Origin of the sequence: Lentzea sp. NPDC059081 (assembly GCF_042738015.1) — a bacterium.
Taxonomy (GTDB): Bacteria; Actinomycetota; Actinomycetes; order Mycobacteriales; family Pseudonocardiaceae; genus Lentzea.
The window spans coordinates 1-57,671 of record NZ_JBHYGW010000005.1; the positions used below are offsets into that span (position 1 = coordinate 1).

A 57,671-nucleotide genomic window follows, 5' to 3' on the forward strand; every position below is an offset into this window, starting at 1 on the left:
GCGCCATCGAGGTCGACATCGTGGGCGCGGTGCTCGACGAGCCGCTGCTGGCCATGTCACCCGAGCCGCACGCCGCGCCGAACAGGGCGAGCGAGACGGCGCCGACGGCCAGGACGGTGGTGCGGACGGTGTTCTTCATGACGAGGAATCTCCCAAGGGGTTGGGGCGCTTGATGCCGGTGCTTCGGCGCCTCGACGGCGGCGGATTGGCGCGGTTATGGATCCGTTACTCACCGCTTGCGCGACAAGGAGAAGCAAGTCCGCGGTGGACAGAAGTCAGGAGCCGGCGACCGAGGTGAACACCATCGAGTGCCAGCCGGTGGCGCCGTCCGGGATGGGAGCGGCGCGCTCGTTGGTCTGGGTGAGGCCGTTGCGGTCCGTGGCACGGCACTCGACGGTGTGGTTGCCTTCCTTGAGATCCAGCTCGGCGCGCCACATCCGCCAGGTGTCGACGTTGACCTCGGTGGCGAGCGTCGCGTCCTGCCACGGCCCGCCGTCGACGCGCACCTCCACCCGGTCGATGCCGGTGTGCTGGGCCCAGGCGATGCCCGCGACGACGAACCTGCCCGCCGGCACCCGCTCGAACGACTTCGGCCGGTCGATCCTCGACATCACCTTGACCGGCGCCTTCTTCCCCCAGCCGCGCTGCGCCCAGTACGGGTCGAACGCGTCGAACGTGGTGAGCTCGGCGTCCACCAGCCACTTCGTCGCGGAGACGTACCCGTAGAGACCGGGCACGACCATGCGGACCGGGAAGCCGCGCTCCAGCGGCAACGGCTCGCCGTTCATCCCGAGGGCCAGCATCGCGTTCGACCCCGGTGCCATGATCGAGGCGACCGGGGTGCCGCACGTCCAGCCGTCCACGCTGCGCGTCGCGAGCTGGTCGGCGCCGGGACGAACGCCGGCCTCCCGCAGCAGGTCGGGCAGGGAGACGCCGATGAAGTTGGAGGTGGAGATGTACGGGCCGCCGACCTCGTTGGAGACGCAGACGAGCGTGATGGTCTTCTCCACCAGCGGCCGCCGCAGCAGGTCGTCGTAGGTCAGCACCATCTCGTTGTCGACCATGCCGTGCACCCGCAGCCGCCAGTCCTCGGCCCGCAGGCGCGGCACGCTGAGCGCGGTGTCGACCCGGTAGAACTTGGGGTTGGGCGTCAGGAACGTCGGCGTGCCCTCACGGGAGAAGTCGGCACCGAACGGGATCTCCGGCGCCTTCTGCCCCGGTCGCAGCGTGATGCCGCGCCGCGAGGCCTCGACGTCCACCCGGCCCGCGAGCAGCTGACCGCCCACCGCCGCGACCCCCGCGCCCGCCGCGATCGCCGCGGTCGACACCAGGAAACGCCGCCGGCCGGAGCCCTCGGCAGGGGCCGGGGTCTCGGGCCGGGCCGCGGCCAGGGACCACAGCAGGCGGAACGCCGCGACCCCGACCACCAGGCTCACCACCGGGGCGACCACCGACCAGCCGGTCGTCGTCGGCCTGGCCAGCACCGCGGCGATCCCGAGCAGGCCGAGCACACCGGCCAGGGCGGTTCCCGGCCACGGGCTGCGGCGCGACAGCAGTCCCGCCGCCACCCCCAGCACCGCGAGCACGACCGCCATGCCCCCGAGGAGCACCAGCTTGTCGTTCTCCCCGAACGTGCGGACCGCGAAGTCCTTGACCGGGTGCGGGGTCAGGTCGATCGCCGTGTTGCCGACCGCGAGGAACGGCGACGCGAGCGGGCTGACCAGGCCCGCGACGAGATGTCCTGCCGCCAGGGCCGCGGCCACCGACACCAGACCGACGAGGATGGAACGGGTTGCCTTCACACCGGTAGTTCGGAGCGGGCCGACAGCCGGATTGGCCGTTCACTCGCCGGTGGGCCACTCGGGGGTCTGGTGACGGCCCGTGTACGAGGAGGCGGTCTGGTCCTGCCACGGCTCGTGCGGCGCGGGGGCCGGCGGCGTCATGACGTCTCTGGCGGGTGTCCCCGTGACGTACTTGGCGTAGAGCTCGTCGAAGATCGGCGTCCTGGTCATGCGGACAATGGTGATCAGGAGAGGTCACGGAACCTGCCGAGACACGCCTAAACCCCCGGATCAGGTGACAGGTTCGCCCTCCCGCAAACCGTTGTGGCGCAACAACAACTCCGGAACGCGACGAAGCGCCCGGCCGGATGCTCCACCCGGGCGCCTCGCAGAGGGGGCCCGGGACCGCCCGGCCTGTGCTCCACGGCGCCGTCCCGGGGTGCCGAACGGAGCCAGCCGATCATCAGGAGACCCGCGCCGGTGGCCGAGGCAAAGGCCTCTTCACCAGGGGGAATCTACTCGTTCGAATGAACACGAGACGAATCGATTCCACGTCACCGGAGAACGTGCGCGACGAGACCGGCTACGAAGTCGTGCACGTTCCCGCCGGACCCCTTCGCGCTCTCGCGGGCGACGAGCTGGTGGCGCGGTGGACACGACGGTGGGCGCGGTGGACGACGTCGTGCCGCCGGGCGTGACGGGGGGCTGGTCAGCCCGCGGGACCTGACGGCCGCTCTCACCCGCTCCACTCACCCCGCGTGACGGCCCGGTGACGCCGGCCACCCGGGTGGTCCTCAGTGGACATTCGACGACTTTCGGCTTGGCGGACAACCGGATGCGGGGCCGATCGCATTGAAAGGGGTGAGGGCACCTCGCCGAGGTGCCGCCGACCCTTCGGAGACCAGCGGTGCGCAGTGGACAGGTGATCGCGGTGGCGGCCTTCGTGCTCGCCGCCGCGGTCGTCGTCTCCCTGCTCACCCTGGCGGACGACGTGCGGCCGCCCGAGCAGCGGCCGACGGTGGTCAGGACCGACGACATGACGTGGCGGAGCACCCCGTCCTCCTGGCTCGAAAGGTGAGGACGCTGGACTGGGACACCGAGTTCACCGGGCTCTACGACCGGTGCCACGAGCAGATGCGCTTCACGGCGTTCCTGATGTGCGGAAACTGGCACGAGGCGGAGGACGTGCTGCAGGCGGCTTTTCTCAAGCTCTACCTGGCGGGACCGAAGCTCGCCGACCACTCGGGCATCGAGGGGTACCTGCAGCAGATCGTCGTGCGGACCTTCCTCGCCGAACGCCGGCGCGTGCGGTGGCGGAGGGAGAAGCTGACGGACGCACCACCGGAGAGCCTGTACTCGATGCCGGGCGCGGAGGACGGGATCGTGGTGTGGGAGGCCCTGTCCACGATGCCTGCCCGGCAGCGCGCGGTGCTGGTGCTGCGCTACTGGAACGACCTGAGCGTGGACGACGTGGCGGCCGCGCTCGGGTGTTCGACCGGCACGGTCAAGTCGCAGAGCAGCAAGGGGTTGCGGACGTTGCGGCACAAGCTCGGACCGGGGTTCGACCAGTCCCGGCTGGAGGTGTGATGGAGCACGAGGACACCCTGCGGGCGGCTTTCTCCGTGCTGCGCGGGGAGGTGGCGCCGCCGACACCGCACTCGGCGGCGCGGGTGATCCTGCGCGGACGGGCGGTGCGGTCGAGGCGGCGCACGGCGGCCGTGGTGGGCAGTGCGGTGGCGGCTGCGGGGATCGCGGTGCTGGCGCTGGCTCTGCTGCCCAGCGCGCCGGCTGAACCCGGACCTTCGCTGCAGCCACCTTCGTCCACCAACAGCGAGGTGGTCACGACTCCCACCGGCGTCACCACGACGCGGTGAACGGCCTTGGCCCGTCGACGTGCCGACGGGCCAAGGCTTTGCGCGTCAGACGAGAGGTGCGAAGAAGAACGTGTCGCGGCGGGCGAAGTAGCCCTCCTCGTCGAACTCGAAGAAGTCCGAGAACCTCAGGTCGACGTTCCGGCCGTCGTGCAGGACGCCCGCGAACGTGCCGTAGACCGCGACCTCCTCGGTGCCCTCGACGACCTTCTCGACGGTGTGCCTGCCCTCGCGGATCACGCGGGCGCCGCCGTAGAAGGCGCTCATCTCCTGGTGGCCGACCATCGGCTCGTAGCCGGGGCGGCGGTAGGTGGCGTCCGCGCTGAACATCGAGACTAGGCCGGCCACGTCGCCGGCGTCGACGAGCTCGTAGTAGCGGTGGACGGAGGTGACGTGGGTGGTCTGCAGCGTGCTGGTCATGACTGGTGCTCCTCACGGGACAGGTGGGCGGAGACGACGGCGCCGATCGACGCCAGGTGGTGCCGGGCGGTCAGGCCGCCGTGCGTGCTGTCGACCAGGTGGACCTCCACGTGGCCGGTGATGTGCGGCGACCAGGAGGCCGGGACGGGGTCGGCCGGGGTTTTGCCCTGCGTGGCGTGGAAGACGAGGGCGTCGGCGGCCAGCGGTGCCGGCCGGTAGCGGTTGTGGAGGGTGACGTTCGACGCGAACACCTCGGGCAGCGCGGCGCCGGTGAAACCGGACAACGGACCGGCATGCGCGCGGATCGCGTCATCGAACTCGGCACGGGTGCGGACCGGCTGGTCGAGCTCGTAGCCGAGGGACTGCAGCAACGCGGTCAGCAGGTCGGGGTCGTCCGGTGCGACCGGTGGGTGGTCCTCGGTCTCGGGATAGCCGTCCAGCAGGGCCAGCAGGCCGATCTCGGACGGTGCGAGCAGCCGCGCGATCGCATGGGCGACAACGGCACCGAACGACCAGCCGAGCAGGTGGTACGGCCCGGTGGGCTGGACGGACCGGATCCGGTCCAGGTAGTCGGCGGCCATCTCCTCGACCGACTGAGGCATCGAGGAGGGGTCGGTCAGGCCGCGGGCTTGGAGGGCGTGGAGCGGACGGCGCGGGTCCAGGTGCGGGAGCAGGCCGAAGTACTCCCAGCCGATGCCCGCACCGGGGTGCAGGCAGAACACCGGCGCGAGATCTCCCCCGGTGCGCAACGGGATCAGCACGTCCAACGGGTCACCCGCGGCCTCGGTGCCGACCCGCTCCGCCAGTGCCGCCGGGGTCGGTGCGTCGAACAGCAGGCGCAGCTCCGGGCGCACGCCCAGTTCGGCGCGGATCCGCGACACCAGCTTGGCCGCCAGCAGCGAATGCCCGCCCAGGTCGAAGAAGCCGTCGTCCGGACCGACCGCGTCGAGTCCGAGCACCTCGGCGAACAACGCGCAGAGCGTGGCCTCCAGCGGGGAGGCCGGCGGCCGTGCCTCGGCGACGACGCGGTCCGGTGCCGGCAGCGCGCGCCGGTCCAGCTTGTCGTTGGGGGTCAACGGCAACGCGTCCAGCACCACGTACGCCTCGGGCACCATGTACCGCGGCAGGAACGCGCCGAGCTCACGGCGCACCGCCGCCGGGTCGATCCCGTCCGGCGCGACGAGGTAGGCGACCAGCCGGTCGTCGCGGACGATCACGGCCGCCTGGGCGACCTCCGGCAGGCCGCACAACGCCGCCTCGACCTCGCCGGTCTCGATCCGCAGCCCGCGCAGCTGCACCTGCTGATCGGCGCGGCCGTGGAACGCGAGCCGGCCGTCCGGGAGCCACCGCACGAGGTCGCCGGTCCGGTACATCCGGCCGCCCTCGGGACAGGCGACGAACCGGGTCGCCGTCAGCCCCGGGTTGCCGAGGTAGCCGCGCGCCAGGCCCGCGCCCGCCACGTACAGCTCGCCGACCACACCGGGTGCCACCGGACGCAGGTGCTCGTCCAGCACGTACGCGCGGTAGTTGTCGATCGGCGTGCCGATGGACGGCAGATCGGTGTCCGCGCCCGGCGGGACCAGACCGCAGGTCGAGTTCACCGTGCACTCGGTCGGGCCGTAGGTGTTGTACAGCTCGAACGGCATCCCGGCCGGTGGGCGGCGGCGCAGGACGTCACCCCCGGTGTGCATGACCCGCACGACCGACGCGGCCAGCGCCGGTTCGTCCAGCATCGCCTCCAGCCGGGGCGTGGCGAGCGACGACACCGTGACCCGGCTGTCCGCGATCCACTCGGCCAGCGCCTCGGTGTCCTCCATGACCTGCTGCGACGGCAGGTGCAGCGCCGCACCGGACACGAGCGCCGGCCAGATCTCGGCGACCGCCGCGTCGAAGCCCTGCGCGGACAGGTGGCTCGACCGGTCGGCCGGCCCGAGCCCGAGCGCGGGCACCAGCCACGCGGTCTGGTTCGCGAGAGCACGGTGTTCGACCACGACGCCCTTGGGCCGGCCGGTGGAGCCCGAGGTGTAGATGACGTACGCCGCGTCGCACGGGTGCGTCTCGACCAGCGGCGGCGTGGCGGGACCGAGAAGCTCCTCCCCCAGCACGACTTTCGCCGCGTCGCTCGACTCGACCAGGTGCGCCAGGCCCGGCTGCGTCACCACGACGGGCGCGCCCGCGTCGGCCAGCATGTAGCGCAACCGGTCCGGCGGGTAGGTCGGGTCGACCGGCAGGTACGCGGCACCGGTCCTGAGCACCGCGAGCAACGCCACGATGCTGCTCGTGTCGCGGTCCGTGCAGACCCCGATGACGGACTCGCGCCGTGCGCCGAGCGCGATCAGGTGATGGGCCAGGCGGTTGGCACGCTCGTCCAGTTCCCGGTAGGTGAGCATGCCGTCGTGACCGACGACGGCCGGCGCGTCGGGCGTCCGTGCGGCGACCTCGGCGATCAGCTCGTGCACGGGCCGGTCGACGTCGTGCGGGACGGCGGTGGCGTTCCACCCCCGCAGCACGGCTTCCCGTTCGGCCGCGGTCAGCACCTCGACCCCGCTCAACGGCACCGACGGGTCCGCGACGAGCGTCCCGACCAGCCGGACCAGGCGGGCCAGCAGGGTCTCGGCGGTGGCGCGGTCCCACAGGTCGACGGCGTACTCCAGACACACCTCCAGCCCGTCCTCGGTCTGCCCGAAGCCGAACGACAGGTCGAGCTTCGCCCCGCCCGTCGTGGTCCGGACCGTCCGCACCTCGAGACCGGGCAGGCCCAGCGCGTCGTCCTCGACGCCGTCCACCCCGTCCTGCAACGCCAGCGACACCTGGAAGAGCGGGTGCCTGGTGCTGGACCGCTCCGGGTTGACCCGCTCGACCACGCGGTCGAACGGCACGTCCTGGTGCGTGTACGCGGCCAGGTCGGCCTCGCGGACCCGGTGTAGGACCGTGGTGAAGTCCGGGTCGCCGGACAGGTCGGCGCGCAGGGCGAGCGTGTTGACGAACAGGCCGACGAGGTCGTCCAGGTCCTCCGTCCCGCGCCCGGCCACGACAGTGCCGACCACGATGTCCGTGCCGGCGCCGAGCTTCGTCAGCAGTGTCGCCACGGCCGCGTGCAGTGCCATGAAGACGGTCGCGTTGTTGTTGCGCGCCAACGCGACCAGCCCTCGGTGCGTGGCAGCGTCGACATGGGCGCGAACCTCGTCGCCGACGTTCGCCGACGCAACCGGACGCGGCCGGTCGACGGGCAACCGCAGCTCGTCGGGGATGCCGTTCAGGGTCGTGGCCCAGAACTCCAGCGGATCCTCGGACACGGCGAGCAGTTCCTGTTGGCGCAGGCTGTGGTCGGCGTACTGGATCGGCAACGGCTGCCAATCCGGTGCCGTTCCGCCGACACGAGCCCTATAGGCCTCGGCGAGGTCGCGCAGCAGCACGCCGGTCGACCAACCGTCGGTGGCGATGTGGTGCAGTGCCAACAACACCACGTGGTCCTGCGCGCCGAGCCGCAGCACGTGCACCCGCAACGGGATGTCCGCGGCGAGGTCGAACGGCCTGCCCACCAACGCGGTCAGGGCGTCGTCCAGCGCTACTTCCGGGCAGTCGGCGACCTCGAACTCCAGCTCGTCCGCCGGCAGCACGACCTGGTGCCAGCCCGAGACGTCCTCGGGGAACACGGTCCGCAGCGCCTCGTGCCGCTCCACCACGTCGAGCAACGCGGTCCGCAGCGCGTCCAGGTCCAGCTCACCGAGCAGGCGCATCGCGTGCGGTGCGGTGTAGGCGTGGTCGGCGACCTCCGCCGCCAGCCGCACGCCCAGCTGCGCCGACGACAGCGGCACCCGCTTCGGCCGGTGCCCCGGCCGGGTCAGGGCCCGCACCGGCGCGGTCGAGTCCAGGTGGCCGTCGAGGCCGCGGGGCGTGGGGTCGCGGAACAGCACGCGGATGCCGAGCTCCACCCCGAACACCGTGCGGATCGACGCGAGCAGCCTGGCCGCCAGCAGCGAGTGGCCGCCGAGGTCGAAGAACCCGTCGTCGAGCCCGACCGCGTCCAGCCCGAGGACCTTGGCGAACAGCCCGCACAGGATCTCCTGCCGGGGCGTGCGCGGCTGGGAGTCGCCCGTGGTGTACGACGGCGCGGGTAGCGCCCGGCGGTCCAGCTTTCCGTTGGGCGTCAACGGGAACGCGTCGAGCTCGACGAACGCGGCGGGCACCATGTGCTCGGGCAGCCGGTCGCGGACGAACTCCCGCAGGCCGTCGGCACCGCCGACCACGTAGGCGACGAGCCGCTTGCCACCCGGTCCGTCCTCGCGTGCCACCACGGCCGTGGCGGTCACGTCCGGATGCGCGGTCAGCACGGCCTCGACCTCGGCCGGCTCGACCCGGAACCCGCGGATCTTCACCTGGTCGTCGGCGCGGCCCAGGTAGGTGAGCGCGCCGTCGGCGCGGCGGCGGACCAGGTCACCGGTGCGGTACATCCGCGTGCCGGCGGCGAACGGCGCGGCGACGAACCGTTCGGCGGTCAGTCCCGCCCTGCCGAGGTAGCCGTGCGCGAGCCCGGCGCCGAAGACGTACAGCTCCCCCACCGCGCCGGTGGGCACGGGCGACAGCCGGTGGTCCAGCACCACGGCTCCCTTGCCGTCCAACGGGGTTCCGATCGGCACCGCCGCGCCGTCCCAGCCCTGCGGCACGATGAACGAGGTCGTGAAGCCCATGCTCTCGACCGGCCCGTAGCCGTTGACCACACCGATTCCCGGCACGGCGGCCAGCACGGCTTTCACGTGCGCGGCGGAGGCTGCCTCACCGCCGGTCAACGCCCAGCGCAGTCCGGTGAAGATCTCCGGGTAGGTGTCCCAGAGGTGGTTGAAGAGGCTGGCGGACGCGTCGAGCACCGTCACGCCGTGGCGCACCACGAGCTGGGCGATGACGGCGGGTTCGGGTCGTTGGCCGGGGTACAGGACGGTCGTGCCGCCCGCCAGCAGCGGGCCGAAGAGCTGGGTGGCGAAGGCGTCCCACGACACCGAGGCGCACTGCAGCCACACCTCGCCGGGACCGAACCCCGCGTACCGCTGGCCGACGAGCGTGCCCGTCAGCGCGCGGTGCGGCGTGCCGGCGGCCTTCGCGGCACCGGTGGACCCGGAGGTGAACATGACGCACGCCACGTCGTCGGGCCCGTTTTCCGTTGCGGTGAAAGGCATCGCGGTGGCGTCGTCCAGAGCGGCCACGGGCACGTCGGCGTCGAACGGGCGGTCGGTGAGGACGAGTCGCACCGGCAGCGAGGCGACCATCGACTCCAGCCGTGCCGCCGGGAAGTCGACGTCGAGCACCAGGTAGGCCGCGCCTGCTTTGAGGACGGCCAGCAGCGCGGTCGCCATCTCCACGCCGCGTCCGATGTGGACACCCACGACGTCGCCGCGCCGAACGCCCCGCGATGCCAGGAACCCGGCCAGGCCGTCGGCATCCGCGTCGAGTCGCGCGTAGGAGATCTCGGTGTCCCCCGCGACGAGTGCGATGGCGTCGGGTGTGCGAGCGGCCTGAGCCGCGACCAGGTCGTGCACGGTGGCGGCGACGGACTCCGTGGTGGCGAAGGCCTCGGCGCGTTCGGCCGCGGACAGCACGTCGAGGTCCCACACCGACCGGTCCGGGTCGGCCGCGACCTGGTCCAGCAGCCGGACCAGGCGGTCCAGCAGCATCTCGGCGGTGGCCGCGTCGAACAGGCCGGTGAGGTACTCCAGCGCGCACCGCACGCCGTCCCGTCCCTCGCGCAGCGACAGCGTCAGGTCGAACTTCGCCTCGCCGCCCTCGACCGGCTCCGCGGTGGCGGTGAGGCCAGGCAGGTCGAGACCGGGGCCGTCGGCGTCGGCGTCGGCCAGCACCATGACCTGGAACAACGGGTGCCTGCCCGGTGCGCGCACCGGGTTCAGCTCCTCCACCAGGCGGTCGAACGGCAGGTCCTGGTTGCCGTAGGCGTCGAGCGCCCCCTCGCGCACCTGCCGGAGCAGGTCGCGGAATGACGGCTCGCCGGACACGTCCACCCGCAGCACCAGCGTGTTGACGAAGAAGCCGACCAGGTCCTCCAGCGCCTCCTCGCCGCGGCCGGTGACGACCGTGCCGATCGGGACGTCCTCGCCGGCGCCGCTGCGGGCCAGCAACGCGGCGAACGCGGCCTGGGCGACCATGAACAGCGTCGCGCCGGACTCCTCCGCCAGCACGGCCAACGCCCGTGCGGTCTCGACGGAGAGCTGTGCGCTCACGGAATCGCCTGCCGTACCGGTGTCGGCGTCCCGCGGGCGGTCGACCGGAAGGGCGATCTCCTCGGGCAGGCCGGCCAGCTTCGTGCGCCAGTAGGTCAGCTGAGCGCTGATCAGACTGGCCGGGTCGTCGGCGGAACCGAGCAGATCCTGTTGCCACAGCGTGTAGTCCGCGTACTGGACGGGCAACGGCTCCCAGTCCGGCTCCTCCCCCGCCAGCCGCGCGGTGTAGGCGGTGGCGAGGTCGCGCAGCAGTGGTCCGAGCGACCAGCCGTCGCTGATGATGTGGTGCATCACCAGCAGCAGCACGTGGTCCCGCGGCCCCTGTTCGAGCAGGTGCGCCCGGAACGGCGGGTCGGCGGCGAGGTCGAAGGCCTCCCTGGCGGCGCGGGCCAGCACGACCGCCGGGTCGCCTGGGTCGAGCACGGCCAGCACGACCTTCGCGTCCTCCAGGATCTCCTGGTACGGCTGCCCGTCGCGGCTGGGGAACGTGGTCCGCAGCGCCTCGTGCCGGCCGAGCACGTCGGTGAGCGCCGACTCGAGGGCGTCGGTGTCGAGCTCTCCGCGCAGCCGGAGAGCGAACGGGATGTTGTAGGCGGCGCCGGTGCCCTCGTGCCGATCGAGGAACCACAGCCGCTGCTGGGCGAACGACAGGGGGATCACAACGTCTCCTTGGACCTCGGACGGGCCCGCAGCACGGGCCGTGGGGCGGGACGGGCGGCCACGGGGAGGTGGGCCGCCAGACCGGCGACCGTCGGGTTCTCGAACACGGTCCGCATGCCGAGCTCCGCGCCGAACACCGACCGCACACGGCTGACCAGGCGCATCACCAGGATGGAATGGCCGCCCAGCGCGAAGAAGTCGTCGTCGGCGCCCACCTCGGGCACGTCGAGCAGCTCGGCGAACAAGCCGCAGAGCAGTTCCTCGTGCGGGGTCTGCGGTGTGCGGACCTCTCCGCGGCGCACGTCGGGGACGGGCAGTGCGGCCCGGTCGAGCTTGCCGTTGGGCGTGCGCGGCATCGACTCCAGCGCGACCACCGCGGCCGGCACCAGGTAGTCGGGCAGGTGCTTCGCGGCGAACTCCCGCAGACCTTCGGCGCTGCCGACGACATACGCGACCAGCCGCTTGTCGCCGGGGCTGTCCTCGCGGACGACCACCTCGACCTGCCGCACACCGGGATGACGGGCGAGCACCGCGCGCACCTCGCCGGGCTCCACCCGGAAGCCGCGGATCTTGACCTGGTCGTCGGCCCTGCCGAGGAAGTGCACGACGCCCTCGCGGTCCTGGCGCACCAGGTCGCCGGTGCGGTACATGCGGGCGCCGGCGACGCCGTACGGGTTGGCGACGAACCGTTGCGCGGTCACGGGGGTCTGCCCGAGGTAGCCGTGCGCGAGCCCGTCGCCCGCCATGTACAGCTCGCCGGGGGTGCCCGGCGGCACCGGCCGCAGCCACCGGTCGAGCACGAACACCTGCTTGCCCACCACCGGCCTGCCGACCGGCACGCTGACGCGGTCCAGGTCGCGCGGTTCGACGGTGTGGCAGAGCGTGAAGATGGTGTTCTCCAGCGGCGAGTAGCCGTTCACGACCCGCAGGCCGGGGTACCGGCCGAGCAGGGCGCGCAGGTGCGGGATCGAGGCGGGTTCGCCGCCGGTCATCACCTCGCGGACGCGCTCGAACACCTCGGGCGTCTCGTCGACGAGGAAGTTGAGCAGGCTGGCCGACACGTGCAGCGTCGTGACGTCGTGCCGCTCGACCAGGCGCCTGATCTGCACCGGGTCCGGGGTCTGGCCGGGTTGCAGCACGCAGGTGGCGCCGGAGAGCAGCGGGCCGAACAGCTCCAGCGCGAACGCGTCCCACGACACCGGCGAGCACTGCAGCCAGACCGCGTCCGGCTCGAACCCGGCGAAGTCCTGCCCGGTCAGCGTCGTGACCAGCGCCCGGTGCGACACGACGACGCCCTTGGGCCGGCCCGTGGAGCCCGAGGTGAACATGACGCACGCCGGGCTGTCCGGGTCGATCACGCGGGTGAGGTCGTCCGCCGGGTAGTGGCCGCCTTCGACGTCCTCCAGCACGAACACCGGTCCGGCCTGGTCGAGCAGCGCCTGCCGGCGGTCGGCCGGGTGGTCGGGGTCGAGCAGGACGTACGCCGCGCCCGCCTTCAGCACCGCGAGGATCGCGACGGCGAGGTCCACGCCGCGCGGCAGGCACACCGCGACCGTGTCCCCGACCCGTGCCCCCTGCGCCTCCAGCCTGCGGGCGAGCCGGTTCGCACGGGCGTGCAGCTCGGCGTACGTGACGGCCTCGCGGTCGTCGACCAACGCCACGGCGTCGGGCTTGCCGGCGGCGATCAGGTCCGTCAGCGTGGCGTCCCGCACCGGGCTTTCCCCGGTGGCACTCCACTCCCGCGTGACCGTCCGCAGCTCGTCCGCGTCCAGGATCTCCACAGTGGACAGACGCGCCGACGGGTTCCCGGCGACCGCGGTGAGCAGGCGGGCCAGCCGGGTCACCACCGCTTCGGCCGTCGCCCGGTCGTACAGCTCGGTGGCGTACTCCAGCTCACCGGTCAGGCCGGCCGGGGAGCCGTCTCGGGCGAACGACTCCCGCAGGCCGAGCGTGAGGTCGAACTTCGCCGCCCCGGTGGGTGCGGGCAGCGTCTCGACGGTCAGGCCCGGCACCGTCAGCTCGCCCTCGGCGTTGTTCTGCAGCACGACCATCACCTGGAACAGCGGGTGCCTGGCGGTGGTGCGGGCCGGGCTGAGCTCCTCGACGAGCCGGTCGAACGGCAGGTCCTGGTGGTCGTACGCGGCCAGGTCGTACTCGCGGACCCGGTCGAGCAGCTCGGCGAACGTCGGGTCGCCGGACAGGTCGGTGCGCAGCACCAGGGTGTTGACGAAGAACCCGACCAGGTCGTCCAGCACCTCGTCACCACGGCCCGCGACCGGGGTGCCGAGCGTGATGTCCGTGCCGGCGCCCAGTCGTCCGAGCATAGCCGCGAAGGCCGCGCGCAGCACCATGAACGGCGTGGCTCCGGCGGTCCTGGCCAGCGCGGTGAGGCTTCGGTGGACGTCCGCTCCGACGTTGAACGGCACGACGTCGCCTTCATGGGTCGGCCGGGCCGGGCGGGGGCGGTCCGCCGGCAGCGTCGCCTCCTCCGGCACCCCGGCGAGGGCCTGCCGCCAGTGCGCGAGCTGGGCGTCCTGCGGGAACCGCTGCTGCCACAGGGTGTAGTCGGCGTACTGGACCGGGAGCGGCGTCCAGTTCGGCGCCTCGCCACGGGTCCGGGCGGCGTAGGAGCCGGCGAGGTCGGTCAGCAGCGGCCGCATCGACCAGCCGTCGGCCGCGATGTGGTGCACCACGACCAGCAGCACGTGCTCGCGCTCGCCGGTGCGGAACAGTCGCACCCGCAACGGGCTCTCGGTGAGGTCGAACGGCTTGCGGGACTCTGCTTCGACCGTGCTGTCCGACTCCGCGAAGTCGATGACCGCCGGCAGCACCTCCTGGCACACCACGCCGTCGCGCTGGCGGAACACCGTGCGCAACGCCTCGTGCCGGTCCACGACGTCCTCGAGTGCCGTGCGGAGTGCGGCGACGTCGAGGTCTCCGGTCAGCCGCAGGGCGATCGGCACGTGGTAGGCCGCACCGGGCTGCTGGACCTGCTCGACCGTCCACAGCCGTTGCTGCGCCGACGAAAGCGGCACCAGCTCCGGTCGTTCGGCGGGAACGATCCGTTCCCTGGCGGGACGTCCGGCGTCCAGACGGGCTTCGAGCGCGGCGACGGTCGGTGCGTCGAACACCTCGCGCAGCGAGATCTCGGTGTCGAACACCGCGCGGACCCGCGCCACCAGCCGGGCGGCGAGCAGCGAATGCCCGCCCAGCGCGAAGAAGTCGTCGTGCACGCCCACCTTCGGCGTGCCCAGCAGGTCCGCGAAGATCCCGCAGAGCACCTCCTGCCGGGCGGTGCGCGGCGCGGTCGTGCCCGTCGTGACGACCGGTGCGGGCAGGGCCCGGCGGTCGATCTTCCCGTTCTGCGTCAACGGAAGCGCGTCCAGCACCACGACCACCGCGGGCACCATGAACGCCGGGAGCAGCGCGCCGACGTGCTCGCGGGCCTCCTCGGCGGTGACCTGGCCGACCACGTAGGCGACCAGGCGCTTGCCCGTCGCCGGGTCTTCGTGCACGACCACGACCGCGCGCGAGATCCGCTCGTGGCGGGTCAGCGCGGCCTCGATCTCGCCGGGCTCGACCCGGAAACCCCGGATCTTGACCTGGTGGTCCGCCCGGCCGAGGAACTCGATCACCCCGTCCTGCCGCCACCGGCCGAGATCACCGGTCCGGTAGAGCCGGCCGCCGGCGCAGGCCACGAACCGTTCGGCGGTCGCGGCCGGCCGGTTCAGGTAGCCGAGCGAGAGGCCGTCGCCGCCGATGTAGATCTCCCCCGCGACGCCGGGCGGCACCGGGGTGAGGTCGTCGTCGAGCACGTGCACGGTGGTGTGCGAGATCGGCGACCCGATCGGCACCGGCCCGTTCGCCTCGGTGATCTGGTGCGTGGTCGCGAAGACCATGCTCTCGACGGGCCCGTACCCGTTGACCAGCCGCACGTCCGGGTACTCGCGGAGCACACGGGCGACGTGGGCGGGCGACGCCGCGTCGCCACCGGTGATCACCTCGTCGACCTGCGCGAACACCTCGGGATGCGTGTCCACGACCGCCGCGAACAGGCCGGCGGACAGCCACAGCCGGTCGACGCCGTGCCGTGCCACCTGCTCGGCGACCAGCGCCGGGTCGGGCACCTGGCCGGGGGCGAGCACGCAGGTGGTGCCGTGCAGCAGTGGTTGCCACAGCTCCAGCGCCGCCGCGTCCCACGCCACGGGCGCCGCTTGGAGCCAGGTGCCGCCCGTGCTCGCGAACCGCTGGCCGAAGTGCATTCGCACGGCCGCGCGGTGCGTCGTGATCACGCCCTTCGGCACGCCCGACGAGCCGGACGTGAACATCACGCACGCCACGTCGCCACCGCCGACCGGGAAGCCCGGCCTGGTCGGGCTCTCACCCGCGACGTCGTCCACCCGCACCACGTCGACGTGACCGGGCAGCAGGCCGGCGATCGACGGGTGGCTGACCGCCAGGTACAGCCCCGCCTCGGCGACGATCCGCCCGACCGGGTGCGTCGGGTCCAGCGGCACGTACGCCGCGCCCGTCTTGAGCACGCCGAGCAGCGCCACGACGAACGCCGGCGATCGTTCCACCAGCACGCCGACGAGGTCGCCGCGACCGACGCCGTGTTCGAGGACCTTGTGCGCCACCTGGTTGGCCCAGGCGTCCACCTCGGCGTAGGTCAGGCGTTCGTCGCCGAACACCAGCGCCACCGCGTTCGGACGGATCTCCGCCTGCTCCTCGACCAGGTCCACGAGCGACCGGTCACGCGGGTAGTCGACGGTGGTGTCGTTCCACTCCGCGAGCAGGTCGCGCTCCTCGGCGGACAGCACGTCCACCCGGGAGATCCGCGCCTCCGGGTCGATCCCGGTCGCGACGCGCTCGAACCTGGCGATCAGCACCTGGGCCGTCGCGGGGTCGAACAGGTCCGCCGCGTACTCCAGCGTGCCGGTGATGCCCGCCGGGCCGTTCTCGTCGACGGTCTCGTTGAGCATCAACGCCAGGTCGAACTTCGCCGACGTCACCGCGATGTCGACCGGCTCACTGTCCAGTCCGGACAGTTCGGCGCCGGGCGTCGTGGGCTGGACCGTGACGAACACCTGGAACAACGGGTGCCGGGCGGGCGAGCGGGCCGGGTTGAGCTCCTCGACGACCTGGTCGAACGGCACGTCCTGGTGGCTGTACGCCGCCAAGTCGGTCTCCCGGACGCGGCCGAGCAGCTCGCGGAACGTCGGGTCGCCGGACAGGTCGGTGCGCAGCACCAGGGTGTTGACGAAGAACCCGACCAGGTCGTCCAGCGCCTCGTCAGTGCGGCCGGCCACTGCCGTGCCGAGCGGGACGTCCGTGCCGGCACCGAACCGCGACAACATCAGCGCCCACGCGGCCTGCACGACCATGAACAGGGTCGCGTCGCAGTCACGGGCGATCGCCAGCAGCCTCCGGTGCGCCTCGGCGTCGAGCGTCACGGCCAGCTGCTCGCCGCGGTGGCTCGGGCTCTCCGGGCGCGGCCGGTCGGCGGGCAGCGCGATCTCCTCGGGCAGCCCGGCGAGCGCGGTCCGCCAGTGCTCGACCTGGGCACCGGTGTCGAGCTCTTCCTGCCACAGCGCGTAGTCCGCGTACTGGACGGCCAACGGCTCCCAGCCCGGCTCGCTGCCGGCCCGGCGAGCGTCGTACGCGGCGCCGAGGTCGCGCAGCAGCGGTCCCCACGACCAGCCGTCGGTGACGATGTGGTGCATCACCACCAGCAGGACGTGGTCCTCTTCGGACAGCCGGAACAGCTTTGCCCTGATGGGAAGTTCGGCGGCGAGGTCGAACGGGATCGCAGAGTCGGCCGCGATCAGCGCGTCCAGCTCGGTCTCCTCACACCGGACCACGTCCAGGGTGCACTCGGTCCGAGGCAGGACGAGCTGCTCCGGTGTGCCGTCACGGTCGGGGAACACGGTGCGCAGCACCTCGTGCCGTGCGACGACGTCGCCGAGCGCGGCGTGCAGTGCGGCGGTGTCGAGCGGTCCGCGCAGCCGTCGTGCGATCGGCACGTGGTAGGTCGAGCCCTGCTCCAGCCCGTTGAGGAACCAAAGTCTGCGCTGGGCTGCCGACAACGGAACGCGTTCCGGTCGCTCGACGGCACGCACGGACGGCCTGGCCTCGGCGAGGGAGTCGACACGGGCGTCGAGCCCGCGCACGGTCGGCGTGCGGAAGACCTCCCGCATCGCCAGCTCCACGCCGAGCACCGCGCGCACCTTGCCGACGAGCTTGCCGGCCAGCAGCGAGTGGCCGCCGAGGGCGAAGAAGTCGTCGTCCGGCGACACCTCGGGAAGGTCCAGCAGGCCCGCGAAGATGCCGCAGAGGATCTGCTGACGTGGTGTCCTCGCGACGTCCCCGGCGGAAGCGGCGAGGTCGGGAACCGGCAGCGCCGCCCGGTCGAGCTTGCCGTTCGCGGTGCGGGGCAGCTCGTCGAGCACCACGAACGCCGACGGGACGAGGTGGTCGGGCAGCCTGGTCCCGGCGAACCCGCGCAGGGCGGCGGACTCCGCCGTGCCGACGACGTACGCGACCAGTCGCGGCCCGTCGAGCACCACGACCTCCGCCTGCCGGACGTCCGGGTGCGCGGTCAGCACGGCCGCCACCTCGCCCGGTTCGACGCGGAACCCGCGGATCTTCACCTGGTCGTCCGCACGGCCCAGGAACTCGACAACGCCGTCCGCGTCCTGGCGCACCAGGTCGCCGGTCCGGTACATCCGGCCGCCGAACGAGCCGGCGAACGGGCTGGCGACGAACCGTTCGGCCGTCGCGGCGCCCTGGCCGAGGTAGCCGTGCGCGAGGCCGGCCCCCGCCATGTACAGCTCGCCGGGAGTGCCCGGCGGCACCAGTCGCAGGTGCTCGTCCAGCACGTACACCTGCTTGCCGGCGAGCGGGCGGCCGACCGGGATGCTGCGGCGGTCGTCGTCGCGCGGCACGATCCGGTGGCAGAGCGTGAAGATGGTGTTCTCGAGCGGCGAGTAGCCGTTGACCAGCCGGACTTCCGGGTGACGCTCCAGCAACGTCCGCACGTGCGCCTTCGACGCCGCCTCACCGCCGGTCATGACCTGCCGGACGCCGCGGAAGGCGTGCGGGTACTCGTCGAGGATGAAGTTGAGCAGGCTGGCGGACACGTGCACGGTGGTGATGGCGTGCTCGGCGATCAGCTCGACGATCTTCGCGGGCTCGGGCGACTGGCCGGGTTGCAGGACGCAGGCGGCGCCGGAAAGCAGTGCGCCGAACAGTTCCAGCGCGAAGGCGTCCCACGAGACCGGTGCGCACTGCAGCCACACCTCGTCCGCGCCGAACTTGACGAACTCCTGGCCGGTCATGGTGGCGACGACCGCGCGGTGCGAGGTCAGGACTCCCTTGGGCCGGCCGGTCGAGCCCGACGTGTACATCACGCACATCGCGTCGTCAGGGTGCACCCGGCGGTGGAGCGGTTCGGTGCTCCCCGAGGCGGTGCGGATGTCGACCAGTCGTCCTGGCAGCGGTGACGGGCCGTCCACCACGGTCAGGGCGGCACCGGACTGCTCCACCAGCGCGGCCAGTCGCTCCGCCGGGTGGTCGGGGTCGAGCAGCACGTAGGCAGCGCCGAGCTTGAGCACCGCGAGCACGGCGGCGACCAGTTCCGGTCCCCTGGGCAGGCAGAGCGCGACGAGCGCACCCCGGTCGGCGTCGAGGTGCCGGGCGAGGCGGTTGGCGTCCGCTTCCAGAGCGGCGTAGGTGGTGCGGCCGTTCTCGTGGATCAACGCGATGGCGTCGGGTGTGCTGGAAGCGTGCCGGGTGACGATCTCGTGCACGCACTCGCGGGTGTTGGCGTCGCCCGTGTCGTTCCACTCGACTGCGAGCATCCGGCGCTCGTCCGGCGTCAGGATGTCCACTTCGGACACTCGTGCGTCGGGGTTCTCCGCCACAGCGCTCAGGAACCGCGTGTAGCGGTCGAGGAGCGTGGCGGCCGTGCGGTCGGTGAACAGGTCGGTCGCGTACTCCAGGTGGCAGGTCATCCCGCCGCCGGTCTCGTGCAGGGTGAGCGTGAGGTCGAACTTGGCCGTGTGCCGTTCGACCTCGACGAGCTCGGCCTCGCAACCGGGGAACGCGACCTCGGCCTCGGCGTTGTTCTGCAGCACGACCATGACCTGGAACAGCGGGTGCCTGGCCAGGGTGCGGGCCGGGTTCAGCTCCTCGACGACGCGGTCGAACGGCACGTCGGCGTTCGCGTAGCCGGCCAGCCCGGTCTCGCGCACTCGGTCGAGCAGCTCGCGGAACGTCGGGTCACCGGAGACGTCGTTGCGCAGCACCACGGTGTTGACGAAGAGCCCGACGAGGTCGTCCAGCGCCTCGTCGGTCCGGCCGGCGACCGGCACGCCCACCGGGATGTCGGTGCCGGCGCCGAGCCGGGACAGCAGCGCGGCGAACGCGGCCTGCACGACCATCGCCCTGGTCGCCTGGCCTGCCGTCGCGAGCCCCGCGACGTCGGTGTCGACGTGGGCCGTCACCAGACCACCTTGGTGACTCGGGGAAGCCGGGCGGAGGAAGTCTGCGGGCAGGCTCGCCTCGTCGGGCAGGCCGGCCAGTGCCGTGCGCCAGTGGCCGAGCTGCTCGGTGAAGTCCTGGTCGTGCTGCCACAGCACGTGGTCGGCGTACTCGACCGGCAGCGCCGTCCACTGCGGCGCAACGCTTTCCCGTCTCGCGGCGTAGGCCGTGGACAGGTCGCGCAGCATCGGCGCGACCGACCAGCCGTCGGCGGCGATGTGGTGCAGGACCAGCACCAGCAGGTGCCGGTCGGGGGCTTCCTCAGCCAGGTAGGCCCGCAGCGGGGGTTCGGTGCGCAGGTCGAACGGCCGGGTGGCGGTCTCCTCCAGTTCCGCGGGGTCCAACGGAACCAGGTCGACGTCCGCGGGCAGCACCACCTGGTACGGCTCGCCGTCATAAGCCGGAAAGACCGTGCGCAGCGGTTCGTGCCGTGCCACCAGGTCGACGAGCGCCACGCGCAGGGCGTCCCGGTCGAGCTCGCCGGTGAGACGCAGGGCGATGGGGACGTTGTAGGCGGCGCTCGGGCCGTGGACGTCCTCCAGCAGCCACAACCGGTGCTGTGCGGGCGAGAGCGGCATCCGTTCGGGACGCGGCCTCGGCGTCACGGCTTCCCGTGCGTGACCGAGGGAGTCGAGCAACGCGTCCAGTGCCGCCGGGGTCGGCCGGTCGAACACGTCCCGCAACGCCATCTCGACGCCGAACGCAGTGCGCGCCTTGGCGACCAACCTGGCCGCGAGCAGCGAATGCCCGCCCAGCGCGAAGAAGTCGTCGTCCAGCGAGACCTCGGGCAGGCCGAGCAGGCCGGCGAAGATCCCGCAGAGCAGTTCCTGCCGCGCGGTGCGCGGCTTGCGGCCCTGGGCCTGGACGCGCTCGGGCTCGGGCAGCGCACGCCGGTCGAGCTTTCCGTTGGGCGTCAACGGGAACTCGTCGAGCGTCACGAAAGCCGCCGGGACCATGTAGTCGGGCAGCCGCTCGGCCAGGTACTCCTTGAGGCCCTCGGCGCTGCCGACGACGTACGCGACCAGGCGCTTGCCGGTGCTACCGTCCGCCCGCACCTCGACCGCCGCACGGTCGACGCCGGGGTGCGTCAGCAGCGCCGCCTCGACCTCGCCGGGCTCGACCCGGTAGCCGCGGATCTTGACCTGGTCGTCGGCCCTGCCGAGGAACTCGACGGTCCCGTCCGGCCGCCAGCGTCCCACGTCACCGGTGCGGTACATGCGCTCATTCGGCCGCGCCACGAACCTCTCGGCCGTGACGCCGGGCCGGTTCAGGTAGCCGTGCGCGAGCCCGTCGCCGGACAGGTAGATCTCCGCCGGGACACCCGGCGGCACCGGGTTGAGGTCGCCGTCGAGCAGGTGGACGGTGGTGTTGGCGATGGGCGCGCCGACCGGCACGGGCCCGTCGACCTCGGTGACCTGGTGCGTGGTCACGAAGACCATGCTCTCCACCGGCCCGTACCCGTGGACCAGCCGCACCTCGGGGTGGCTCTCGACCACCTTGGCGAGGTGCGCGACCGACGGGCTCTCGCCGCCGGTCATGACCTGGCGGACGACGTCGAACACCTCGGGGTGGGTGTCGAGCACGGCCGCGAACAGGCCGGCCGACATCCACAGGGTGGTGACGCCGTGCCGCGCGACCAGCCTGCCGATCACCGCCGGGTCGGGGACCTGGCCGGGGGCGAGGACGCACGTGCCGCCGTGCAGCAGGGGCGGCCACATCTCCAGGGTGAGGCCGTCCCACGAGACGGGGGCGGACTGCAGCCAGACGCCGTCGAAGTCCACATAGGACTGACCGAAGAAGGTGCGGACGGTCGCCCGGTGCGACGACATCGCACCCTTGGGAACGCCGGAGGAGCCGGAGGTGAACAGCACGCACGCGACGTCGTCGGCGGTGATGTGCACAGCGGGACGGGTCGTGGGCTCATCACCAGGGCCGGCGGGTACGGCGGTCGTTCCCGGCACACGGCCGGCGTCGTCCGTCACCACCAGCTCCAGCCGAGCCTGCCCGGCCACGGACGCGATCCGGTCGTCCGGGTGTCCGGGGTCGAGCGGCACGTAGGCCGCCCCCGCCTTCAGCACCCCGAGGATCGCCGCCACGAAGTCCGGCGATCGCCGCACCAGCACGCCCACGAGGTCCCCGCGTCCGACGCCAAGGCCGGTCAACCGGTGCGCGACCTGGTTCGCCAGCGCGTCCAGCTCGGCAGCCGACACCTCCACGTCCTCGAACACCAGCGCCACGGAGTCCGGGCCGGCGTCCACCCGCTGCTCGAACAGCTCCACCAGCGTGCGGTCGTGCGGGTACTCGACGTCCGTGTCGTTCCACCCGGCGAGCGCGGCCTGCTCCTCGGGCAGCAGCAGCCCGATCCGCGACAGCGGCACGTCCGGCTGAACCGCCCACTCCCCCAGCAACGCCGTGAACCGGCGTGCCAGCAGGGTCGCCGACGGCTCGTCCCACAGGTCCACGGCGTAGGTCAGCCAGCCGCGCACACCGTCGGCGGTCTCGGCGAGGTCGACGGTCAGGTCGAACTTGGCCGGGTGCAGCTCCACGGACCCGGTCTCGACGGCCAGGCCGGGGAACGACGGCACGTCCTCCGGGGCGTTCTGCAGCACCAGCATCGTCTGGAACAGCGGGTGCCGCGACCGCGAGCGTTCGGGGTTGAGCTCCTCGACGAGCCGCTCGAACGGCAGGTCCTGGTGGGCGAACGCGGCGAGGTCGGTCTGCCGAACCCGGCGCAGCAGTTCACGGAGCGTCGGGTCGCCGGACAGGTCGGTGCGCAGCACGAGGGTGTTGACGAAGAACCCGACCAGGTCGTCCAGCGCCTCGTCGGTGCGGCCGGCCACCGCCGTGCCCAGTGGGATGTCCGTCCCCGCGCCAAGCCGGGACAGCACGGCCGTCAGACCGGCCTGCAGCATCATGAACAGGGTCGAACCGGTCTCGGCGGCCAGCTCCTCCAACCTGCGGTGCACGGCCGCGTCGAAGGAGACCTCCACGGCGGCGCCGCGGTGCGTTGCCGCGGCCGGACGCGGGTGGTCGGTCGGGACGGCGATCTGCTCGGGCAGGCCGGCGAGCGCCTCGCGCCAGTAGGTGAGCTGCTCGACCAGTTCGCTGTCCGGGTCGCCGTCGGACCCGAGAACCTCCTGCTGCCACACCGTGTAGTCGGCGTACTGGACGGGCAACGGCTCCCAGTCCGGTGCCTCCCCGCCCAGTCGTGCGGTGTAGGCGGCGGACAGGTCACGCGTCAACGGTCCCCACGACCAGCCGTCGGTCGCGATGTGGTGCATCACGAACAGCAGCACGTGCTCGTCCGAAGACAGCCGGTAGAGCGTTGCGCGCCAAGGGTGTTCGGCTGCCAGGTCGAAGTCGTGCCCGGATGCCTCGACCATGGCGTCCCACAAAGCGTCCTGCTCGATGGACACCTGGGCGAGCGCCGGGACGGTGTCCAGCACCAGCTGGTGCGGTTCGCCGTCGGCCTCCGGGAACACCGTGCGCAGCGTCTCGTGCCGCCACGCCACGTCGGACAGCGCCGACTCCAGCGCGGTCACGTCGAGGGAACCGTTCAGCCGCAGCGTGTACGTGGCGTTGTAGAGCGCGCCGGCCGGGTCGAGCCGGTGCAGCAGCCACAGCCGCCGCTGGGCGAAGGACAGGGGGCTCACAACGTCTCCTTCTGCCGGGCCCGCGCCCGCAGAGCGGGTCTGGCCTTCTTCGCGAGGACGAGTCGGTCGGCCAGATCGGCCACGGTGGGTCCGTCGAACACGGTGGCGACGGACAGTTCGGCGTGCAGTTCCCGGCGGATCCGGCCGAGCAGCCGCATCACCAGCAGCGAGTGGCCGCCCAGCCGGAAGAAGTCGTCGTCGATCGACACCGACGGCACGCCCAGGACTTCGGCGAACAACGAGCACAGCGCGCTTTCCTGCGGGGTGCGCGGGGCCCGGCCCGCCACGACGACGGTGTCCGGTGCCGGGAGTGCCCGGCGGTCGAGCTTGCCGGTGTCCGTGCGAGGCAGCGCGTCGAGCACCAGGAACGCCGACGGCACCAGGTGTTCCGGCAGCCGTGCGCGGGCGAAGTCGCGCAACCCGTGCGCGCCACCGACCACGTAGGCGACGAGCCGTTTGTCGCCGGGCCGGTCCTCCCGGACCACGACCTCGACCTGCCGCACGGCGGGGTGCCGGGCCAGCACCGCGCGCACCTCGCCGGGTTCGACGCGGAACCCGCGGATCTTCACCTGGTCGTCGGCACGGCCGAGGAACTCGATCGTCCCGTCCGCGTTCTGCCGCACCAGGTCGCCCGTGCGGTACATCCGCCCGCCGCCGAACGGGTCGGCGACGAACCGCTGTGCCGTCGCGGCGCCTTGGCCGAGGTAGCCGTGGGCCAGTCCGTCGCCGGCCATGTACAGCTCACCGGGTGTTCCTGGCGGGACCGGGCGCAGCCACCCGTCCAGCACGTGCACCTGCTTGCCCGCCAGCACCCGGCCGACCGGGACGCTGCGACGCTCGGTGTCCTCGAGCGCGATGCGGTGGCAGAGCGTGAAGATGGTGTTCTCCACGGGCGAGTAGCCGTTGACCAGGCGGAGGTCCGGGTGGCGTTCCAGCGCCGTCCGCACGTGGGTGCGTGACGCCGCCTCGCCGCCGGTCATCAGTTGCCGCACACCCGTGAACGCGCCGGGGTGTTCGTCGAGCAGGTAGTTCAGCAGGCTCGCGGACACGTGCACGGTCGTGATGCCGTGTGTGGCGATCAGTTCCGCGATCCGTTCGGGCTCCGGCGACTGGCCGGGTTGCAGCACGCACGTCGCGCCGGACAGCAACGCGCCGAACAGTTCCAGCGCGAACGCGTCCCACGAGACCGGCGAGCACTGCAGCCACACCTCGTCCGCGCCGAACTCGACGTAGTCCTGGCCGGTCAACGTGCCGACCAGGGCGCCGTGCGGCGTCAGGACGCCCTTGGGCCGGCCGGTGGAGCCGGAGGTGAACATGACGCACGCCGAGTCCGCCGGTGTCACCGGGACGTCGGGTGGGGCCTGCGCGGTGCCGTCCGGCACGGTCGTGATGACGGTGCGGACGCCCGCGAGCTCGATCACGGCATCCAGTCGGGCGGCGGGGAACGCGACGTCGAGGACCGTGTAGGCAGCACCGGCCTTCAGCACCGCCAGGATCGCGACGACCAACGGGATGCCGCGCTCCAGACGCACACCCACGACGTCGCCCCGGCGAACGCCCTCGGCAACCAGTTGGTGCGCCAGGTGGTTCGCCCGACCTTCCAGCTCCGCGTAGTCCACTGTGGAGTCGTTGAAGACGAGGGCGGTGGCGTGCGGGCGGGCTGCGGCGACTCGCGAGATCAGGCTGTGCACGGTGTCGGTCGGACTCACCGTCGGCTGCAGCTCGACGGCTTCGCCGGGCAGCAGCAGGTCCACGTCGGCGACCGCGGTGTCCGGCGCCTGGGCGACGGTCTCCAGGTAGCGGACCATCCTCGCGGCCAGCGCGTGGGCCGACCGCGCGTCGAACAGGTCCGTGGCGTACTTCAGCGTGCCGCGCAGCCCATCGTCCTCGGTGAAGTCGAACACCAGGTCCGCCTTGGCCGCGGCCACGTTCAGCGGGACGTCCTCGCAGACCAGTCCGGGGAACTCCGGTGCCGTCGCGGGCGGCTGGAGCACGAGCAGCGTCTGGCACAACGGGTGCAGGCCCTGCGACCGGGCCGGTTGCAGCTCCTCGACCAGCCGGTCGAACGGCAGGTCGGCGTGCAGGTGCACGGCGCCGTCCTGGTCGCGCACCCGGCCCAGCAGCTCGCGGAACGTGGGCCGGCCGGAGACGTCCGTGCGCAGCACGACGGTGTTCACGAAGCACCCGACGAGGTCCGCCAGCGACTCGTGCTCCCGACCGGCCACGATCCCGCCGACCGGCACGTCCTCCCCCGCGCCGAGCCGCGACAGCAGCCCGGCCAGCGCGGCGCGCAGCACCATGAACAGCGTGGCCCTCGACTCCCTGGCCACCGCCCGCAACGCGGCGTGCGCCGAGGTGCCGAGCCGCATCTCCACCGCCCCGGCCTCGCGGACACCGGCCGACCGGACCGAGCGGTCGGTGGGCAGCGCGATCTCCTCCGGCATACCGGCGAGCTCGGTTTTCCAGAACGGGAGCAGCTCCCCCGCGGACGCGAGCAGGTCGCGGTTCCAGCTGGTGAAGTCCAGGTACCGCACCGGCAACGGGTCCCAGTCCGGCGCCCGGCCGTCGAGCCGGGCGGCGTAGGCGCGGGCCAGGTCCCGCCACAGCGGCGTGATCGACCACCCGTCCACCGCGATGTGGTGCACGACCAGCACCAGCAGGTGCTCGTCCTCGCCCTCCGCGACCAGCCGCGCCCGGATCGGGATCTCGGTCTCCAGGTCGAACGGGCGCCCGATCACGTCCTCAGTGGACAGTGGAACCGCGGGTGCGTCGAGAACCCGTTGGTGCGGCTCGTCGTCGAAGAGCGGAAAGATCGTCCGCAACGGCTCGTGCCGCGTCACCACGTCGGCCAGGGCGGCAGTCAACGCCCGGACGTCCAACGGGCCGCGAAAACGCAGCGCCATCGGCACGTTGTAGGCGGGTCCGCGTTCGGACTGCTGCACGAACCACATCCGCCGTTGGGCCGCCGAGAGCGCCGGACGTTCGAGCTGGGCCACCCGCACCGGACCCGAGCGGGCAGCACCGGCGGTCTCCACGACACGGGCCAGCGACGCGGGGGTGGACGCCTCGAACACCGAGGGCGCGGACACCTCGATCCCGGCGACCGTCCGCAGCCTGCCGACCAGCCGGGCCGCGGCGAGCGAATGGCCGCCCAGCGCGAAGAAGTCGTCGTCCACGCCGATCGGCGAGATGCCCAGCACCTCGGCGAACAACGCGCACACCGTCTCCTCCGCCGGGGTGCGCGGCGGTCCACCCGCCACGACCCGTTCACGCACGGGCACGGGCAGCGCGCGCCGGTCGAGCTTTCCGTTGGGGGTCAACGGCAACGCGTCGAGGAACACCACGTCCGACGGCACCATGTAGCCGGGGACGATCGACGCGCAGTGCTCGCGCACCTCGGCCCCGGTCGGCGCAGCCCCGTCCGGTACCGCGTACGCGACCAGGGACTTCTCCCCCGCCGGGCTGGTCAGCACGGTCACCGCCGCCTGGGCGACCCGCGGGTGCGCCGCCACCGCGCCCGCCACCTCGGCGGGTTCGATCCGGAAGCCGCGGATCTTCACCTGGTCGTCGGTGCGGCCGGCGAAGTCGAGGTCGCCGTCGGGCCGCAACCGCCCCAGGTCGCCGGTGCGGTACATGCGGTCGCCGGGGGCGCCGAACGGATCGGCGACGAACCGCACCGACGTCTCGCCCGGCCTCCCGAGGTATCCGCGGGCGAGCTGGACCCCGGTCAGGTAGAGCTCGCCGACCTCACCGGCCGGCACCGGGTTCAGCGACGCGTCCAGCACCCGGATCCCCGCACCGGGGGTGGGCCGACCGATCGGCATGAGCCCACCGCCGTCGACCTCGCGGCACGGCAGGCAGGTGACGCCGACGGACACCTCGGTCGGCCCGTACTCGTTGTACAGCACCACGTCCAGGCTCGCCCGGACCCGGTCCGCCACCGCGATCGGCAGTCCCTCACCCTCGGACGCCATCAGCCGCAGCGGCCCGTCCGCGCCGTCGCGCAGGTACTCGTCCAGGAACAGCGGGATCAGCGACGCGACGAACCGGATCATCGTGATCCGCTCGGCCCGCACCGTCCGTGCGAGGTAGGCGGGGTCTCGGTGACCACCGGGGCGGGCCATGACGAGCGTCGCCCCGGCGGCCAGGGTCAAGAAGACCTCGATGACGGACGGGTCGAAGCCCGACGGCGTCTTCTGCAGCACGCGGTCACCCGGCGCCAGGCGGTAGTGCGCCTGGACGTCCTCCATCCGCCGCAGGATGCCGCGATGGGTGATCACCACGCCCTTGGGCTTGTTGGTGGTGCCCGAGGTGAACATGACGTACGCGGGGTGGTCGGGCAACGGAGCCGTCAGGCGCGAGGACGACGAGTCCGCGCCCTCCGACCACTCCCGGACCTCGTCCGGCCCCAGCGTCAACGCCGGCCGCGCCACCTCCACCATGTGCGCGGTCCGCTCGGCCGGGTAGTCCGGGTCCAGCGGCAGGTACGCCCCACCGGCGCGGACGATCGCCAGCAACGCGACGACCAGGTCGAGCGACCGCGGCACCGCCACGGCCACCACGGACTCCGGTCCGACTCCCCTGCCCGTCAGCACGACGGCGAGACGGCCGGCACGGGCGGACAGCTCGGCATAGGTCAGGACGGCGCCGTCGCACTCGACGGCGGGTGCGTCCGGTGCCGAGCGCACGGCTCGGTCGACCGCGGACGTCAGGTTCTCCAGTTCGGCGAGCACGGCGGCACCCCCTCTTGGTGTCGGCAGGTCAGGACATCGAGGCGATGAGGCTGGCGGGCCGCAGGTCCGTCCAGTTCTCCTCGACGTAGGACAGGCACGCGTCGCGGGTGTCCGGGCCGAAGGTCGTGCTCCAGCCCTCGGGCACCGGGATGCGCTGCGGCCAGAGCGAGTGCTGGTTCTCCTCGTTGACCAGCACCAGGTACACGCCGTCGGCGTCCTCGAACGGGTTGGTGGCCATGGCAGTTCTCCTCTTCACCAGGGTCGGGTGTCGTGCAGGTGGGCGACGCGGTTGAGCGCGGCGAGCAGGCCGGCCGAGTCCGCGGGGGTGGAGCGGTCCACAGAGGTCGGTGCGATGGGCATGGCGCCGACGGACGACCAGCGCAGCCGGCCGGTGTCGTCGATGTGGCTGCGGGCCTGGCCCGCGTTGTCGGGGTGCAGGCAGTACGGCACGTCGAGCAGGCCGCGCCGGAACGCCGCGAGCATCGCCGTGCCGGGGTCGCCCGGCAGCTCGAGGACCGCCTCGACGAGCGCGGTCGCCTCAGCCAGCACGCCGTTGTCCTGGAAGGGCTCCTCGTACGAGACCGAGGCAGCGGCGGCCGCGGCGCTCTCCAGGGCGTCGACGTTCTCGGCGACGGTCGGGATGCGGTGCGCCTCGGCGACGGTCTTGACGATCAGCCGCTGGGCGCCCGCCCGGACAGCCAGCCGCGCCGCGTTGTCGTTCAGCAGCCGCGCCCCGGACCTGGTGCGCGGGAACACGCCCATGTACGTGTAGACCACGACGTGCCAGTCCACATCGGACAGGAACCGGGCCGCGAGGGCGCGCAGGGCGTGGACCGCCTCGGCGTCCTGGTCGGCGTTGGTCTGCTGGGCGTAGCTCAGCGAGACGCTGCGCACCCCGTGGCAGCGGAAGAACACCGCCTCCAGGACGCTGATCGCGACGAGCAGGCTCGGCGGGCACAGCTGGCCCATCATGCAGCCGCCGAACGTCTCCAGGTGCCCGGTGAACCCCTCGCACGCCTCCGACCAGTGCGCGACCGAGTCGCGCAACGGCCTGCGGCTGTACGGCAGGCAGTAGGACACCGGTCCGCCCTCGGTGGCGTCCAGGCCCGCCGCGGCCAGCGCGCCGAAGATGGCGCGCGGGTCGGCGGACCCGTGCCGCACCTGCACGGGGAACCCGTCGAGCCCGTCCAGCACGCCCCGCGTCACCACCGGGTCGTGCGAGACGATCGGGTACCCGTTGAGCCGGGCACCGTCGCGCAACGCCGCCGACGCCGCCTGGTGGTCGCCGACTCTCGTGTAGCTGTCGACGGTGAGCGTGCCGACCGTGGTGGCACGGGCACCGCGCACCGCCAGCAGACCGCCCCGCATCTCCACCGGTGACGCCATCCCCATGCGGGGCTGCACGACCAGCCGGCCGTCGGCGTGCGCCCGTGCGACCGCGTCCGCGAACGCGCTCATGACACCGTTCCCGCCGTGCGGCACAGCACCTGCGTGGCGATGAACTCCTGGAACCGCGTGATGGCCGTGTCGTCGTCGAAGACCTCGGCGAACCCGGCGGCGCGCAGGGCGTCGGCGCGAGCGGGTTCGGGGCCGCCGGTGCCGAGCTTGCCGCCGATGACGACGGGCACCGCGGCGAGCCCCGGCCGGCTCCGCAGCTCGGCGAGCGCCCGCGCGCCGTCGAGGTAGCCGTGGCCGTTGACGCTGCTGAGGACGACGAGGTCGGGCTGTTCGGCCTCGCACTCGTCGGCGAACAGCTCCGGCGGCACGCAGGCGCCGAGGTTGACCACCCGGTACCCGGACTCCTCCAGCAGCAGCTGCAGGTAGACGAGGTTCCACGTGTGCGAGTCGGACGCGGTTCCGGACAGCAGGACGAGGTTCTTCATGTCACGTCAGGCTTTCTCTGTGGCGGTGCGCCGTGTCGGCGGCACCGGACGAGCCGGGGAACCAGACGTCCTCGGTGCCCAGCGCGGCGGGCGAGTACTTGCCCAGCGCGCTGATCAGCAGCCGGAGCTCGTAGGCGAGGCACTCGACGAGCCGGCGCAGGCCGTGGTCAGGGTCGGCGTCCACCGCGGTCAGCGCGGCACGGCCGAGCCCGACGGCGGTGGCACCCGAGGCGAGCGCCTTGACCGCGCGCCCGCCCTCCCACATGCGGCCGGTGGTCAGCAGACAGCCGGCCGGCTGGCCGATCCGGCGCAGGCACTCCGCGAGCGGCAGGCCCACGTGGTCGAGGAACGCGCGCGGCGCCCACCCCGTGCCACCCTCGGCGCCGTCGACCGTCACCGCGTCCGCGCCGGCCTCCCACGCACACGCCGCTGCCTGCGCCACGTCGCGGCCGGGGTGGAGCTTCACCCAGATCCGGGCGCGCGGGAAGTTGTTGCGCATGAACCGGATCTGCTGGCGCAGGATCTCGTCGGTGAACGTGCCGGGGCTGCCCGAGCGCAGCACCCCGGGACCGGACGACCACAGGTCGTCGATCGCGAACTGCTCCGACACCCGTGCCGCCGTGGCGCGGTCGAGCACCGTGAGGCCGCCGAGTCCGGGCTTCGCGCCCTGGCCGACCTTGAGCTCGAAGCCCAGCCGGCCGGACGCCAGCAGCGGTTCCGCGGACGGGTCGCTGTAGACGAGGTTCCACACCTCGGCGTCGGCGTCCTCGGTGCTCTGCTGCACCACGACCCCGCCGTGCGCCGGGCCGGCCTCGTCGAGGTAGGCGCGGACGCGGGCCAGCATCCCGGTGGTGGTGCCGGGGTCGCGGTGGTAGCCGGTGACCGGGACGACGTTCTCGCCGATCACCATCGGGATGCCGAGCGCGCCCGCCTGCCGACTGGCCGCGACCGACACCTCGGAGCTGCCGATGCGGGTGGACCCGAAGGCGGACAGGAACACCGGCAGCGCGGAGGTGAAGCCACCGATCGTCGTCGTCAGGTCCACATCGGACTGCAACGGCTCGCGACCGAGGTCGATCAGCTTCTCCAGGCGCAGCGGCATGAACACCGGCGGCACCAGGCGGGCCGCGTCGAGCTCGTCGGCCGGCTGCGCACCGGCGAAGGCGTTCTGCCCGAACACCTCGTGGCCGTAGGACTCCACGGGCGGGAACGCCTCCGCGGCACCGCCCAGGGCCCGCGCCCGCACCTGCTCCTCGGGGAACCCGCCCGCCCTCACGGCGACACCTCTCCGGGAACCTTCGGGTAGGCGTTGACCTGCCACACCGCGTCCAGGCCGGTCAGGAACCGGTTGAGGCGCTCCAGGCCCATGCCGAACCCGGCGCTGCGCGGGATGCCCTCGCGCATGACGTCGAGGTACCAGCGGTACTTCGCTGGGTTCTCCCCCGTCTCGCGCATGCGGGTGACGATCGTGGCGTAGTCGGACTCGCGCTCGCTGCCGCTGACGAGCTCGCCGTAGCCCTCGGGCGCGAGCAGGTCGAAGTTGCGCAGCCGGCCCGGCTCGGTGGTGCTCTCCCGGTCGTAGAAACCGCGCGAGCCCTTGGGGTAGTCGGTGACGAAGAACGGGCGGTTCTTCTTCGAGGACAACAGCTCCTCGCCGGTCCACTCGATCTCGGCGTCCGGGCTCTGCGAGTAGTCGAGCCCGTGCAGCTCGTCGACCGCCTGGCGGTGGCTGAGCACGTCGAACGGTCCGGCGAGCAGCTCGGCGAACGCCAGGGGGTCGCGGCCGAGGAGCGCGAACTGGTCGGGCACCGTGGCGAGCACGTGCTTCACCACGTGGGTCAGCAGCCGTTCGGCCACGCCCATCGCGTCGGCGCGGGTGCCGTGCGCGATCTCCACGTCGATCTGGTGGAACTCCGCGAGGTGGCGCCGGGTGTTGCAGGTCTCGACCGGTTCGGCGCGCACGTTGGGTGCGATGTAGAAGATCTTGTCGAACGCCAGCAGCGACGCCTGCTTGTAGAGGATGCCGCTGGTCATGACCTTGTACTTGTGGCCGTAGTAGTCGACGTCGAGCTGCTTGGACCCGCGCGCCCCCGGATCGGTCACCGGACCGATCACCGGCGGGAGCAGCTCGACGAAACCCTCACCGCGCAGGAACTCCCTGGCCGCGCCGAGGACCTCCTGCTGGATGCGCATCGCGGCCCTGGTGGTGTCCGAGGCCAGGTGCCGTGCCAGTGGTGGCGGCAGCCGATCGGCCTTCGGCGCGATCGCGACACTCGTTGCGTGCTCCATGTTTCTTTCCCACCCTTGGTTTCTGTGATCGGAGAGAGGTCAGAGCGAGGACGGCGGGACGATCACGCGCCGCCAGCCGCCGGGGTCGGGCAGGACGCCGCGCTGGGTGTCGACGAGTGCCTGGCGCAGCTCGCGGGTCACCGGTCCGGCGGTGCCGTCGCCGATCACCCAGTCGCCGTCGCGGTCGCGGACCGTGCCGACCGGCGTGACCACGGCCGCCGTGCCGCAGGCGAAGACCTCGGTGATGAGGCCGGACGCGCACTCCGCGCGCCACTGGTCCACCGAGATCCGCTCCTCGCGGACGGTGTGGCCGAGGCGGTCCGCCAGCACGAGCAGCGACTCGCGGGTGACGCCGGGCAGCAGCGTGCCGGTCAGCCCCGGCGTGACGACCTCGGTGCCGGAGGCGGTGCGGCGCACGAAGAACAGGTTCATCCCGCCCATCTCCTCGACCCACCGGTGCTCGGCGGCGTCGAGCCAGACGACCTGCTGGCACCCGGCCTGGCGGGCGAGGTTCTGCGCGACGAACGACGGGCCGTAGTTCGCGGCGCACTTCACGTCGCCGGTGCCGCCCTGGACCGCGCGGCTGTGCTCGCGGCTGACGAGCACCGACACCGGCTCCAGCGCCTTGTCGCCGAAGAAGCCGCCGGCGACGAACGCCATCAGCAGGAACCGGTACTCGTCGGACGGGCGCAGCATCAGGTTCGGGTCCGTCGCGAACATCAGCGGCCGCAGGTAGAGGCTGATCGACGGGTCGTCGGGCAGCCCGGCCCCGTCGAGGAGCACGAGGTCGTCGATCGCGGAGAGGAACTCGTCCACCGGCAGCTCCGGCATGGCGAGCCGGCGGGCGGAGCTCTGGAACCGCAGGGCGTTGCGGTCGGGGCGGAACACCGACACCGAGCCGTCGGGACCGCGGTGGGCCTTGAGGCCCTCGAAGATCACCTGGGCGTAGTGCAGCCCGATGGTCGCGGGGTGCAGCGGCAGCATCTCCAGCGGGCCGACGCGGCGGTCGTGCCAGCCGTCGACGGCGTTCCAGGAGAGGCTGACCATGTGGTCGGTGAACGCGTCACCGTGACCGGGACCGGTCGAGGCAGGGGCGGTCATCTGGGCGGTCATCAGGAGTTCCTTTCGTCCGGGATCCGCAGCTCCCGCACGTGGGGGCGGGAGAAGGCGTAGAGCAGCAGCGCGAGGAAGCCGCCGGCGAACAGCAGCGCGGCCGCGCCGAGACCGAGAACCTGTGCGAGGAGGCCGAAACCGACCATCGTGAGCGGCGTCAGCGCGTCGTCGGTGAGAGTGAGGACGGAGCCGACGCGGCCGATGTACTCCTCGTCGACGGAGGCCTGGAAGGCGCCGGAGAGCATCGGTGAGGCGAGGCCCGCCACGACACCGACGACGGTCATCCCGGCGATGGTCGCGGCGTAGCCGGCGTTGCCGACCAGCCCGAGCGACGCAGCCTGGGCGAACAGCAGGAGCACGGCGGCGCGCAGTGGTCGTTCGGGACGCCACTTCAAGGCGATGAGCGTGCCGATCGCGGCACCGCCCCCCATCGCGGCGGTCAGCCAGCCGAGTCCGACACCGCCCCAGCCGCGGTTCACCGCGTGCAGTGCGAGGCCGACCGCGACCACCGGGCTGACGAAGACGTTGAGGCCGGACAACGTGATCACGAGGTCGCGGACCTTCGGCGTGTGCCGCAGGTAGGACAGCCCGTCGCGGATGTCGGCACGGACCGTGCCGCCGGTGGAGCGCGCCAGCGGCCAGCGCGGCCGGACCGCGATCAGCACCGCGAGCACCACGACGAACGAGACCAGGTCGAGCGTCATCGCGCCGCCGAGTCCCCACGCCACCAGCACCAGCCCACCGAGCGGGGCACCGAGCACACCGGCCAGCCGGTCGAGCAGCTGCCGCAACGCCGACAGCCGCACGAGCTCGGTCCTGCGCACCAGCTGTCTCGGGAACGCACCGGCCGCGGGTCCGTAGAACGCGTCGGCCACGCCGAAGAGGAGTCCGACCGCCATCAGCAGACCGGCGGACACCCCGGTCGCCGCGAGCACGGTCAGCGCCGCGCCGAGCACGACGATCCGCGCCACGTCCGCGCCGATCATCATGCGGCGGGCGTCGAACCGGTCGGTGAGCGCGCCGCCGACGATCGTCAGCAGAGCGCGGGGAATGGTGGCGCAGGCGAGGACCAGGCCGGCGAGGCCCGCGTTGCCGAGCTGGGCGGCGGTGAACGCGAGGGCGACGTACCAGATCTCGTCGCCGACGGCCGAGACGCCGGTGGCGAACGCCCAGCCCAGGGCGCGGCGGTCGCGCCACAGGGTGCGCGGGGCCTCGGTCGCGACTCCGGGCGCACCGCCCGGCACGACTGCGGGGTCGTCCACCTGGGACACCCCGCTCACCGGAGCGCCCCGGCGGGGGCGGCCGTTCGTTGGCTGCTGGCGGACATCGTTCCTCCGAGACGTTTCTCGCGGGCTGTCGCCGTTCGGGACAGCACCAATCTCGGATATCCCGCTATCTCGGCGACATCACGAACCAATCCGGCTGGAATAGACCGCCCAAATCGCACCGGCAGCTCCCCTCAGAAGCTGCCTGAACTGGGGATACATCCCCCGCTATCTCGGGATGGCGGGAACCGCTCCCGTGATAGCGGCGGGATTGTCCTCGAGATAGGGCCGGGATTCTGGCGCCGAATAGCGTTGTGGACATCAGCCGGAAACAGCCGCTGAAAATCCCCGGACAAATCGCAAGGAGATCGTCATGACGCACGCCCTGATCGCCCGGATCACCACCACCGTCGCCGGCGCCGCGCTCGTCCTCGGACTGGGTGCCGCGGTGCTCGACGCGGTCGTGCCGGCCGGGTCCGTTCAGGTCGCGGCGGACAGCAACCCGTGGAACGGCACCCCGGACAGCAACCCGTGGAACGGCACGCCCAGCGGCGCGCAGGACGACAGCAACCCGTGGAACGGCGTGCAGGACAGCAACCCCTGGAACTGACCGCGTCCCAAGGGTTCGAGGAAAGAACGAGTACTACCCGGCGGCCAGCACGGTGAGCGCCTGCTCCGCGGCCACCCGCTCGCGGTCCATCCCGCGGTCGCCGAAGGTCTGCACCGCGTGCAGCACGAGCTCCGACGCCCGGTGCGCCTCGCCGAGACGGGCCAGCACCGGCGCCAGGTCCAGCCGGACCGCCGCGGCACCCACGTGGTCCATGATCCGCTCCCGCGCCGCCAGCGCCTGCTCGAAGTAGCCCAGCGCCGCGCGGTCCCGCCCGAGCACCGCGTTCACCTCGCCGAGGTTGCGCAGCAGGTGCCCCTCCCCGATCACGTCCCGGCTCTCGCGCACCATCTCGAGCACCCGCGCGAACGTCCTGGCCGCCTCGTCGTGGTCCCCCGCCTTCACCTGCACCTGCCCGATGCGCCGCAGCGCGTGCGGGATGCCGCTGCGGAAGCCCGCGTCCTCGAAGATCCCGATCGCCTCGGTCAGCTGCGCCCTGGCCTCGTCGGTGCGGCCGCGCCGGCACAGGACGTCGGTCTGGTGCGTCAGCACGATGCCGCGTCCCACCAGGTCGCCGGCCCGGTCGAGGTCGCGCATCGCGGCGGCGTACAGGACGAGCGCCTGGTCGTCGTCACCCGCCCAGCGGGCGAGCAGGCCGAGGTCGCGACGGCACAACGCCAGGCCGCGCGGGTCGTCCAGGTCCACGAACGTCGCCAGCGCCGCCGTCAGCGCCTCGTGCGCGCGGCTCGTCTGGCCGCGGTTGATGTGCAACGTGCCCAGTGAGCTCAGCACCGCCGCCGTGCCGCGCACGTTCCCGGCGGCGCGGGTCGCCTGCAGAGCCTTCTCGTGCGTCTTCTCCCAGTCGTCCAGGTAGCCGTGCGACTCGAACAGCGTCGCCGACGTGACGGCCAGGTCCCAGCACGCCTCGTCGAACCCGGCGTCGGCGGCCTGGGTGATCGCCGCGCACAGGTTGGCCTGCTCGCCGTCCAGCCACTCCAGCGGGTCCGCGAGGACCTGCTGGACGTAGGTCGGCGGTGGCGTCCACCGCGGCGCGTCGCCGTGCAGGATCGCGTAGTCACCGCCGTAGATGGCGCGATGTGCCTGCTCCGCCAGGGCGAGCCAGCCGCCGAGGACGCGTTCGACCGCGTCCCGCCGCACGCCCTCCGCCACCTCGGCGTGCAGCTTCTCCAGCGCGAACAGCCGCACGATGTCCTGGTAGCGGTAGCGGAACTCCCCGGTCCGCTCCACTGTGGACACGTCGAGCATCTGCACGTCCACCAGCGGTTCCAGCAGGTCCGACGGGTACCGCGAGTCGTCGTCCAGCACCGCGCCCGCGACCCAGCCGGGCAGCTCGGGTCCCTGGGAGAGGCCGAGCAGCCCGAACAGGGTGCGCGACCGGCGGTCCATCCCGTTGTGCGTCAAGGAAAGGCTCGCCCGGATGGTCATCTCGCCGTGTGCCAGCTCGTCCAGCCGGTGCCGTTCGCTCGCGAGGCGGTGCACCATCGACGCGAGCGACCAGTGCGGCCGCGCGGCCAGCCGGGCCGCGATGATCCGCAACGCCAGCGGCAGCCCGCCGACGGTCCGCACGAGTGCCGCGGCGGCCTCGGGTTCCCGTTCGACGCGGTCCGTGCCGACGACCCGGCCCAGCAGTTCCAGCGACTGCGCCGGGGTGAACACCTCGACCTCGACCTGGCGCGCGCCCGGCACCCCGGTCAGCCGCGACCGGCTGGTCACCAGCACGGCGCACTGGTTGCTGCCGGGCAGCAGCGGGATCACCTGGCTCTCGGAGGACGCGTCGTCGAGCACGACGAGCGTGCGCCGCTCGGCCATCAACGTCCGGTACATCTCGACGCGCTCGTCCAGGGTCATCGGGATGACCGGGCCGGGGATGCCCAACGCCAGCAGGAACCTGCCGAGCACGTCGATCGCGGCGGCGGGTTCCTCGCGGGTGCCGCGCAGGTCGCAGTAGAGCTGCCCGTCGGGGAACCGCTCGGCGACGCGGTGGCCGACGTGGGCGGCGACGGTCGTCTTGCCGCTGCCCGGTCTGCCGATCACCACCACGACCCCCACGGCTCTTCGGTCGCCGCCGGCCAGCACGGCTTCGGCGGTGCGGATCAGGGCGTCGTTGCCGACGAAGTCCGCGGTGTCGGCGGGCAGCTGGCGCGGGCGTTCGAAGCTCGGCGCGGGCGCGGCGGCGGGCGGTGCCGGTTCTGCCTGCCCCGCGATCGCGTCACCGGAGAGGATCGCGGACTCGAGCAGCCGCAACCGCTCCCCCGGCTCCAGCCCGAGCTCCTCGACCAGCAGGTGCCGACCGGCCCGGTAGACCTCCAGCGCCTCGCCCTGCCTACCGCCGCGGTGCAGCGCGAGCATCAGCAGGGCGCGCGGCCGTTCGCGCATCGGGTGCTCGTGCACCAGCCGGGTGATCTCGCCGACGATCTGGTGGTGGCGCCCGAGGTCCAGCTCCAGCTCGAGGTGGTCCTCGGTGGCGGTCAGCAGGTCCTCGTCGAGCCGCAGCGCCCGGCTGCGCAGGGCGGGGTTCGACAGCCCGCTCAGACAGGGCCCGCGCCACAGCGCCACGGCCGACCGCAGCAGGCCGGCGGCCTCGGCGGCCCTGCCCTCCTTCACGAGCACGCGCGCCTCGGCCAGCAGGCCGGCGAACACGTGCATGTCGAGGGTGTTGGCGCCCAGCATCAGCTGGTAGCCGGGCATGCGCGTGACGATCGGCAGGTCGACCCCGGCGTCCACCATCGTCTTGCGCAGCCGGGACACGCAGATCTGCACCTGGGTGCGCGCGGTGTCCGGCGGCTCCTGGTGCCACAGCGTGTCGACGATCTGGTCCGTGCTGACGACCTGGTTGGCCTCCATCAACAGCAACGCCAGCACGACCTGCTGACGTCCCGGTGTCACCGGCACCGGTCCCGACGGCCCCTCGACCTCGATCGGCCCGAGGATCCGCAACGACGAACCCCCCGTTTCGCGCAGCACAGCACCCACGTCCGCCGCCCCTCCCTGTACGTCCCCCAGCGACCGACTGCGTCAATGTATGGAACGGAGAAGGTTCTTGTATATCCGGCGAATGCTCGATCTCCCGCGATGCGGGACGGGATTGCGGCCCGGATGGCGCCGTGAAAGCGCCGTGATAGGCCAGGGTTATCGGCAGCTGAAAGGGTGTGCATAGCATTCCGAGCGCCCGAAGGAGTTCGCCATGACGGCAGACCGGCGGGGCACGCCGCCCAGCGCGGCGACGCTCGCAGCGGGCGTGGACCACGTCCGGTTGTCCTACCTGTACCTCGACGCGGGCGACCTGGACGCCTACGCATCCCTGCTGCACGAGGACATGCAGGTGCGGCACCCCGGCGCGCCCACCGTCCACGGCAGGGAGGCGGCGCTGCGCCTCGCGGGCCCGCGGGGGACGCACGAACTGTTCAAGGTGGTGGCGGAGGGGTATTGCGTGGTGGCGGTCGGCCATTACTCCCCGCCCGGCGACGCGGTGGTGCACGAATTCGATTTCGCGGACTTCTTCACGCTGTCCGACGACTCCCTGCTGCTGAGCCGGCGGCGGTTCTACTACCTGCCGCCACCGGGGTCGCCGTCCTGACGGGGACCACCGGCGCTCGCGGCAGAAATCGTGCGCGCAGCCTCGGGCGCGTTCGCAGCGCCGGCAGTGCGGCGGTCAGGAGAGCGCTCCCACCTGCCTGTGACAACTTGTGTCCTTCTGTTGGTTTTTGTTGACAGTGCCTGTTGACGTCCGAGAACCTGATGCGCCGCCGGTGAGCTTGCGCGAAGGGACGACGCCCATGGCACAGAAGCCGACTCGCCGAGATTTCTTCAAGGTGGCGGGTGTGTTCGCCGGGATGAACGCGGTCGCGGTCACCGCACCGGCCCAGGCCCTGGCGGACGAGACGCTGGCGGACTACGCCGGCCACACCACCGACGGACGCAGCGTCACGGTCACCAGCACGGCCGGGCAGCAGGTGAGGATCACCGCGTACGGCGACCACGTGGTCCGGTACCGCGCCGTCCGCAGCGGCGAGCACTTCTTCGCCGACGACCGCTACGAGATGGTCGACCCCGCCGGCCACGCGAGCATGGGCGGCAGCCTCCAGGTCGTGGACGGCGGCGACCGGCTCACGATCACGACCCCGGCCGCCGACGGGGTGAAGGTGGTGTTGTTCAAGGCACCTCTGCGGGTGGAGTTCCGCGCCAGGACCGATGAGCTGTTCGCCGCGGAGACCTCGGCCAGGAGCCTGACGTGGAGCGGTGGCGTGGTGCGGCAGGCGTTCGGGGCACCGGCCGCCGGGGAGCGCTTCGTCAAGGCGGGGCACGGTCTCTACGGGCGGGCTCCCAAGGTCGATCGGACCGGTGACGTCGTCTCGCACAACTACCCGCTGCAGTCCGAGCACAAGGACCAGGCGCCGGCGATCGTGCCGATGTACCTGTCCTCCCGCGGGTACGCGATCTTCTTCAACACCACCTTCGACACGACGTTCAACTTCGGCAGCTCCTACGAGTTCTCCGCGGACGGCCACGGTTCGGCGGGTGTCCAGCCGCAGCTCGACTACTTCGTCATCAAGGGACCGGAGTTCCCGAAGCTGCTCGACCGCTACACCCGGCTGACCGGGCGGCCGAGGTTCCCGCGGCTCGGCGTCTTCGGGCTCCAGCTGTCCGACAAGAACTTCCCGAGCGTCAGCGACCAGAACTGGTGGACGTCGAGGATCGTCGCGCTGCGGGGTGCCGGGTTCCCCCTCGACGTGCAGGTGAACGACAACCGCTGGCGCGCCGGGTCCGGTGAGTGGGCCGGGTCGTGGTTCGAGTTCAGCACCGTGCGCTGGCCCGACCCCGCCGCCTTCAAGCGCTGGGCCGACGAGCACGGCGTGCTCACCACGCTCGACTACAACCGCAACAACTCCAACGAGATGGCGGGCTGGGTCGCGGGCCCGCCGCCCGGCTACAGCTTCCAGCCCGGCGACGTGACGGGCGTCGACCACTCCGACGCGGTGCCGGACTGGAGCAACCCGGCGGCACGGGCGTGGGTGTGGAAGGTGTTCTGGTCCAAGGCCTTCGACCCCGCGCTGGGCTTCCCGGGCGACGCGCTGTGGATCGACGAGCCGGACGAGCTGGGCCCGATTCCCTACAACGCGCTGACGGCGAACGGGCAGCGGTGGTCGGAGCAGCGCAACGCCTACTTCCTGTACTGCCAGAAGGGAGTGGGGGAGGGCTGGGACGCCCAGGTGGGCCGCGCCAAGCGGCCGTGGACGTTCACCCGCGGCGCCACGGCGGGTCAGCAGCGCTTCGGGCACCTGTGGACGGGCGACATCGAGTCGACCTACGCCGAGATGAAGGAACAGATCCGCGGCATGCAGAACGCGGGCCTGGGCGGGTTCCCGTACGCCAACATCGACGCGGGCGGCTTCTTCGGCGGCGTGATCTCCAGCGGCCTCTACCGCAACTGGGTGGCCGCCTGGGCGAGCCTGTCCCCGGTGTGGCGCCCGCACTCGAACGGCGACACCGCGGCGCTCGGCCCCGCCGGGTCGCGCTGGCCGATCGACCAGGGAGCGGCGGAGCAGGCCGACTTCCTCAAGTACAGCCGGCTGCGCTACACGCTCATGCCGTACGTCTACACGATCGCGCACATCGCGCACGCGACCGGCGTGCCGATGGCCAGGGCGATGGTCGTCGACCACCAGGGCAACGCCATGGCGTACTCCCACGACCTGCAGTACATGTGGGGCCCGTCGATCGTCGTGATGCCGGTGACCACCGACGTCGACGGCGAGGTGCAGCGGATCTGGCTGCCCGCGGGCGAGACCTGGTACGACTTCTGGACCGACGGGAAGACCGCGGGCTCGGACACCTCCGAGAAGAACTGCGTCACGCGCACCGGTGAGATCCTGATGTTCGTGAAGGCCGGCAGCGTCCTGCCGAGGTACAAGTACGCGCAGAGCACGGCGTTCCTGGACAGGTCGCAGCTCGAGCTCGACGTCTACACGGGCAAGGACGGCTCGTTCGCGCTCTACGAGGACGACGGCAAGACCGAGGACTTCCGGTCGAGCTCGTCCGCCACGACGCAGATCTCCTACACCGACGCGAACCGGCGGGTGACGGTCAACAATCCCGTTGGCACGTACCAAGGTGCGCCTACGGCCCGGCGCTACCTGGTGCGGCTGCACGGACTCACGGCGCCGGTCGGCATGCGTGTGAACGGCGGTGCGACGCTGCCCGCGTTCACCGGCGAGACGGCGGCGGTCCTCAACGGCTCCGGCCAGGTCTGGGACGCGGCGAGGAAGGTGCTGACGGTGGTGACGCCGCTGATCGGCGTCGCGTCCGGCGGTGTCGCGGTGACGGTCGAACCGAGCGGCGCGGCCTTCCCCGCCGCTTCGGCACGGGTCGTCCACGAGGACACGGTCCGCGGCGGAGCGGTCCTCGCGACCCAGCACCCCGGCTACACCGGCACCGGGTACGTCGACTACGCCAACGCCGCCGACGACTTCGCCGAGTGGACCATCTCCGTGCCGGCCGCGGGCACCCGGACGCTGAGCTTCCGCTACGCCAACGGCGGCACCGCCGACCGGCCGTTGCGGATCTCGGTCGACGGCGCGGTCGTGACGACCTTGTCCTTCCCTCCCACCGGTGACTGGCGGACGTGGCGGATCGTCGGCGTGAGCGCGGCGCTGCCGGCCGGGAGCGCCGTGCGGGTGCGGGCGACGGCGACCGGGGCGAGTGGCGGCAACCTGGACTGCCTGGTGGTCGACTGACCGAAATCCCCCCGACCAGCGCTTCCCAGCGGCTTCCCAGAAGTCGCCCACGACGCGGCGGCACGGTTCCTCCCACGCACACAAGGGCAAGGGGAGGAACCTGATGCGAAGAACGATGCTGACCGTCGCCGCGCTCGTGGGGGCACTGGCGGTCCCGGCGCTGCCCGCCCAGGCGGCCACGACCTGCAACGGCCTGGCGGTGACGATCTCCGGCACCGCGGGCAACGACTCGATCATCGGCACGGCCGGTGACGACGTCATCGCCGTGGACGCCGGCAACGACCTGGTCCTCGGGATGGGCGGCAACGACACCGTCTGCCTCGGTGCCGGTGACGACCTGTTCGACGGCGGCACCGGGGACGACACGGTGGTCTTCGACGCGGTGGCGGACGGCGCGGACACCGTCGTCGGCGACTCCGGCTTCGACAGCGTGCTCTACTCGGCCAGGACCGCGGCGGTGTCCGTCACCCTCGACGGCGTGAACAACGACGGCGCGACCGGCGAGCACGACAACATCGGGGCCGACATCGCGCGGATCGTCGGCGGCGCCGGGTCCGACGTGATCGACGCCGGTGCGGCGACGGTGCAGACGGTCGTGCTGGGCGGCGCGGGCGACGACACGCTCACGACGACCTTCAACGCGGCGGGCGAAGCCGGTGACGACACCGTGAGGCTGCTCAACGGCGGCAGCGGGTCGTTGTTCGGCAACGACGGCAACGACAAGATCTTCGGCGGCCCCGTCCGCGACGACCTCAGCGGGGGCAACGGCGACGACAAGCTGTTCGGCGGCGGAGGCGACGACACGATCTTCGCCGGGCCCGGCAACGACCTCCTGGCCGGCGAGGCGGGCAACGACGTGCTCTTCGGCGAGACCGGTGCCGACGAGCTGATCGGCGGGCTCGGCACGGACTCGATGTTCGGCGGCGACGGTGACGACACGGCCGACTCGCTGGTGTCCCTGGACGGCAACGACTCGTTCTCGGGTGGTGTGGGTGCCGACACCGCGAACTACGGTCCCCGCCAGTTCGGCGCGGGCAGGACGATGACCATCAGCCTGGACGGCGTCGCGGACGACGGCGAGCAGGGCGAGGGCGACAACAACGGGACCGACGTGGAGAACGTGGTCGGTGCCGTGGGGCCGAACGTCATCACCGGCAACAGCAGCCCGAACGTGTTGCAGGGCGGGCAGTCCGGCGACGTCATCCGCGGTGCCGACGGGATCATGGGCAACGACCGGGTGATCGGCGGCTTCGGCGCCGACGTCTGCACCGCGGACCCCGGTGACGTGAAGGACTGCGAGTTCTGACCCGAGCGGTATCTGCGACCGGCACGGCGGCACTTCACCAGGGTTGTCCACCCGACCCGCGTGGAGGCCGCCGTGCCCGTCGAGTTCAGGGTCCTCGGACCGCTGGAGGTCCTGGAGGACGGCCGCCCGCTCGCCCTCGGCGGCCCGCAGCAGCGCGGGCTGCTGGCGTTGCTGCTGCTGGCGGCGAACCGGGTGGTGTCGCAGGACCGGCTGGTGGCCGACCTGTGGGGAGACGACCCGCCGGGCACGGCGCGGGGCCTGCTGCACGGGTGCGTCGCCGGGCTGCGGCGGGTGCTGCCCGCTGACCGGCTCGTCCGGCGCTCCCCCGGCTACCTGCTGCGGGTGGCCGAGGGCGAGCTGGACGCCGACCGGTTCGAGGCGCTCGCGGTCGACTCCCCCGGCGCCGCACTGGACCTGTGGCGCGGACCGGCCCTGCACGACCTGCCGCTCGAGGCCTGCCGGGTCGCGGCGGCGCGGCTCGACGAGCGGCGGCTCGCGGTGCTCGAACGGCGGATCGACGCCGACCTGCGGCGCGGGCGCTTCACCGAGCTGACCGCCGAGCTCGCGGTGCTGGTGCGGGAACACCCGCTGCGGGAACGGTTGTGGGCGCAGCTCGTGGTCGCGCTGTCGGGCGCGGGCAGGCAGGGTGACGCGCTGGCGGCGTTCCGGCGGTTGCGGGCCACGCTCGTCGACCAGCTCGGCATCGAACCGAGCGCGCTGCCGCGGCAGGTGGAGCAGGCCGTCATCGAGGGCGCCGACGCGTTCGCCGCGTACCGCCGTCAGCTCGGCGAACCCGAGCCGCCCGCGCCCGCGGCGCTCGTGCCCGCGCAGCTCCCCGCGCCGGTCCCGGTCTTCACCGGCCGGGCCGGCGACCTGGCGCAGCTGGACGCACTCCTCGGCGGTGAGCCGGTCGCGGTGGTGGCCGGTGCGGCGGGAGTGGGCAAGACCGCGCTCGTGGTGCAGTGGGCGCACGGCGTGCGGGCGAAGTTCCCCGACGGCCAGCTCTACGTCAACCTGCGCGGCCACGCCTCGACGCCGCCGATGACGCCCGTCGCGGCGCTGGCCGGGTTCCTGACCGCCCTCGGCGTCGCCAGGGTGCCGCTGGACCTCGACAGCGCGGCCGGCCTGTACCGCACGCTGCTGGCGGACCGGCGGGTGCTCGTGGTGCTGGACGACGCGAGGAGCGCCGACCAGGTCCGGCCGCTGCTGCCGGGGGTGCCCGGCTCGGCGGTGGTCGTGACCAGCAGGTACGCCCTGGGTGGCCTGGTCGCCCGTGACGGCGCCGCGCACGTGGCGCTCGAGGTGCTCGCCCCGGCCGAGGCGGTCGCGTTGCTGGAGCGCACGCTCGGGCCGTCCCGTGCGGACGCGGCGGCGGTCGCCGAGCTGGCGCGGCTGTGCGGGTTCCTGCCGCTCGCCCTGCGGATCGCGGCCGCCAACGTGCGGCTCTCCCCCGGCCGGACCGTCGGGGCGCACGTGGCCGAGCTCGCGGCGGACGGGCGGCTCGACCGGCTCGCGGTGGCCGGGGACGACGAGACCGCGGTGCGGGTGGCGTTCGACCTCTCCTACGCGGCCCTGCCGGCGGAGGCGGCCCGGCTGTTCCGGTCGCTGGGCCACGTCCCGGGACCGGACTTCGGCGTCGAGGCGGCCACGGCGCTGCTCGGGACGGACGCCGCTCCGGCGCTGGCCCTGCTCGCCGACGCGAGCCTGCTGTCCCGGCCGGCGCCGGGCCGGTACGCGTTCCACGACCTGCTGCGGCTCTACGCGGCCGAGCGCGCGGACGGCGACCCCGGTCCGCTGTTCGACTTCTACCTGCGCGGCGTCGACGCGTGCGCGCGGACCCTGTACCCGGAGAAGGTCCGGCTGCCGCTGCCGGAGGCACCCGCGCTCGCCACCGCGGCGGAGGCGCTGGCCTGGCTCGACACCGAACGCGCCAACCTCGTCGCCGCGGCCCAGCACGGCCCGCCGCCCGTGGCGTGGCTGCTGGCCGACTCCCTGCGCGGGTACTTCTGGCTGAGGATGTGCACCGTCGAGTGGCAGGCGATCGCGGCGGCCGCGCTCGCCGCCGCGGGTGACGACCCGACCGCGGTGGCGGCGGCGGAGCTGTGCGCGGCCGACCTGCACCGGTTGCTCGGCCACTACGACGTCGCGATCGGGCACTACACCACGTCGGCCGACGCGGCCGAGACCGCGGGCTGGCTGGAAGGCGCGACCGCGGCGCTGAGCAACCTCGGCACCGCCTACTTCTGGCAGGGCAGGCTGCCCGAGGCCGCCGAGCGCTACCGGCAGGGCCTGGAGACCGCGCTGCGCACCGGGAGGCTCGCCGGCGCCGCGAGCACGCTCGGCAACCTGGGCCTCGTCCACCAGCTCCAGGGCGACCTGGACCGGGCAGCCGAACACCACCTCCGTGCGCTCGAGCTGCACCGCGAGCTGGGCGTGCGTCCCAACGAGGCGGTGAACCTCGCGAACCTCGGCGAGACCTGCCACCTGCTCGGCCGCTTCGACGAGGCGCACGACCACCTCACCCGCGCACTGGCCCTCCACCGCGAGATGGGCGACCGCGGCGCCGAGGCCGAGTCGCTGCGCGTGCTCGCCGTCGTCCGCCTCGACCAGGGCGACCACGCCCTGGCGCTGGACCACGCCCTGCGCGCCGTGGCCCTGGCCGCCGACACGGGTCACTCACCGGTGGAGGCCAACGCCCTCAACACGCTCGGCGCGGTCCGCCTGCGCCTCGGCGACCCGGCGACCGCCCGCGCCGACCACGACCGCGCGCTGCGGCTGGCGCGGGACGCGGGCACCCGCTACGCCGAGACCGTCGCCCTCACCGGCCTCGCGGAGTGCGACCTGCGGACGGGGTTAGCGGACCGCGCGCGCACGCTGGCGGAGCACGCGCGGGCGGAGGCGGAGCGCGCGGGACTGCGGCTCGTCGCCGAGCGCGCGCTCGGCGTGGTGGTGGCCGCTTCTTCTGGCGAGGACGCGGTTCTCGGCGTCCACAACGGACCCCGCGCCACCTCCTGACCGCGCGCTCCGGCCGATGTGACCGGTGTGGACAACGCCGAGTGCGGCGCGGTCCCGTCCTGCCCGCACCGCCGACCATGGCGCACCCGCGCCACCTCGGGCTGCGGCGGTGGACGATCCGCGCGGACTTCCTCGGCGGCACCGGGAACGTCCACAACGGACCCCGCGCCACCTCCTGACCGCGCGCTCCAGGACGTCCACCTCGCCGCCGGGTTGCCCCGACGAGACAGGTAGCACCTTTCACTAGTGAAGTAGTGAAAGGTGCTACCTTGGGGCTCACCAGCAGACGGAAGGGAGACGGCCGTGACGATCGGAAGGCCGGCGGAACACGCGCCGCCGGTGCGCGCCGAGGGCGTGGGCAAGAGGTATCGCAGGGGGTGGGCGCTCCAGCAGACGTCCCTGGTGGTCCCGCCGAACCGGGTCGTGGCCCTCGTCGGCCCGAACGGCGCCGGCAAGAGCACGTTGATGGGCCTCGTCACCGGCCTGCTGCGGCCGACCACCGGGGACATCGCGGTGTTCGGCGACCGCCCGACGGGCAGGGGGCTGCACCCCGCGGTGTCCTACCTGGCGCAGCAGAAGCCGTTGTACCAGCAGCTCACCGTCGCCGAGACGCTGACGTTCGGGGCGCGGACCAACCCGACCTGGGACCAGGGCTACGCCGAGCACCTGGTCGGGCAGGCGGGCGTGCCGACGACCGCGAAGATCGGCACGCTGTCCGGCGGGCAGCGCACCCGCGTCTCGCTGGCGCTCGCGCTCGGCAAGCGCCCGAGGCTGCTGCTGCTCGACGAGCCGCTGGCCGACCTCGACCCGCTGGCCCGCGAGACCGTGCTGGAGGCACTGCTCACCGAGGCGCGGACCCAGGGCATCACCGTCGTGCTGTCCTCGCACGTGCTGGCCGAGCTCGAAGGCGTGTGCGACCACCTCGTCCTGCTCCACCGGGGACGGGTCCTGCTGGCCGGCGACGTCGACCGGCTCAGCGCGAGCGGCACCCCGCTCGGTGAGCTGGCCTTGAGCCACATGCGCGCGGCGGTACAGGGGGAAGCGGCATGATCTGGGCTTCCTGGCGGCTGCAGCGCCTGCAGCTGATCACCCTGCTCGGCCTGGTGGTCGCCGGTGCGGGCGCCGTCTTCCTGGTGCGCTCCGCCATGATCGACGACCTCGCCGCCGCTGGCCTGACGCAGTGCGTCACGCAGGCGCTGAACGACTGCGCCGCTCCTGGCGGGACGGTCAAGGCGTTCGGGCAGAAGTGGCACAACCCGCTCGACATCGGGCGGATGGCGGTCTTCTGCGCTCCCGCACTGGTCGGCGTCTTCGTCGGCGCTCCCCTCTTCGCGCGGGAGCTCGAACAGGGCACGCACGTGCTGGCCTTCACGCAGTCGGTGAGCCGCACCCGGTGGATGTTCAGCAAGCTCGCCATCGCCCTGGTGCCCGCGCTGGCCGCGCTGGTGGCGCTGCAGTGGCTGGTCTCGTGGTGGCTCGGCGCGGCCGGGACGCTCGGCCCGCGGATGAACGGCGCGTTCAACCCGATCAACTTCGGCATCGACCACGTCTCCCCGGCCGCGTACGCCCTGTTCGCCTTCGCCCTCGGCACGTTCCTCGGTGTGCTGACCCGCCGGACGCTGGTGGCGATGACCGCGGGACTCGGCGTGTACGTGGTGGCGCGCTTCGCGTTCTCCGGCGTGGTCGACCGCCTGGTCACCCCGCAGCGCGTGGAGGTCACGCCCGACAAGCAGCTGAGCATGTACGACGACCGCAGCCTGGTGCTCACGGAGGGCTGGCTCGACGCCGCCCGGCAACCGGTCCCCGCCGAGCGGGTCCAGACCGTGGTCCAGGCCTGCAAGGACGCGCCGGGCGACTCGCAGGAGGCGTTCCTGCAGTGCCTGCCGCAGTCCGGGCTCGCGACCAAGTACGCGACTTTCATCCCGCAGAGCCAGGCGTGGCAGGTGCACCTGGCCGACCTCGCGGTCTTCGGCGTGCTCGCGGTCGTGCTGCTCGCGGGCACGACCTGGGCGCTGCGCCGGCAGAGCTGAGCGCGGTGGGGACCCCGGAGCACCTATGCTGGCCGACGTGATCGAGTTCCGGATCGACCGGCGCTCCGGGGTCTCCACCTACGTCCAGATCGTCCAGCAGGTGAAGCAAGCCATGCGACTGGGACTGCTGAACCCCGGCGACCGGCTGCCCACGGCACGTGAGGTGGTGGAGGCGACCGCCGTCAACCCCAACACCGTGCTCAAGGCGTACCGGGAGCTCGAACGCGAGGGACTGGCGGAGGGCCGCCGGGGTCTCGGCACGTTCGTGACGAAGTCGCTGTCGTCGGAGGCCACCTCCGGCGACGACGCCCCGCTGCGGCAGGAGCTGGGGCGCTGGATGGGCCACGCCCGCGAGGACGGACTGGTCGTCGAGGACGTCGACGCCCTGTACTCCGCGGTCCGCGACGAGCACTACCCCGCCGAGGAACGATCATGACCCCGTTGACCGCCCCCGCGACCGCTTCCCTGGTCGCCACCGCCGTGGGCAAGCGGTACCGCGGCCGGTGGGCGGTCCGCGACTGCGACCTCACCGTGCCCGAGGGCAAGGTCGTCGCCCTGGTCGGCCCGAACGGCGCCGGCAAGAGCACCCTGCTGCGCATGGCCGCGGGCCTCGTCCGCCCCACGACCGGCGAGCTGAGCGTCTTCGGCGCACCGCTGCGCGGCCGCATCCACCCGGACGTCTCGTTCCTGGCGCAGAACCGCCCGCTCTACCGCGACCTCACGGTCCGCGAGCTCGAACGCCTCTGCGCCGCCATGAACGACCGCTGGTCCTCCGAGCGCGTCCACGAGGTCCTGCGCCTGCTGGCCGGGGTGGACCAGGACGCGAAGGTCGGCACCCTGTCCGCGGGCGCCCTGACCCAGGTGGCGATCGCGATGGCGCTGGGCAGGCTCCCCCGGTTGCTGCTGCTCGACGAACCGCTGTCCGACCTGGACCCGCTGGCCCGCGACGAGACGTTGCGGATCATCATGACCGAGGTCGCCGACCGCGGTACGACCGTGGTGATGTCCTCGCACCTGCTCACCGACCTGCGCGAGGTGTGCGACCACCTGCTGCTGGTCGACGACGGCCGTGTCCAGGTGGCCGGCGACATCGACGAGGTCCTGGCGGGGCACCGGATCCTGACCGGTCCGGTCGCCGGTGAGTCCGATGTGGAGGGAACGCTGGTCAGCGCGACCCGCACCCGGCGCCAGGCCACGTTGCTGCTGCGCGGCGCGGGTCCGGCGCCGCACGGGTGGGCGGAGGCGGAGCCGGACCTGGAGTCGCTGGTGATGGGCTACCTGCGGGCGTCGCGCGAACGCCGCCTGATGAGACGCGGAACGGCCGAACGGGCGAACCGAACCACTCCCGCCGGCACTCGGTAGGTTGATCTTCGACCACCCCGCTCCCTTGCCGCGCAGGAGTTTCCCGTTGTTCCCCAGTGCTCGGCTGCGCGTCCTGGTGGACGCACCGTGGTTCTCCAAGGTGATCACCGCCCTGATCCTGGTCAACGCGGCCACGCTGGGCGCCGAGACCTCGACGGCGCTGCTCGCGTCGTACGGGAACGTCCTGCACCTGATCGACCGGCTGGCGCTGGCGGCGTTCGTCGTCGAGCTGGTACTGCGTTTCGGCGCCTACGGCAAGGACTTCTTCCGCGACCCTTGGAACTGGTTCGACACCGTGGTCGTGGGGGTCACGCTGCTGCCGGCGTCGGGCACGTTCTCGGTGCTGCGCGCTCTCCGGGTGCTGCGCGTGCTGCGGCTCGTGTCGGTGGTGCCGAGCATGCGGCGGGTCGTGTCGGCGCTGCTGACCGCGTTGCCGGGGATGGCATCCATCACGGCGTTGCTGGCGTTGGTGCTCTACGTGTCCGCGGTGATCGCGACCAAGCTGTTCAGCACCGTCGCGCCCGAGTACTTCGGCGACCTCGGCGACTCGTTGTTCACGCTCTTCCAGGTGATGACGGGGGAGGCGTGGTCGGAGGTCGCGCGGCAGGTGATGGCCGAGAAGCCGTTCGCGTGGATCTTCTTCGTCGGCTACCTCGTCGTCACGTCGTTCACCGTGCTCAACCTGTTCATCGCGGTCGCCGTCAGCGCTATGCAGACGCAGATGACCGAGGAGCACGCGGAGCACGACCGCGAGGAGATGGCCGCGACCATGGAGATCCTCGCCGAGGTCCGCAAGCTTCGTGAGGACGTGGAGGCGTTGCGCGCCAAGGCTTCCGTGTGACGAGGGCTTCTTTCGGTCAACACTGAAGCAATAGAGTGAAATAGCCGGGAACTTTCGCGGCACTTCGGCCGACTAGTGCTCCAAGTTCGCACTACGTCTCCCTGCAGAGGTGCCGCATGTCCGCTCCCCCCGTCGAGCTCGAGAGAACAGACGAGACGACCCGCACCACCCAGATCTCCGTCGTACCGCTGTTGCGCAGGCTGCACTTCTACGCCGGGGTGCTCGTCGGCCCGTTCCTGGTCGTCGCGGCGGTCACCGGCATGCTGTACGCGTTCGCGCCGCAGATCGACGACGTCCTCTACAGCGACAAGCTGTGGGTCGAGCCCGCGGGCACCGCGAAGCCCGTCTCCCAGCAGGTCGCCGCGGCCCAGGCGGCGCTGCCCGAGGGCACCGTCACCGCCGTGCAGGTCTTCGAGGACCCGGAGGCCACGACGCGGGTCGTGTTCTCCGCGCCCGGACTGGCCGAGGAGTACAGCAAGACCGTCTACGTCAACCCGTACACCGCCGAGGTGCGCGGCGAGCTGACGACGTGGGCGGGGTCGACGCCGGCCGTCACGTGGCTCGACCAGTTCCACCGCGACCTCCAGCTCGGCGAGGTCGGCAACCTGTACTCGGAGCTGGCCGCCAGCTGGCTGTGGGTGCTCTCGCTCGTCGGCCTCGTGCTCTGGCTCGCTCGCCGCCGCACCGCCCGTCGCAGGGTGCGCGCGGTGCTCCTGCCGGAGACCGGCGCCAAGGGTGTGCGCAAGACCCGGTCCTGGCACGCGAGCCTCGGCGTGTGGGCGTTGATCGGCGCGTTGTTCCTGTCCGCCACCGGGTTGACGTGGTCGACCTACGCCGGCGAGAACTTCACCGCCGTGCTGACCGCCCTCAACGCCAAGGCGCCCGCGCTCGACACCGCGCTCCCCGGCTCCGCACCCGTCGCGTCGGGCGAGCACTCCGAGCACACCGGCACCCCGGGCAGCGCCACCCCGGTCGACGCCGCCACGTTCGACGAGGTGCTCGCCGCCGGGCGTGGCGCGGGTCTCGACGGACCGGTCGAGCTCGCCCCCGCCGCCGCGCCGGGTTCCGCCTGGTCCGTCGCGCAGACCGACCAGACCTGGCCGATCCGCCAGGACAAGGCCGCCGTCGACCCCGCGACCGGCACCGTCACCGCGCGGGCCGACTTCGCCGACCGGCCGTTCCTCGCGAAGCTGTCGACACTCGGCATCCTGGCGCACATGGGCCTGCTGTTCGGCCTGGCCAACCAGATCGCGCTCCTGCTGCTGGCCGGGACGATCCTGACGCTGATCTTCTTCGGCTACCGGATGTGGTGGCAGCGCCGCCCGACCCGCGACGACCGCCGCGCGCCGTTCGGCACGGCGCCGAAGCGCGGCGGGTGGCAGCAGCTGCCGCTGTGGTTCGTGATCCCGGCACCGCTCGTGCTGATCGCGGTCGGCATCGCCATCCCGCTGCTCGGCCTCAGCCTGGTCGCGTTCCTGGTGCTGGACGGCGTGATCGGGCTGGTCCGCGCCCGCCGGGCGGTCTAGACGACGTCCTCGCGCGCCTGGCCGCTGAGCAGGTCCTCCCTGGCCCGCGCCACGCGGGACCGGATCGTCCCGACGGGACAGCCGGCCACCTCCGCGGCCTCGGCGTAGGACAGGCCGAGCACCTGGGTGAGCAGCAGGGCCTCGCGTCGTTCCGGCGCGAGGCCCGCCAGCATGACGTTCAGCTCGACGACGTCCTCGAACCCGGCCGACCGTGCGTGCTCGGCGAACCGGTCGGCGTCCGAGGCCACGTGGTAGTCCGCCGACCAGGCGATGGACGGCCGGGCGACGGCCGACCGGACGTGGTCGACGACGGTGCGGCGGGCGATGGACAGCAGCCACGTGCGCGCCGACGAGCGGCCTTCGAAACCGGGCAGGCTGCGCAGCGCGCGCAGGTAGACGTCCTGGGTGAGGTCGTCCGCGACGCCGATCCCGCCGAGGTGGGCGACCAGCCGCCAGACGTCGCGCTGCGTCGAGCGGATGAAGCGTTCCAGCGCGGCCCGGTCACCCGAACCAGCGGCGAGCGCCCACGCGGTGACCGTCTCGTCGTCACCCCTCGAAGTCGACACGACTCGGGAGACTAGCCCACAGATCGCCGGGAACTGTTAACACCCGATGGCCGACAATAGGGGCGTGGAGTGCGACACCTGCCGTGAAGCCCTGTCCGCGCGACTGGACGGGGAAGACGAAGGCGTGCCCGCCGACCAGGTCGACGAGCACCTGGAGACGTGCGCGTCCTGCCGGGCCTGGCACGACCGCGCCGCCACGCTGACCCGCACGCTCCGCGTCCGCCCGGCGACCCCGGTCCCGGACCTGACCGCCGCGATCGTGGCCGCCGCGCCCGCGAAACCCCGCGGCTGGCTCCCCCGGATGCTGCTCGGCGGGGTCGCGGTCGCCCAGCTCACCCTGGGCGTGGCGCAGGTGGTCGGCAACGGCTCCACTGCCCACGGCGGCCACGTCACCGGCGTCGACGGCAGCCACCTGTTCAACGAGAGCACCGCCTGGAACCTGGCCCTCGGCCTGGGCCTGCTGTGGACGGCCCTGCGCCCGTCCGCCTCCACCGGCACGCTGCCCGTCACGGCCGCGTTCGTCGCCGTGCTGATCCCCTACTCCGCGAGCGACCTGCTCAGCGGCACCGCCACCGTGAGCCGCGTGCTGTCCCACACCCTGCTGCTGGCGGGCCTCGCCCTGCTCACGCTCGTGCACTTCGGCAACCGGGGCCCCGGCGACCGCACTCCCGTGGCCGACGGCGACTCCGGCTCGGCCGACACCTCCGGCACGCCGGAGCGCGCGGACCAGCCCCGCACCCGCCGGCACATCCGCCTGCGCCCGGTGAGCAAGCACCGCGCCGCGTGACGACGATGGTGACCGTCGTCAACCTCAAGGGCCACCGCGACGACCCGGACCACACCGACGTCGTGTACGTCGGCAGGGCGATGTACCGCGGCGGGTGGCACCTGGCCGCCTCGCCGTTCGCGAACCCGTTCCGGCCGGGAGTGGACGGCACGCGGGAGGAGGTCGTCGTCCGGTACCGGGCGTGGCTGCTGGACCGGCCGGACCTGCCGGCGCGCCTGCCGGAGCTGCGGGGGCGGCGGCTCGGGTGCTGGTGCGCGCCGCTGCCGTGCCACGCGGAGGTGCTGGCGGAGCTCGCGAACCGTGAGGGTCCGAACGAGTGAACCGGCTTGGGCCCGCGTAGCGCCGGGAGACACGGCCGCGACAGCACACACGTGACGTTTGCGGACGTGCTGCGCGCGGTGATCGGCCCGGTCACGGGGGCCATCGTCGGAACGCTCGTGCTCGGCGGGTTCATCACGTGGGTCAACCACACCGTCCAGACCCGGCGCGCCGACCGCGACCTGCGCGACGAACTCGTCGTCCAGGTCACCGACGCGGCGGGGTCCTTCCACTTCCTGGCCACCTACTACTGGTTCATGAAGGACACGACGGCGTCCCCGACGACCAACCACGGGTACCTCGAGACGGTCAAGCACGACCTCGGCCTGCAGTACCGGAAGTCCCGCGTGGCCGGCAAGGCGCTGGAGAGCAGGCTGCGCACGTACTTCCCGAAGGCCGACCTGGACGCGGACTGGCACGCGATGATGGACCTCTGCTCGGTGGTGTACTTCCGGCTCGTCGACAGCCCGGCCGACCGGCTCGAGCGGATCTACCGGCAGGACGCGGTGACGGAGACCGAGCGGCACTCCGGGTTCTCGGTCGAGGAGCTCCGGGCGAAGCCCACCGACGACCTGCTCGACGACCTCTGGCACGGCCTCACCGTGCTCGCCAGGCAGCTCCTCGTCGCGAAGATCGCGAGCACCTGACCCCGGTCACACCGGATACGCGTGCGTCTCCGTCGCCTTCACCGCCGCCCACAGCTCGTCACCGGGCCGCAGCCGCAGGTCCGCCAGCGTCGCCGTCGTGATGTCCGCCAGCACGGCCGGTGCGCCGTCGAGCCGGACGCGGGTGGTGTGGGCGTGCTGTTCGATGGCGGCGACCGTGACGCGCCAGGTGTTGCGGGGGCTGCCCATCGGCTTGCGCTGGTGCAGGCTCACGGCGGTCGGCGGGAACACGACGTGCACCGGGCCGTCGATCGGTGCCGGGATGGTGAGCCGGCCACCGTCGTCCAGGGCGACGGCGGTGCCGGTGGCGGTGCCGCGGTAGAAGTTCAGGCCCACCAGGTTCGCGACGTAGTCGGTCCGGGGCTGGCGGGCGACCTCGGAGGGCGAACCCTGTTGCACGGCGCGGCCGTTCTCCAGGATCACCAGACGGTCGGCGAGCACCATGGCGTCCAGCGGGTCGTGCGTGACCAGCAGGGTGTGGCCGCCGAAGTCGGCCAGGTGGCGGCCCAGCTCCGAGCGGACCTGCAGGCGGGTGCTCGCGTCCAGGGCGGCGAGCGGTTCGTCGAGCAGGAGCAGGCTCGGGCCGGTGGCCAGGGCGCGGGCCAGCGCTACCCGTTGCGCCTGACCTCCTGACAGGGAACGGGGTTTCGCCTGCGCGTAGCCGTCCAGGCCGACGCGGTCGAGCCACCGCGCGGCTTCGGCGCGGGCCTCGGTGCGGCGGGTGCCGCGGGCGCGCAGGCCGAAGGCCACGTTCTCCAGCGCCGACATGTGCGCGAACAGCAGGTAGTCCTGGAACACCACGCCAATCGGCCGGTGCTCGGGCGCGACGAACGTGCCCGCACTGTCCCAGGTGGACTCCCCGAGGCCGATGTGGCCGGAGGTCAACGGGAGCAGGCCGGCCAGCGCGCGCAGCGCCGTGGACTTGCCGGCGCCGTTCGGGCCGAGCAGCGCGACGACCTCGCCCGGCGCGATGGTCACGTCCAGGTCGAGGGTGAAGGTCCCGCGCGTGACGCGCAGTGCGGCGGTCAGGGTCATGTCGGCCCGCTGATCCACCGGTCGCGCAGACCGGCCAACACTCCGACGGACACCAGCAGCAGCACGATGCTCAGCACGATCGCGGCGTCGGGATCGGTCTCCAGGGCCAGGTACACGGCGAGCGGCATGGTCGTGGTCTCGCCGGGGAAGTTGCCGGCGAACGTGATCGTGGCGCCGAACTCGCCCAAAGCCCGCGCCCAGCACAGGACTCCGCCGGCCACCACGCCGGGCAGCACCGACGGCAGCGTCACGCGGCGGAACGTCAGCCAGCGCGACGCCCCGAGCGTGGCGGCCGCTTCCTCGAACCGGGGATCGGCCGCGCGCAGGGCTCCTTCCACCGAGATCACCAGGAACGGCATGGCCACGAACGCCTCCGCCACCACCACACCGGCCGTGGTGAAGGGCAGCGAGACCCCGAACCACGCGTCGAGGTGCTGCCCGATCAACCCTCGCCGGCCCAGCACGAGCAGCAACGCCACACCGCCGACCACCGGCGGCAGCACGAGCGGCACCGTCACCAACGCCCGCAGGAAACCCCTGCCCGGCAAGCCGGATCTCGCCAGCAGCCAGGCGAGCGGGATGCCGAGGAACAGGCACAGCACCGTGGCGAGCGAGGCGCAGATCAGCGACAGCTTGAGCGCCTCCCCCACCTCGGCGCTGAAGAGCTGACCGGACAGGCTGCCCCACGGCGCCTGCACCAGCAGTCCGGCCAGCGGCACCAGGAGGAACGCGAGGCCGATGAAGGCGGGCAGGGCGAGGACGACCGGAAGCCGTCCCCGTCCTCGGCGACGTGTCACGGGCTGACGAAGCCCGCCGCGCTCAGCACCGCCTTGCCCTTGTCCGACAACACGAAGTCGACGAACGCCTTGGCGGCCGCCGCGTTCGGGGCCTTCGCGAGCGGGGCGATCGGGTAGTCGTTGACGGCCTGGTCGGCCTCGGCGAAGTCGATGCCCTCGACCTTGCCGCCCGCGGCCTTCACGTCCGTCTTGTAGACCAGCGCGCCGTCGACCTCGCCGAGCGAGACCTTGGTCAGCACCGCCTTCACGTCCTGCTCCAGCGTGTCGGGCTGCGGCGTCACCTTCGCGACCTCGAACACCTTCTTCGCCGCCGCGCCACAGGGCACCTGCTCCGCGCACAACGCGATCTTCTTGTCCGCGTTGGCGAAGTCCGCCAGCCCGGCGATCTTGCCGGGGTTGCCCTTCGGCACGGCGATCGCGAGCTTGTTCCTCACGAACGTCGTGGGCGTGTCCGTGACCGTCTTGGTGTCGGTGACCTGCTTCATGTTCGCGGGCGCTGCCGAGGCGAACACGTCGGCGGGCGCGCCCTGGTTGAGCTGCTGCGCCAGCGCCGAGCTGCCGGCGAAGTTGAACTTGACCTTCGTGCCGGGGTTCGCGGCCTCGAAGTCCTTGCCCAGCTGGGTGAACGTCTCGGTGAGCGACGCCGCCGCGAACACGGTGACGTCACCGGTCACCTTCGGCGCCTCCGACCCGGACGTGGGCGAGGTGGAGGTCTGCCCGCCGGAACCACACCCGGCGAGCACCAGCGTGGCCGCCACGACGACTCCGCACAACCTTCTGGACATGGGCTCAGGCCTCCGGGATCTCGACGACGACGTTGGTGGACTTGATCGACGCGACCGCGACGCTGCCGACCTCGAGCCCGAGCTCGTCGGCGGCCTCGCGGCTCATCAGGGACACGATGCGGAACGGCCCCGCCTGCATCTCGACCTGCGCCATCACGCCGTCCTTGAGGACGCGGGTGACGATGCCCCGCATCCGGTTCCGGGCGGACGCGGCGACGGTGACGCCGGGCTCGGACGTCTCGGTCATCCGCTGCACGAACGCCGCGAGCTCCTTGCCGTCGATGGCCTTGCGCCCGTTGTCGAGCGTGGTCGACGCCAGGCGCCCGTTCTCGACCCACCGCCGCACGGTGTCGTCGCTGACCCCGAGCATCGCAGCCGCTTCACTGATCCGCAGATTCGGCACGAGAGACATACTAGGTTCCGCTTTTGCGGGTGCAAGTCCGGTCGGTGTTTGCGGTGTGAATCGTGACCTGCCGCCGTGGACGCGGAACGCATGAGCGCCCAAAACCGCAGACGCGTTCTTTCCGGTGAACACGGCTTCTGCAGAACGGCGTGGAGTCGTACCGTGGGTGGCGTGGACCTGCCGTTCGCACGTGTACCGACGCCGCGCACACCGGTCCCCGACGACCAGGTGCTGGTCACCGGGGACATCAGCGATGAGTGGACGTTCTCCACGGCTCATCTCGACGCGCACGCGCGGGAGCCGGTCAACGTCTCGTACCGGACGACTCGCGTGCGCGAGGTCCACTGCGTGCAGGGCGTGCCGCTGCACGAGGTGCTCAGGAGGGTCACGCTGCGCGTCGACGAGGCGAGCAAGATGGACAGGCTCAGCTTCGT

39 protein-coding genes (1 of these 39 running past the window's edge) are annotated in these 57,671 nt (G+C 72.4%); 20 read left to right on the plus strand and 19 right to left on the minus strand.

Translation table 11 applies throughout. The features are described 5' to 3' along the window. Positions 1 to 275: 275 nt before the first annotated feature. Together ACFWV3_RS13140 and ACFWV3_RS13145 are read right to left on the minus strand one after the other, a co-directional pair. Entirely contained in the window at positions 276 to 1,802 is a 1,527-nt protein-coding gene (locus ACFWV3_RS13140) for a molybdopterin-dependent oxidoreductase (protein WP_382411337.1), read from the minus strand. 39 nt (positions 1,803 to 1,841) lie between these two features. Next, the gene (locus tag ACFWV3_RS13145; protein WP_382411338.1) at positions 1,842 to 2,012 is read right to left on the minus strand and encodes a hypothetical protein; all 171 of its coding nucleotides are present in this window, start codon (positions 2,010 to 2,012) and stop codon (positions 1,842 to 1,844) included. Between the two features lie 296 nt (positions 2,013 to 2,308). On the opposite strand from ACFWV3_RS13145, the gene ACFWV3_RS13150 reads away from it, so the two are divergent. From ACFWV3_RS13150 to ACFWV3_RS13165, 4 genes are all read left to right on the plus strand, one after another. After that, positions 2,309 to 2,479: a hypothetical protein gene (locus ACFWV3_RS13150; RefSeq protein WP_382411339.1), complete on the plus strand. Its 171-nt coding sequence runs from the start codon at positions 2,309 to 2,311 to the stop codon at positions 2,477 to 2,479. Positions 2,480 to 2,688: 209 nt separating this feature from the next. Further along, positions 2,689 to 2,859, plus strand: coding sequence for a hypothetical protein (locus ACFWV3_RS13155; RefSeq protein WP_382411340.1), 171 nt, complete (start codon positions 2,689 to 2,691; stop codon positions 2,857 to 2,859). Positions 2,860 to 2,864: 5 nt separating this feature from the next. Beyond that, on the plus strand, positions 2,865 to 3,368 hold the full coding sequence (locus ACFWV3_RS13160; RefSeq protein ID WP_382411807.1) for a SigE family RNA polymerase sigma factor: 504 nt from the start codon (positions 2,865 to 2,867) through the stop codon (positions 3,366 to 3,368). Continuing rightward, positions 3,368 to 3,655: a hypothetical protein gene (locus ACFWV3_RS13165; RefSeq protein ID WP_382411341.1), complete on the plus strand. Its 288-nt coding sequence runs from the start codon at positions 3,368 to 3,370 to the stop codon at positions 3,653 to 3,655. Before ACFWV3_RS13160 ends, ACFWV3_RS13165 begins: the two co-directional genes overlap by 1 nt. Before the next feature lie 45 nt (positions 3,656 to 3,700). On the opposite strand, the gene ACFWV3_RS13170 is transcribed toward ACFWV3_RS13165, so the two are convergent. Genes ACFWV3_RS13170 through ACFWV3_RS13220 form a run of 11 tightly spaced genes read right to left on the minus strand, consistent with a single transcriptional unit; the run spans position 3,701 to position 34,436 of the window. Then, complete coding sequence (locus ACFWV3_RS13170) at positions 3,701 to 4,072, minus strand: nuclear transport factor 2 family protein (RefSeq protein ID WP_382411342.1); 372 nt, start codon at positions 4,070 to 4,072, stop codon at positions 3,701 to 3,703. Beyond that, positions 4,069 to 10,962, minus strand: a complete 6,894-nt coding sequence (locus ACFWV3_RS13175; protein ID WP_382411343.1) for an amino acid adenylation domain-containing protein — start codon at positions 10,960 to 10,962, stop codon at positions 4,069 to 4,071. Before ACFWV3_RS13175 ends, ACFWV3_RS13170 begins: the two co-directional genes overlap by 4 nt. Further along, entirely contained in the window at positions 10,959 to 23,156 is a 12,198-nt protein-coding gene (locus tag ACFWV3_RS13180) for an amino acid adenylation domain-containing protein (RefSeq protein ID WP_382411344.1), read from the minus strand. The genes ACFWV3_RS13175 and ACFWV3_RS13180 overlap by 4 nt, the downstream gene beginning before the upstream one ends. Then, positions 23,153 to 27,889 carry an amino acid adenylation domain-containing protein gene (locus ACFWV3_RS13185; RefSeq protein WP_382411345.1) on the minus strand — a complete coding sequence of 1,579 codons (4,737 nt, stop codon included), beginning with the start codon at positions 27,887 to 27,889 and terminating at the stop codon, positions 23,153 to 23,155. The genes ACFWV3_RS13180 and ACFWV3_RS13185 overlap by 4 nt, the downstream gene beginning before the upstream one ends. Before the next feature lie 28 nt (positions 27,890 to 27,917). Then, entirely contained in the window at positions 27,918 to 28,127 is a 210-nt protein-coding gene (locus ACFWV3_RS13190; RefSeq protein ID WP_382411346.1) for an MbtH family protein, read from the minus strand. 14 nt (positions 28,128 to 28,141) lie between these two features. Then, on the minus strand, positions 28,142 to 29,347 hold the full coding sequence (locus ACFWV3_RS13195; protein ID WP_382411347.1) for a methylaspartate mutase: 1,206 nt from the start codon (positions 29,345 to 29,347) through the stop codon (positions 28,142 to 28,144). Next, entirely contained in the window at positions 29,344 to 29,772 is a 429-nt protein-coding gene (locus tag ACFWV3_RS13200; RefSeq protein WP_382411348.1) for a cobalamin B12-binding domain-containing protein, read from the minus strand. The genes ACFWV3_RS13195 and ACFWV3_RS13200 overlap by 4 nt, the downstream gene beginning before the upstream one ends. 1 nt (position 29,773) lies before the next feature. Then, on the minus strand, positions 29,774 to 31,048 hold the full coding sequence (locus tag ACFWV3_RS13205; RefSeq protein ID WP_382411349.1) for a glutamate synthase-related protein: 1,275 nt from the start codon (positions 31,046 to 31,048) through the stop codon (positions 29,774 to 29,776). Then, positions 31,045 to 32,061, minus strand: coding sequence for an asparagine synthetase A (locus ACFWV3_RS13210; RefSeq protein ID WP_382411350.1), 1,017 nt, complete (start codon positions 32,059 to 32,061; stop codon positions 31,045 to 31,047). Before ACFWV3_RS13210 ends, ACFWV3_RS13205 begins: the two co-directional genes overlap by 4 nt. Before the next feature lie 39 nt (positions 32,062 to 32,100). Next, entirely contained in the window at positions 32,101 to 33,174 is a 1,074-nt protein-coding gene (locus ACFWV3_RS13215; protein WP_382411351.1) for a branched-chain amino acid aminotransferase, read from the minus strand. Further along, positions 33,174 to 34,436, minus strand: a complete 1,263-nt coding sequence (locus ACFWV3_RS13220) for an MFS transporter (RefSeq protein ID WP_382411352.1) — start codon at positions 34,434 to 34,436, stop codon at positions 33,174 to 33,176. Before ACFWV3_RS13220 ends, ACFWV3_RS13215 begins: the two co-directional genes overlap by 1 nt. A gap of 376 nt (positions 34,437 to 34,812) precedes the next feature. Here ACFWV3_RS13220 and ACFWV3_RS13225 point away from each other — a divergent pair, with 376 nt between their 5' ends. After that, positions 34,813 to 35,049, plus strand: a complete 237-nt coding sequence (locus tag ACFWV3_RS13225; protein ID WP_382411353.1) for a hypothetical protein — start codon at positions 34,813 to 34,815, stop codon at positions 35,047 to 35,049. A 33-nt stretch (positions 35,050 to 35,082) separates the two neighbouring features. Here ACFWV3_RS13225 and ACFWV3_RS13230 read toward each other — a convergent pair whose 3' ends face one another. Further along, positions 35,083 to 38,031, minus strand: a complete 2,949-nt coding sequence (locus ACFWV3_RS13230; protein WP_382411354.1) for a BTAD domain-containing putative transcriptional regulator — start codon at positions 38,029 to 38,031, stop codon at positions 35,083 to 35,085. Positions 38,032 to 38,251: 220 nt separating this feature from the next. Between ACFWV3_RS13230 and ACFWV3_RS13235 the strand changes: the two genes are divergently transcribed. The 11 genes from ACFWV3_RS13235 (at position 38,252) to ACFWV3_RS13285 (ending at position 51,881) form a co-directional block, all read left to right on the plus strand. Further along, positions 38,252 to 38,644 (plus strand): nuclear transport factor 2 family protein, encoded by a 393-nt coding sequence (locus tag ACFWV3_RS13235; protein ID WP_382411355.1) that lies wholly within the window; start codon positions 38,252 to 38,254, stop codon positions 38,642 to 38,644. A 199-nt stretch (positions 38,645 to 38,843) separates the two neighbouring features. Further along, positions 38,844 to 41,801, plus strand: a complete 2,958-nt coding sequence (locus tag ACFWV3_RS13240) for a TIM-barrel domain-containing protein (protein WP_382411356.1) — start codon at positions 38,844 to 38,846, stop codon at positions 41,799 to 41,801. A gap of 103 nt (positions 41,802 to 41,904) precedes the next feature. Then, a complete protein-coding gene (locus ACFWV3_RS13245) occupies positions 41,905 to 43,107 on the plus strand; it encodes a calcium-binding protein (RefSeq protein ID WP_382411357.1) in 1,203 nt (400 codons plus the stop codon). A gap of 72 nt (positions 43,108 to 43,179) precedes the next feature. Further along, positions 43,180 to 46,122 (plus strand): BTAD domain-containing putative transcriptional regulator, encoded by a 2,943-nt coding sequence (locus ACFWV3_RS13250; RefSeq protein WP_382411358.1) that lies wholly within the window; start codon positions 43,180 to 43,182, stop codon positions 46,120 to 46,122. A 41-nt stretch (positions 46,123 to 46,163) separates the two neighbouring features. Continuing rightward, positions 46,164 to 46,301 (plus strand): hypothetical protein, encoded by a 138-nt coding sequence (locus tag ACFWV3_RS13255; protein WP_382411359.1) that lies wholly within the window; start codon positions 46,164 to 46,166, stop codon positions 46,299 to 46,301. A gap of 124 nt (positions 46,302 to 46,425) precedes the next feature. Beyond that, positions 46,426 to 47,172, plus strand: coding sequence for an ABC transporter ATP-binding protein (locus ACFWV3_RS13260; RefSeq protein WP_382411360.1), 747 nt, complete (start codon positions 46,426 to 46,428; stop codon positions 47,170 to 47,172). Beyond that, complete coding sequence (locus tag ACFWV3_RS13265) at positions 47,169 to 48,152, plus strand: ABC transporter permease subunit (protein ID WP_382411361.1); 984 nt, start codon at positions 47,169 to 47,171, stop codon at positions 48,150 to 48,152. The genes ACFWV3_RS13260 and ACFWV3_RS13265 overlap by 4 nt, the downstream gene beginning before the upstream one ends. Positions 48,153 to 48,189: 37 nt before the next feature. Then, positions 48,190 to 48,588 (plus strand): GntR family transcriptional regulator, encoded by a 399-nt coding sequence (locus ACFWV3_RS13270; RefSeq protein WP_382411362.1) that lies wholly within the window; start codon positions 48,190 to 48,192, stop codon positions 48,586 to 48,588. Further along, positions 48,585 to 49,514, plus strand: coding sequence for an ATP-binding cassette domain-containing protein (locus ACFWV3_RS13275; protein ID WP_382411363.1), 930 nt, complete (start codon positions 48,585 to 48,587; stop codon positions 49,512 to 49,514). The genes ACFWV3_RS13270 and ACFWV3_RS13275 overlap by 4 nt, the downstream gene beginning before the upstream one ends. A 46-nt stretch (positions 49,515 to 49,560) precedes the next feature. Further along, positions 49,561 to 50,355, plus strand: a complete 795-nt coding sequence (locus ACFWV3_RS13280) for an ion transporter (RefSeq protein ID WP_382411364.1) — start codon at positions 49,561 to 49,563, stop codon at positions 50,353 to 50,355. A 116-nt stretch (positions 50,356 to 50,471) separates the two neighbouring features. Then, positions 50,472 to 51,881, plus strand: a complete 1,410-nt coding sequence (locus ACFWV3_RS13285; RefSeq protein WP_382411365.1) for a PepSY-associated TM helix domain-containing protein — start codon at positions 50,472 to 50,474, stop codon at positions 51,879 to 51,881. Here the strand turns inward: ACFWV3_RS13285 and sigC are convergent. Then, positions 51,878 to 52,447, minus strand: coding sequence for an RNA polymerase sigma factor SigC (gene sigC, locus ACFWV3_RS13290; RefSeq protein ID WP_382411366.1), 570 nt, complete (start codon positions 52,445 to 52,447; stop codon positions 51,878 to 51,880). The two genes, ACFWV3_RS13285 and sigC, sit on opposite strands and share 4 nt — an antisense overlap. A gap of 64 nt (positions 52,448 to 52,511) precedes the next feature. Here sigC and ACFWV3_RS13295 point away from each other — a divergent pair, with 64 nt between their 5' ends. Genes ACFWV3_RS13295 through ACFWV3_RS13305 form a run of 3 tightly spaced genes read left to right on the plus strand, consistent with a single transcriptional unit; the run spans position 52,512 to position 54,199 of the window. After that, positions 52,512 to 53,234 (plus strand): zf-HC2 domain-containing protein, encoded by a 723-nt coding sequence (locus ACFWV3_RS13295; RefSeq protein WP_382411367.1) that lies wholly within the window; start codon positions 52,512 to 52,514, stop codon positions 53,232 to 53,234. 5 nt (positions 53,235 to 53,239) lie between these two features. After that, on the plus strand, positions 53,240 to 53,554 hold the full coding sequence (locus ACFWV3_RS13300) for a DUF4326 domain-containing protein (RefSeq protein ID WP_382411808.1): 315 nt from the start codon (positions 53,240 to 53,242) through the stop codon (positions 53,552 to 53,554). A 51-nt stretch (positions 53,555 to 53,605) separates the two neighbouring features. Beyond that, the gene (locus ACFWV3_RS13305; RefSeq protein ID WP_382411368.1) at positions 53,606 to 54,199 is read left to right on the plus strand and encodes a hypothetical protein; all 594 of its coding nucleotides are present in this window, start codon (positions 53,606 to 53,608) and stop codon (positions 54,197 to 54,199) included. Between the two features lie 6 nt (positions 54,200 to 54,205). Here ACFWV3_RS13305 and ACFWV3_RS13310 read toward each other — a convergent pair whose 3' ends face one another. From ACFWV3_RS13310 to ACFWV3_RS13325, 4 genes are read right to left on the minus strand one after another with little or no spacing between them, the layout of a single operon-like run. Then, the gene (locus ACFWV3_RS13310) at positions 54,206 to 55,252 is read right to left on the minus strand and encodes an ABC transporter ATP-binding protein (protein ID WP_382411369.1); all 1,047 of its coding nucleotides are present in this window, start codon (positions 55,250 to 55,252) and stop codon (positions 54,206 to 54,208) included. Then, complete coding sequence (modB, locus tag ACFWV3_RS13315) at positions 55,249 to 56,049, minus strand: molybdate ABC transporter permease subunit (protein ID WP_382411370.1); 801 nt, start codon at positions 56,047 to 56,049, stop codon at positions 55,249 to 55,251. Before modB ends, ACFWV3_RS13310 begins: the two co-directional genes overlap by 4 nt. Further along, positions 56,046 to 56,834 carry a molybdate ABC transporter substrate-binding protein gene (modA, locus tag ACFWV3_RS13320; protein ID WP_382411371.1) on the minus strand — a complete coding sequence of 263 codons (789 nt, stop codon included), beginning with the start codon at positions 56,832 to 56,834 and terminating at the stop codon, positions 56,046 to 56,048. The genes modB and modA overlap by 4 nt, the downstream gene beginning before the upstream one ends. Positions 56,835 to 56,838: 4 nt before the next feature. Beyond that, on the minus strand, positions 56,839 to 57,237 hold the full coding sequence (locus ACFWV3_RS13325) for a molybdopterin-binding protein (protein WP_382411372.1): 399 nt from the start codon (positions 57,235 to 57,237) through the stop codon (positions 56,839 to 56,841). Positions 57,238 to 57,408: 171 nt separating this feature from the next. Here ACFWV3_RS13325 and ACFWV3_RS13330 point away from each other — a divergent pair, with 171 nt between their 5' ends. Beyond that, positions 57,409 to 57,671 carry the 5' portion of a molybdopterin-binding protein gene (locus ACFWV3_RS13330; protein ID WP_382411373.1) on the plus strand. 220 nt of this gene lie beyond the right edge of the window, so the window shows 263 of its 483 coding nt (coding positions 1-263); its start codon is at positions 57,409 to 57,411; its stop codon lies off the right edge, out of view.

Bases quoted from the DNA above. Each gene is read 5' to 3' on its own strand.
- ACFWV3_RS13170 (WP_382411342.1), bottom strand. From the start codon at position 4,072: ATGACCAGCACGCTGCAGACCACCCACGTCACCTCCGTCCACCGCTAC.
- ACFWV3_RS13240 (WP_382411356.1), top strand. From the start codon at position 38,844: ATGGCACAGAAGCCGACTCGCCGAGATTTCTTCAAGGTGGCGGGTGTG.
- ACFWV3_RS13225 (WP_382411353.1), top strand. From the start codon at position 34,813: ATGACGCACGCCCTGATCGCCCGGATCACCACCACCGTCGCCGGCGCC.
- ACFWV3_RS13285 (WP_382411365.1), top strand. From the start codon at position 50,472: ATGTCCGCTCCCCCCGTCGAGCTCGAGAGAACAGACGAGACGACCCGC.
- ACFWV3_RS13195 (WP_382411347.1), bottom strand. From the start codon at position 29,347: ATGAGCGCGTTCGCGGACGCGGTCGCACGGGCGCACGCCGACGGCCGG.
- modA (WP_382411371.1), bottom strand. From the start codon at position 56,834: ATGTCCAGAAGGTTGTGCGGAGTCGTCGTGGCGGCCACGCTGGTGCTC.
- ACFWV3_RS13235 (WP_382411355.1), top strand. From the start codon at position 38,252: ATGACGGCAGACCGGCGGGGCACGCCGCCCAGCGCGGCGACGCTCGCA.
- ACFWV3_RS13310 (WP_382411369.1), bottom strand. From the start codon at position 55,252: ATGACCCTGACCGCCGCACTGCGCGTCACGCGCGGGACCTTCACCCTC.
- ACFWV3_RS13200 (WP_382411348.1), bottom strand. From the start codon at position 29,772: ATGAAGAACCTCGTCCTGCTGTCCGGAACCGCGTCCGACTCGCACACG.
- ACFWV3_RS13145 (WP_382411338.1), bottom strand. From the start codon at position 2,012: ATGACCAGGACGCCGATCTTCGACGAGCTCTACGCCAAGTACGTCACG.
- ACFWV3_RS13300 (WP_382411808.1), top strand. From the start codon at position 53,240: ATGGTGACCGTCGTCAACCTCAAGGGCCACCGCGACGACCCGGACCAC.
- ACFWV3_RS13275 (WP_382411363.1), top strand. From the start codon at position 48,585: ATGACCCCGTTGACCGCCCCCGCGACCGCTTCCCTGGTCGCCACCGCC.
- ACFWV3_RS13245 (WP_382411357.1), top strand. From the start codon at position 41,905: ATGCGAAGAACGATGCTGACCGTCGCCGCGCTCGTGGGGGCACTGGCG.
- ACFWV3_RS13165 (WP_382411341.1), top strand. From the start codon at position 3,368: ATGGAGCACGAGGACACCCTGCGGGCGGCTTTCTCCGTGCTGCGCGGG.
- ACFWV3_RS13150 (WP_382411339.1), top strand. From the start codon at position 2,309: ATGAACACGAGACGAATCGATTCCACGTCACCGGAGAACGTGCGCGAC.
- ACFWV3_RS13210 (WP_382411350.1), bottom strand. From the start codon at position 32,061: ATGGAGCACGCAACGAGTGTCGCGATCGCGCCGAAGGCCGATCGGCTG.
- ACFWV3_RS13215 (WP_382411351.1), bottom strand. From the start codon at position 33,174: ATGACCGCCCAGATGACCGCCCCTGCCTCGACCGGTCCCGGTCACGGT.
- ACFWV3_RS13265 (WP_382411361.1), top strand. From the start codon at position 47,169: ATGATCTGGGCTTCCTGGCGGCTGCAGCGCCTGCAGCTGATCACCCTG.
- ACFWV3_RS13190 (WP_382411346.1), bottom strand. From the start codon at position 28,127: ATGGCCACCAACCCGTTCGAGGACGCCGACGGCGTGTACCTGGTGCTG.